Below are 56,519 nucleotides of genomic sequence, written 5' to 3'. Positions count from 1 at the left end.
ACACTCTCCGATGCTAGTTTCATATGTTATAATTTTTGTAATAACACCATGTGGACGTAAATAATCAAAATGCCATTTTTGCACTTTTTCTTCCTTTTTGTGGCGATTAATTCGCGCGAGAATGTTTCGTTTGGCACTCCCAACGTAAATATAATCCCCTTTTTCAAAAAGAAAGCTCCCAAGTTTCCCAACCTCAATCTTTACTTCACTAGATAGATGTAAGTGAATAGCATAGAGCGTATGGGATGGATCGATTAATTCAACCATGACAACCTCCTAATGATAGAAAGGGGAGTAGCAGAATGAAAAAAAGGGTCTTCGTCATAGGTATTTCCGTTGTAATGCTGATTTTATTGGGGAATTCCAAGCAATCCAACGATGGTATTCTATTAAAATATTACCCTAGTAACTCCCCTTTAAAAGAGTTGCTTTATTTAGATGATAACTCCCCAATGAATGATATCGTCATTTTACCTGAAGAGAATTTTGATGAAGTGACAACCGCTTCAATTATTGAGAATATACAACAGCTTCCCCCTACTCTATTAGCAAAAATACAACAAAACGGGGTTTTTATAAAGCTTTTTGTGGGGAAATTAACAGATAATCCTACCGCTAAACATTTAAAAGGGATCATTCCAAGAGGGTATACAAGTAATAAAAAATGGGATGAAGTACCTGGAATTGGTGGCGGGAAAGTCGTACTCGTTAAGATCGGACATAGTGAAAAAGGAATGGGGCATGGCTCCGTCAATTTAGAACTTCATGAACTAGCTCATTCTATCGATCAAATTATTTATAACAAGCTTCGATTTGATCCGGTTTTTCTTCATATTTGGACGAACGAAAAGCATGCTCTATTTCAAAACCGAACTTATTTTATCACATTACCGGAAGAATATTTCGCTGAAGCCTTCGCAATGTATTATATAAATAGCGAGAATCGTCAACTATTAAAGGATAAAGCTCCTTTGACCTATGAATATATTAAAAACCTGAAATAATTTTTAAGAGGATGAAAGAAATTCAAATCGTTTCGTGATCATATTGTGGTAAAATAAAAAACATATTTAACTTCGATGCTTTTTTTGAGGAAAAGAAAATCTGAAAGAAGCGATAGAAGAATGAAGTAAGGGTGTGGTTTTTTTGAAACAGTATTTAGATTTATGTAAACACGTACTTGAAAATGGTGTAAAAAAAGAGGATAGAACGGGTACGGGAACGATTAGTACATTTGGCTATCAAATGCGTTTTGATTTAGCAGAAGGGTTTCCTGTAGTAACGACGAAAAAGCTTCATCTAAGATCGATTATTCATGAATTGCTTTGGTTTCTAACAGGAGATACGAATGTGAAGTATCTTCAGGATAATGGTGTACGTATTTGGAATGAGTGGGCTGATGAAGACGGAAATTTGGGTCCGGTATATGGTCACCAATGGAGATCGTGGACTGCAGCAGATGGCAGTACAATTGACCAAATCAGCCAATTGATTGACCAAATCAAGACAAATCCTGATTCTCGCAGATTAATTGTCAATGCATGGAATGTAGGCGATGTAGACAAAATGGCACTACCGCCATGTCATTGTCTATTCCAATTCCATGTCGCAGATGGAAAATTATCCTGCCAGCTGTATCAACGTTCAGCAGATATCTTCCTTGGAGTTCCATTTAATATCGCTTCTTATGCCCTGTTAACGTTAATGGTGGCACAAGTATGTGATTTGGAGCCAGGTGAATTTATTCATACATTAGGGGACGCCCATATTTATAATAATCATATTGAGCAAGTCGAACTGCAACTTACAAGGGAGCCGTATCCATTGCCGAAGATGAAAATAAACCCGGCCATTAAGGATATCTTCCAATTCTCATTTGATGATTTTGAATTAGTTGACTATGTCGCTCACCCTCATATAAAAGGAGTCGTCAGTGTATGATTTCCTTCATTGTGGCAATGGATGATAACTGGGTAATCGGGAAGGATAATCAACTTCCATGGCATTTGCCAGAGGACTTGAAATTTTTCAAAAGGGTGACGATGGGGCATCCGATCGTCATGGGTAGAAAGACTTTTGCTTCTATTGGACGTCCTTTGCCTGGAAGAGAGAACATTGTGATCACAAGAAATAAGGATTTTCACCATGACGGATGTAGCATATTCTATGGACTAGACCAATTTTTAGTTTATAGCCAACAGAAGCCTGAAGAAGAGTTCTTCGTTATCGGGGGAGCTGAAATTTTTAAGCAAATGTTACAAAAAGCGGATAGACTTTACATCACTGAAATTCATTCAAGCTTCGATGGAGATACTTTTTTTCCAGCAATTGAAATGAATGAGTGGAAACTGAGTTCAAAAGAACAAGGTTTGAAAGATGAAAAAAATCCATATGAGTATGAATTTGTCATTTATGATCGTAAATAGCGCACCCCCCTCCTGAAGAATTCAGGAGGGTTTTTTGTTGCTTTAGCAGGAAATTATAAATTTCCTCGACTTGTGGATAACGTGTTCGTATAAACTGTTGGCGTATCTGCATGAAAAAATAACAGGAGAAATTCCGTTTAATGAGCAAGCATCATGAAAAAGAGCCAAAATAACAGGAAAAATTCCTGCTATCCCTTCAAAAAATGCCAAAACAAACGATTTTGCTCTCCATAAGCGGAAAATCTTCCGTTATTTCTCCTAAAAGAGACTCCATCGAGAAGATAACAGGAAAAATTCCGCTTAAGGGTGAGAGATGGTTGGATCGAATAAGACAAACCGGAAGCTTCCTACATTTTGTAGGAGCTTTGTTCCTGGATGTTAAAAATTGACCGAAAAATAATAATTTTATAATAACAGGCTTAATTAATCAGATAGAACATGTTATAATGATCAAATTAAATTAAGCATGAATTTTTAAAATTTTGTGTGATTAGAGGTAGGGGAATGATATGGAACAGAATGTATTAAAAAAGAAATGGCTGCATGTGGAAGATATTATTATTGCGTATCAGCAGCTCAAGGATATCGTTGCCCATACACCGTTACAAAAAAATGAACGGTTGTCGGAGAAATACTCATGCAATGTGTATTTGAAAAGAGAAGATTTGCAACATGTCCGTTCTTTCAAGCTAAGAGGAGCTTTTTATAAAGTGAAATCACTAAGCGAAGAACAATTAAAGAATGGCGTTGTTTGTGCGAGTGCTGGTAATCATGCACAAGGAGTCGCATACGCATGTCGTCATCTTAGGGTCCACGGGAAAATATATATGCCTACAACGACGCCAAAGCAAAAGGTTAGTCAAGTTGAATTATTTGGGCGAGAATACGTTGATATTATTTTAATCGGTGATACGTTTGACGATGCGTACCATGAATCTGTTATATGTGCTGAAAAGGAAAATCGTGCCTTCATACATCCTTTTGATGATGAAATGGTAATGGCAGGTCAAGGAACGGTTGCGGTAGAAATTCTTAATGATTGTGAAGAACCGATCGACTTCGTTTTTGGTAGTATTGGTGGTGGAGGGCTTCTTTCAGGCTTGAGTACATATGTGAAAAGCATCTCTCCAAATACAAAAATGATCGGTGTTGAGCCAGCGGGAGCTCCTTCTATGAAAGGTGCGATGGATGCGCAGAAAGTCATTTGTCTTGATAAAATCGATAAGTTTGTTGATGGAGCAGCAGTCAAAAGTGTTGGCAACAAAACCTTCGAAATTTGCCAAGAGTTGATTGATGACATCATCCTTGTTCCAGAAGGGAAGGTATGTACGAGCATACTAGAATTATATAACGAGCATGCGATCGTAGCAGAACCTGCTGGAGCGATGCCGATTGCAGCACTTGATTTATACTGTGATGAAATCAAAGGAAAGAATGTCGTGTGCGTCATAAGCGGCGGTAATAATGATATTGGGAGAATGCAGGAAATCAAAGAAAAGTCGCTTTTGTATGAGGGGTTGTTATATTATTTTATCGTCAATTTCCCCCAACGTGCTGGTGCGTTAAGGGAATTTCTTGATGAAGTATTAGGGCCAGCTGATGATATCACTAGATTTGAATATACGAAGAAAAATAATAAGGAAAATGGACCAGCTTTAGTTGGAATTGAATTGCAAAGAAAAGAAAGCTATTGTGATTTAATCGAACGCATGAATAAAAAAGGGTTTTCTTATAAAGAAGTAAACAAGGATCGGGACCTATTTAATCTTCTTATTTAAGCGAGCCGCTCATGTTAAAATGTGAATTTCTTATGAACAATCGTCAATAATACCCCTATTGAGGATGAAAAATACTATAATCATATTAGGAAGGGTTAATTCAAAAGTCATTCAGTTAATTGCAATTTGAATGCTATCGTAGTATAGTCGTTTTAGAATTAACTATTCATACTAATGATACTAAAAAGGGGATGTTCTACCATGTTATCAAACATCGGTGTACCTGGTTTAATTTTAATATTAGTGTTAGCTTTGATCATTTTTGGACCGAAGAAGCTTCCTGAAATCGGAAGAGCATTTGGTCAAACATTACGTGAATTCAAGAAATCGACAAAAGAATTAACAAGCGATGTTATGGATGAATTTGAGGAAGAGAAAAAAGAAATTAAAGAAATGACTAAGTTGACAAAATAAGGTGTAAGATTTCTATCTTGCACTTTTTTTCTGAAATATTCTAGTAAGAGAGTGAAGACTCAACTTGAATATATGTTATACTTTCCTCTAACGGACTTTCGTTTAGATAAAATAAATTTTGTAGTTGGTAGGGGACTTTAATGGACGATAAAGAATTAAATTTAGTGGATCATCTAGATGAATTAAGAAAAAGAATTATATGGTCTGTTTTCGCATTTCTCGTATTTTTTATCATCGGATTTATTTATGTGAAAGACATATATGAGTGGTTTGTACGGGACCTTGATGTTAAGCTCGTAGTATTAGGTCCGAGTGATATTATTTGGATTTATTTTATGATTGGAACGATCATTGCAATCGCTGGTACAATTCCAGTATTAGCTTTACAACTATGGCTTTTTGTTAAGCCAGCTTTGAAACCGATAGAAAGAAAGATTTCTCTATCATATATACCTGCGTTATTTATATTATTTATTGTTGGGCTCTGTTTTGGCTACTTTGTTATATTCCCAACCATTATGAATTTCTTAGTTGAGTTAAGTGGAGATATGGTTGTCACTAACTTTACTGCAGATAAATATTTCCGTTTTATCATGAATACAACCCTTCCGTTTGGTTTCTTATTTGAGCTACCAGTTGTGGCGATGTTTTTAACATCTTTAGGAATTGTCAATCCTTATGTGTTGCAAAAGATGCGAAAGTATGCGTACTTTGTCCTAGTTGTGATCGCAGTTGTCATTTCACCGCCAGATATTATGTCAGATGTTTTAGTTACAATACCACTGTTATTCCTATATGAAATCAGTGTAAACTTATCAAAAATTGTCTACAAACGTAAGCTTAAAAAGGAACAAGAATGGGAAGCTGATTTTTCTGAGTAACCAAAAAGCCGGGCAACTGCTCGGTTTTTTTTCTTCTTCCTTTTTACCTTAATTGAGGAAAGCATATGAGTCATCCGAATCATTTTTAGAAAAAATGTTAATTTACCAATTTTTCAATAAAAACGTATGTTTTCTACTGTTTTTGGCTATTTCCTACGTATTTCTATCTATATTGTATTTTTTAAAGAACTTTATTGTTCGTTATAATGTACATATATGGGTATAAAAGGAGATATTGAAAATGGTAGGTGAGAGAATTAAAGAATTGAGAAAAAGAAAAGGGTATTCTATATCTGAATTAGCTAAACATGCAGGTGTATCCAAATCTTATTTAAGTTATATTGAAAGAGATGTACAAAAAAACCCTTCATTACAATTTTTATCAAAGATTGCTAAGACGCTAGATACAAATATAGAATATTTATTAGGCCAAGAGATAGAAGAGGAGTTAGATGAAGAATGGATTGCGCTCATAAAGAAAGCAATTGATGATGGGGTTGATAAGAGCGAATTTCAGAAGTATTTAGATTTCATCAAATTCAAAAAGTGGGAAGAACGGGATAGATCCCTGTAAGATGATGAGAATAAGTACATTATTACTTTACTTGTCCTTTTTCAATCTATTCGATGGATTCGTAACTTTCTTCGGTATCCATTTTAAAAAAATAGAAGAATTCAATCCATTGATGGAGCGAGTGATCCATATGGATTTGTGGTTATTTCTACTCTTGAAGGGGAGTCTCTCTATTTTTTTAATCATTCTTGCTCATTTTCTTCGTAACCTACAGGTTTCACTATACGTCAAACAATTAATCATATTCTCTTTATTATTATATTCAATCGTTGCCCTAGTTCATGTATCATGGATCGTTCTTTCGATCTAAAATGTGAACAAAAAAGCAACGAGCATAAGGACATTTAAAAGATGACTTTAATTCTGTCCCCTTCAATGTGTATAATAGAGTGAAGAGCAACATGAAATGGAGGAAGTGATGGGTTGGGTAAGGTTAGAGTTGTTACAGATTCGACAGTAGATTTACATGATGAGGTATTAGAGAAATTTGATATTGAAGTTGTTCCCTTATCTTTACATATAGATGGACAGAGCTATATTGACCGAAAAGATATAACAGCTGAGGAATTTATGCAGAAAATGAAAGAGGCTGAAGAATTACCGAAAAGCTCACAGCCACCAGTTGGAGAGTTTCTTGAGCTTTATGATCGTCTTCACGATGAAGGGTTTGAAGTCTTGTCTATTCATATGACTGGTGGAATGAGTGGAACGGTACAATCAGCTGAGTCTGCTGCAAGTATGGCGAAAGGGAATGTAACAGTCGTTGATTCTCGCTTTATTTCTAGAGGTTTATCCTATCAAGTCTTAGAGGCAGCAAAATTGGCTCAAGAAGGAAAATCAATGGGGGAAATTTTGCAAGCCATTGCAAAAATTCGCGAGAACACAAGATTATTCGTCTGTGTTGATACATTGGAAAACCTGATTAAAGGTGGCAGAATTGGAAAAGGAAAAGGGATCATTGGTTCCTTGCTGAATATAAAGCCAATTGCCTCATTAGAAGATGGTGTATACACGCCGGTCACGAAAGTAAGAAGTCATAGCAAAGCAGCAAAGTTTCTCGCAGAGGAATTTGCAAGAGATGTTAAAGGTAAGACGATTAAGTGTGTAAGTATTGCCCATGCAGAAGGTCTTGAACTGACACATAAAATAAAAAAAGCAGTATATGAATTTACAGGTTATGATCAAATAGATGTTGTCTTTACGACACCTGTTATTAGTACACATACTGGTCCAGGTGCGATCGGTTTTATGTACTATTTTGAATAAAAAGTGGACTAGCATAGAATGTTGTTAGCAGAGGCTGATGGAAAAGTGGTGTAAAATAACTTTTCTATCGGCTTTTCTTTTTATCGTTGCCGTTTATTAAAGGATATTGTTTAAATGTGTACATTGTTCTCTTTTTTTGTTAACTTCTGTTTAAAAATCCTAAAGAATTAGAAGGAATCTCACTAATTGTGTCGAAAAGGAAGTACAAATAGATTAACTGGGAAATTCGAGGGAAGAATATGCGGAAATTATTTAGAAATATATCTTTAAATAGTAAAGTCATGATACTAACCCTTTGTATCACTTTTGTAGTGGTCCTAGTTACTGGTGGGATTGCCTTGTCACTGCAAATGAAGGAAATGAAAGAACAATTATCCCAACAAGTCGTTGGGTTTGCTTCCCTATGGAGCTCCACGATAGAAGGAGAAGAGATAGAAAGAATCATTTATGCTGGAGATGTTTCGGAGCCGAGTTATAAAAAAATATATGAACATTTAAATTTGATTAATGAAAAAAATTCATCCGTATTCCACGGTTTCATTCTAATGCCCTCTGATGAGAATAGTAAGCTATACTCGGTTGTTTCCTCGAAAAGTAGTGAAGAAGTAATTGGCATTGAAGCGTTTCAACCTTATGTGGCATCTGAAGAGTTTCATAAAGCTTTACAAAATACAATGGAGACGAAAGAAGTCACTTCAAGCAGTCTGTACGATGAAGAGGGCGGGAGCTGGATTTCAGCAATAGCTCCTATAGAAGATCGAAAGGGAAATGTTACTAGTCTGTTAGCGATACATGCTGATGCATCAACGATTGATCGCTTTCAAATGGAACTTATTTTTTCATTATGCTTTGTCTTTCTTTTTATTACGATCATCGTATATTCCATTTTTCAAAAAGGATTAAACAAGGTTTTGGAGCCAGTAAATGAAATTATATATGGAATTAATGAAGTGAGTAATGGAAATTTTCAAGTGAAACTCCCGATAAAGGATCAATCTGATTTAGGTCAGCTTACTTCTCGATTTAATTATATGACTGAGCAATTATCGCAGTTATTTGAACGTGTTACCTTTACATCGAAACATTTCGGAAAGAACTTACATGAAGGGGGACAAAGCTCTAAATTTGAGGATGCCATTGATGAAATGGAGAACATCATTCAAAAGACGAAAATATTAAAAGAACTTCAACGGGCTGAGAAAATGAATGCGATAGGACAGCTTGCAGCTTCGGTCGCTCATGAAATTCGAAATCCGATGACTGTCGTAAAAGGATTTTTGCAAATCTTTAAATCTAAAAAAGAACTTTCAACTGAAGAGCAAATGTTTGTCAAACTAATGATAGAAGAAATGAATCGAGCGGAAACGATTATTAACGACTATTTATCATTAGCTCGGCCAGATATGGAGAATACAGAAAAGGTAGATGCTGTCGTACTCGCTCATAAAGCGATGGATTTAATGAATTCATATGCGATGATGTCTAAAAACATAGAATTAGAGACCATTATTGAGGATGAAGTTACCGTTATTGGCAATAGAAGCGAGCTTATTCAAGTTTTAATAAATATATTAAAAAATGGGATAGAGGCGATGAAGGACGGTGGGACATTATCCTTAAAAGTGTATAAAAAGGCGGGCTATGGCGTCTTTGAAATAAGGGATAGTGGTATCGGAATGACAGAAGAGGAGCTTGCTAGATTGGGGACGGCGTTTTACTCATTAAAAGAAAAAGGAACAGGAATGGGATTAATGGTATGCTATCAAATCATTGAGAGAATGAAAGGCAATATTGAAGTAGTCAGTGAGAAATGGAAGGGGACAACATTTACAATAAATGTACCATTAGATGAACAGAAGGAATCATGAAAATTCGTATTTCTTTCTTATTTGTCCATGCTTTGTTACAATGTACCTTGAATGAAGAGGGGATTGTAGGTGATAAAATGAAGAAAAGGTTCTGGCTATCTATATTTATTATTATCTTACTAATAATAATTCTTTTGGTTTTTAAATCCTGTCATCAAATAGGAAATACTGGAATTAACGATGCATTAAATTGGTCGTTAGAAGATTTTACGTTTACAGACCAAAATGGCAATGAGTTTGGCAAAGATGATTTAAAAGGGAAAATCTGGGTGGCGGATTTTATTTTTACAAACTGTACTTCTATTTGTCCTCCGATGACACATAATATGACCAAGATTCAGAAAATGGCAGAGGAAGAAGGAATCGAAAACGTTGAGTTTGTTTCTTTTTCGGTTGATCCTACGATCGATTCCCCAGAAGTATTGAATGACTACGGTAGCAAGTTTGAATTGGACTTTAGCAATTTTCACTTTTTGACAGGATATGACCAATCGTTTATAGAGTCGTTTGCTTTAGAGAATTTTAAAACGATTGTAAAGAAGCCTGAAAACGAGGATCAAGTGATTCACCAATCTTATTTCTATTTAGTTAATCAAGAGGGAACAATCATGCAATATTATTCGGGCGCAAATGATGTCCCATTTGAGGATATTATTAACGATATGAAAGCTATACAGTAAAACTGGAAGTAGACCTTGGCTAATAAAGGGTCTACTTTTCGTTTATTGTGGGGGCTGTTCTTTTCGTTTCCTTTAAACCTTGTTATAATGGAAAAAGCTTTATAGGGAAGGTGAAATGATGGAAAAAATATTCACCTCTTTTATTCTTTGTCTAAGTCTTTTCGTTGCTTGTAGCCATGGTTCAATCGAAAATCCAATTTCTTCTAAAGAGACATCCTTAGCACTAAAAGAAAAAATCCCGTATGATTTTTTCCCGAGAACATATCATATCGTTTCTGTTGGTGACTCACTGACGCAAGGAGTGGGAGACAGTACGAAAAGAGGCGGCTATGTCCCATATTTACAAGAGCAACTTGAAGGGGAAAAGGGAATAAAAGAAGCTGTTTTTCATAATTTTGGTGTGAGTGGGAATCGTACCTCTCAAATCTTAAATAGGCTCAGGACAAACGAACTAAGATCCGCTGTGAAAGAAGCGGACATCGTGTTAATCACAACTGGTGGAAATGACATCATGAAAGTAGTTCGAGAAAATTTCTCAGGTCTAGATATGAAAGACTTTGATAGAGAGCTGATAAATTATGAGAAAACGTTAACCTCTGTCATGAATGCCATTCGTGAGGAAAATGAAGATGCGATGATTGGCATGATCGGTCTCTATAATCCTTTTTTTCTTTTTTTGGCAGATGTGAAAGAAATGGATATGGTGATTGATAAATGGAATCATGTCAGTCAAGATGTGTTAAAAAAATATGAGAACACACTTTTTGTAGAAATCGCAGACGTGTTCAAAGATAGTGAAGAGAATTTACTTTATACCGATTACTTTCATCCAAATGATAAAGGGTATGAGCTGATGGCTGATCGTATACATGATGTCTTGCAAGATGAAGCATTGCAGCAAAAGCTGGTGGCAGTAAAAAAGGAGAACGAACATAATGACAGATAAATGGAAAAAACGATTTTTTCTCCTTCTAGGATTAATCATCCTGTTTGTTTTAGTCGTTTTGATCATGGTGAATATGCCGATTAAAGACAAGGGATTATCACCAATAGCTGATGAACAAGAAGAGAATGTTCAGTTCCAAATTCAAGCGACCAAATCTGACTTAAATAAAATTATGAATCATTATATTGAGGAGGAAGGGTTGACAAGCCCAATCGCTTACGAAGTTCTACTTAACGATGAAGTAGAATTATATGGCACTATGAAGGTATTTACACAAGATATTGAGATGAAGCTTACTTTTGAACCGGAAGCTCTAGATAATGGAGATGTGATATTAAAGCAAAAATCGATTTCCATCGGTCAAATTCAACTTCCTGTATCATATGTTTTAAAGTTTATTCGTGATCAATATGATTTCCCTGAATGGGTAAGTATTCAACCAAATGATGAACTCGTTTATGTATCGTTACAAAGAATGAAATTAAAAAGTGATGTTAAGGTAAGAGTGAATAAATTTGATTTAGTCAATGACGATATTCAATTTTCGTTGTTGGTTCCGACCAATTAAAAGGTGGCATTTGTCATCTTTTTTTAGTACGAAAACAGCATATTTGCATTTAGGAATGAGATTCCTTTAATCTATAAGAAAATGAAGCGGATGGTGATACTAAAATGGAGAATCAGCAAATGGGAGTAGCAACTTTCGCTGGTGGATGTTTTTGGTGTATGGTGAAGCCTTTCGATGAACAGCCAGGCATTATGAAGGTAGTCTCTGGATATACAGGTGGACATACAGAAAACCCTACATATGAAGAGGTTTGTAGTGAGACGACAGGTCATCATGAAGCGGTACAAATCACGTTTAATCCAGAACTGTTTCCCTATGAAAAGTTATTGGATGTATATTGGCAGCAAATCGATCCAACAGACCCAGGTGGGCAGTTCTATGATCGGGGCCAATCCTATCAAACGGCCATTTTTTACCATAATGAAGAACAGAGAAAAATAGCGGAGGAATCGAAAAAGCATCTTCAAGAAAGTGGTCGATTCCAAAAACCGATTGCGACGAAAATATTGCCTGCACAACCGTTTTATGAGGCAGAGGAATATCACCAACATTTTTATCGGAAAAATCCAACAAGATATAATGCTTATAGTCAAGGTTCTGGACGAGTTGATTTCATTAAGAGACATTGGGGTGACAAAATTGAAAAATAAAGAACTAAAAGAAAAATTAACACCGATGCAATATGAGGTAACGCAAAATAGTGGTACGGAACCGCCATTCCGGAATGAATATTGGAATGAGTTTTCAGATGGAATTTATGTGGACATTGTCTCTGGAAAGCCATTATTCAGTTCAAAGGATAAATTTGATGCTGGCTGTGGTTGGCCGAGTTTTACGAAACCGATTGAGGAAGAAGAAATTATTGAAAAAGAGGACAAGAGTCATTTTATGATTCGTACTGAAGTACGTAGCAAAACGGCAGATTCTCATCTTGGCCATGTTTTTGATGATGGCCCTGGACCAACTGGCTTACGATACTGTATAAACTCTGCAGCCACACGCTTTATTCCTAAGGAAAAACTTGAAGAAGAAGGCTACGGTGAATACTTAAAACTATTTCATGAAGAGTGAAGAGAGGCTGGGTCATAACTAGCTTCAAAATAATGAGAAAGGTGTACTCAAATTCACCTTTCTCTAATTTTGTCTGTTAATTTTGCCATTAACGCAAGACCTTCGATTTTCCTCGTACAAAATTCTGAGTGAAACGCAAATTAGCCTTTAAGAATCCACATCGATTTCCGCTTTGTCTAAATTTCTACTATAAGACCCTATTTTGCTCCAACCATCTCTCACCCTTAAGCGGAAATTTTCCTGTTATATCTTTAAAGGAGCCCCTTTTAGGGGAAATAACGGAAGATTTTCCGCTTATGGAGGGCAAAATCGTTTATTTTGGCATTTTTTGACTAATTAGCAGGAATTTCTCCTGTTATTTCGGCTCTTTTTCATGATGCTTGCTCATTAAGCGGAAATTTTCCTGTTATTCTTTATGCAGATACGCCAACTGTTAATAGGAACACTTTATCCTCAAGTCGAGGAGATTTATACACTCCAAACTAGAATCAAAAAGTCGTTATCAGCGACTTTTTGACACCGCCTCATTATTCTTTTTTTAAAGACATTGTACAAATTGGGCAAATACACATACGGGTCAAGTACCTACTACATACATTAGCAGTGATAATAACCTAAATTGATTTCTAAGTGTAAGAAATTTTCATGGAAATCAATGGACAAAAAAATGAAGGAGTGGAGATAAAGTGAATTACGGATATGATACTTGTGGATATGACCCTTGCTTTACTGGATATGGTTATCCTGCACCTGCAGTAGGTGGAGTTGCGGTTGGTGGTTTTCGCGGAGGATTTGCGTTAATTGTGGTTCTTTTCATCCTATTAATTATTATTGGAGCTAGCTATTGCAAATAATCTGGGGGAAAGTGGAATTACCTTGCCAAAAGGTAATTCCTTTTTTTAATGCTGTAAGAAATGTAAGAAAATTAGAGGAATTCACCTATTAACGAACGATTGAGTTGGTGGATAAAATTAAAGTTCGTATTTTATTGTTGACCACCTTCTTTTTCTCTGCTATATTATTATAGGATTTGAAAAAACACGAAAAACGATAATCGAAAGCAACGACAGGGGGAAAAGCGATGAAAACGAACTATGATGTAATCGTTGTTGGTGCAGGACCTGCCGGAATTTTTACATGTTATGAACTAACATTAAAGATGCCTGAAGCAAATATTATTTTAATAGATAAGGGTCACGATATTTTTAAAAGACATTGTCCAATTTTACAAAAGAAGATTGAAAAATGCCCACCGGCAGCTGGAAGAAAAGAATTTGCAGGATGCTTACCAGCGTGTTCGATTACGAATGGTTTCGGTGGAGCTGGGGCATATTCTGATGGAAAGTTTAATATTACAAGTGAATTTGGGGGATGGATGACGGATTATTTGTCAGACTCTCAAGTGATTGAATTGATTAAATATGTTGATGAAATTAACCTTAAACATGGCGCAACAACAAGTATTACCGATCCATTAACACCTGCAGTAAAGGATATTGAAAGACGTGCATATGCTGCTGGATTAAAACTACTTCGCGCTCAAGTTAGACATTTAGGAACTGAACAAAATCTACAAATTCTTCAAGATATTTATGGTTACTTAACAGAAAAGATCGATATGTCCTTTAAAACGGAAGTAGAAGATTTAATGACAGAACGAACTTCTGATGGTCATAAGGTGACAGGAGTAAAGTTGAAATCAGGTGATTCCATTACTGCAGATAAAGTTGTCATTGCACCAGGAAGAGATGGAAGTGTATGGTTAGCAAAATTATTGAAATCTCGCCGCCTAAAAATGATCAGCAATCAGGTGGATGTAGGTGTCCGGGTCGAGACTTCCAATATCGTAATGGACGAAATTAACGAACATTTATACGAAGGGAAATTTACATTTAATACGTCGGTTGGGACAAGAGTCCGTACTTTCTGTAGTAACCCTTCAGGTCATGTTGTCGTTGAAAATCATTCTGGAACAATGCTTGCAAATGGTCATGCTTATAAAGATCCCAAACTAGGAAGCCCGAATACAAACTTCGCTTTGCTTGTTTCACATACATTCTCAGAGCCATTTGATAAACCGAATGAGTATGCAATTGCCATTTCTAAGCTGGCTAATGCATTATCAAATGGTGGAATCATCGTACAAAAGTACGGGGATATTTTAAAAGGTAGAAGATCAACGGAGAAACGAATTAAAGAGGGTTTTATCGAACCAACGCTGAAGGAAGCAGTTCCTGGAGATTTAGGACTTGTTTTACCTTACAATACATTGAAGAGCTTAGTAGAAATGACAGAAGCTTTAAACGTCGTTTCTCCTGGTCTTGCTTCTGAACACACATTATTTTACGGGGTAGAAGCGAAGTTTTACTCTGCACGTCCAAAATTAAATGATCGATTTGAAACAGAAATCAGTGGTCTTTATGTTGGTGGAGATGGTGCTGGTGTGACAAGAGGTCTTGCTCAGGCAAGTGCTTGTGGTGTTTGGATTGCGCGAGATATTATTGAAAAGAGTAAAAATACAACGAAAAAAGAATCAGTAACGGTATAATTTTATTTAAAAATCTGCCTATTAAAGGGCAGATTTTTTAGTTTAAGGACACGATGATCTTCTGAATGGTCGGACTTTTCAGAATTAATGATTTCCGTTACAATTTAAATAGATATTAATGATAGGCTTTTGACATGGAAAGAGGAGGATGAAGAAAATGAAGCAATCTCTATGGATAAACGGGGAGTGTGTAGAAACGAAGGAATATTCAACGTTATTAAGCCCATACGATCAATCGCTAATTGCTGAAGTCGCAGTGGCTGAAAAGAATGATGTACGTAAGGCAATAGAGGCAGCATCAAATGCTGAAGGTATCCTACGCTCATTGCCAGCCTATAAGCGGGCTGAAATTCTTGAGAACGTCGTAGAATTAATGAAAGAAAATAAAGAAGAATGTGCCCAAATCATTGCAAAAGAAGCGTCAAAACCATTAACAGCAGCTCGAACTGAAGTAGACAGAACGATCATGACTTATAAATTTTCCGCTCAAGAAGCGCGAAGGATTTATGGTGAAACAATACCGATGGATGCTGCTCCAGGCGGTGAAGGAAGAGTGGCTTATACGGTGAAAGAGCCGCTTGGAGTGATAGCTGCGATAACTCCATTTAACTTTCCAATGAATCTTGTAGCTCATAAAGTTGGACCTGCAATTGCTGCTGGAAACACGATTGTGTTAAAGCCTGCAACACAAACCCCTTTATCATCCTATAAAATTGCTCAATTTTTCCATGAAGCCGGTTTACCAAAAGGTGCTTTAAATGTTGTTACCGGTAGAGGTAGTACGGTTGGAGATGTCCTGGTCCAAGATGATCGTATTAAAATGATAACGTTTACAGGTAGTCCTGAAGTTGGCAAGCAAATCCGGGAAAAAGCTGGTTTAAAACGGGTAACGCTTGAGCTAGGGTCTAATGCAGCGGTAATTGTTGATGAGAATTCGAACTTAAAGGAAATAGTTCCGCGAATTGTAACTGGTGCTTTTGCATTCCAAGGGCAGGTTTGTATTTCTGTTCAACGAATTTATGTACATGATACAATCTATGAGGCTTTTGTTGAGCAGTTTATCGAACATACAAAGAAATTGAAGATTGGAGATCCGCTCGATGAGCAAACAGATGTTTCTGCTATGATTTCAAGAGGGGATCAAAATCGGGTGTTAAATTGGATTGAAAGTGCGACAAAATCAGGCGCAACGCTTGCTCTTGGTGGAAGAGGGGAGAATGCTATTTTACAGCCAACAGTTCTTTTAGATGTTCATCCAGAAGAGAAAATCTCATGTGAAGAAGCATTTGCTCCAGTCGTTCATATTAATCGAGTCAGTTCAATGGAAGAAGCGATTAACTTTGTAAATGAGTCAAAATATGGCTTACAGGCTGGTGTTTTCACGACCGACGTTGGTCGAGCATTTAAAGCAGCAAAAGAATTGCATGTAGGTGGAGTGATGATTAATGATTTTCCAACATTCCGCGTTGACCATATGCCATATGGAGGTGTGAAATTAAGTGGGATGGGAAGAGAAGGCATTAAATATGCGGTAGAGGAGATGACAGAATTAAAGCTGATAAGCTTTAAACTGTAGGACCGAGTTTAAATGCTGTTATGCAATGAGTATGTTTTTTTACTATCTATATTATCTCTTAAAAGCTTAAATTTACCTTTCCGATGAGGTTCATTAGCATACATTATTTTTGCATGCAACATTTCTTAAACTAGATTCATGTTTTTATGCGGTAAAATAATGTTTCATTAATCTACTACGGTTCAAAGGGCTAGGTACCATTTATGTAAAGGAGAGAAAAAATTGACTGCTACAAGTACTGTCATTACTGGAGAGAACTTCGTTATCGAGGTATTTAACGATCCATATAATAAAAGAATTCGAATTGAGGATATAAGGGGTAACGTTTATGAGGCGCTCGCAAAAGCAGAAGAAATAGCCTTACACTCAAATGCTGATAAACTCATCGTAAAGGGAAGAAATGAGCAGCTTATTCCACTGCTTGAACATGGATTTCAATGTGAAGCTGTAATTGAACGCTTTTTTCTAGGCTCTGACTGTTATTTTTGCTGTAAATATTATACGTATGAGCGAAGGAATAGCGACTCTTTTACGAAAGAGGACACAATGGTAAAAGATGTCCAATCATTAGAAAAGAATAGCGGGTTGAAATCACCTCCTGAGGAATACAAACTTATTTTCGTGCAAAAGGAGGAGGTAGCAGCGTTGGCACAACTGTATCAGCAGGTGTTCAAGATTTACCCTACCCCATTACATGACCCAGCGTACATTTTAAAAACAATGGAAGAAGGGACGATTTATTTTGCGTTTACTAAAGGAGAAGAGGTAGTGAGCGCTGCATCAGCGGAAGTAAATGAGTTTTACAAAAATGCGGAGCTTACAGACTGTGCAACGTTGCTTGAACATCGAAAATACGGTTTAATGAAAATTTTATTAGAGAAGCTTGAGGAAGAGCTTCTTGCTAGAGGAGTTTATTGCGCTTACTCGATTGCTAGAGCTCAATCATTCGGGATGAACGCAGCCTTACATCAACTGGGGTACCGTTATCGAGGAAGGTTAACAAATAACTGCTATATTTATGACAAAATCGAAAACATGAATATGTGGGTAAAGGATTTATCTTTTCAGGAAAAGATTTGAGAGAAACGCAAGTGAGACGGACGACATGCCGAAAAATCGTCTATTACTGCCGAATTTTCGGCATGTTTTAGAACAATGAATGAACTGGTAGGTGATGAATATTGCCACAGGAAATGGCCATTTCAAATGAAGTATTAAAGGCTATTCTTTCTAGAATTGATGAAGGGATTCATGTGGTCGACACAAATGGAACAACGATTTATTATAACGAGGTGGCAGCAAGGCATGATGGATTAAAAATTGCGGATGTAATTGGAAAACCACTACTTCATGTTTTTCCCTCATTGAACGTAAACACGAGTACATTGATCAAAGTCTTGAAGTCAAAAAAGGCAATTTATAATCAGGCGCAAATTTATACGAACGTATATGGGAAAAGAATAGAGACAATGAACACGACGCTCCCGATCTTTGTGAAAAAGCAATTTATAGGAGCGATGGAAATTGCGAAAGATCACACGACCATGAAAAAACTCTCTGAACAGCTTGTCGATTTGCAAAAACAGTTACTTTCAAAAAAAAATTCCTCTAAAAAACCAAGTACGGTATCTTATACTATGCAAGATCTATTAACGAAAAACCCTCATTTTGAGCAAATGAAAATAGAAGCAGAGCAACTGGCCCGTTCCCACTCTCCTGTATTAGTCTTTGGTGAAAGTGGAACAGGGAAGGAATTATTTGTACAAGGAATACATCATGCCTCTACTCGTGCTAATGCTCCATTTATTGCCCAAAATTGTGCGGCGATTCCTGAAAATCTCCTTGAAAGTATTCTCTTTGGAACCGCAAAAGGGAGCTATACCGGTGCAGTTGAACGTCCTGGATTATTTGAGTTGGCAGACAGTGGCACTCTTTTTCTAGATGAGATACATGCCATGCCGATCGATCTCCAAGCAAAGCTGCTACGCGTTCTTGAAGATGGACATTTCAGAAGGGTAGGAGGGGGGAGAGATATAGGTGCTGATGTAAGGGTGATTGCAGCAATGAATGTTCACCCTAAAAAAGCCCTTGAACAAAAAATGCTTCGTTCTGATTTGTTTTACCGTTTGAATGTCTTAACGTTTGAATTAATGTCTTTGCGAGAAAGAAAAGAAGATATTCTATATTTGTCAGAGGTCTTTATTCATCATTTTAACCAGAGTTTGAACAAGAATGTTAAAGGTATTTCAGAGAGTGTGAAAGAGGTACTCCTGAGTTATACATGGCCAGGAAACGTAAGAGAGTTGAAGCATGCTCTTGAATATATGATGAATATTTGTATGGGTGAACAACTGGAAATAGACGCTCTCCCGATTATGTTAAAGGAATTTATTAAGAATGGGAAAAGTCTGTCAAATAAAGAAGTGCTTTCATTTCGTGAAAAGATTGCAATGTACGAACAGAATTTAATTTTACAAGCTTTAAAGGAAACGGAAGGGAATATTCTCCAAGCAGCAACTTTATTACGGCTACCTAGACAAACGTTACAATATAAAATACAGAAGTATGGACTTGATGCCGAATAATCGGCATTTTTTTATCGATATTAATTGAAAAGCCTTTATTTTCCCTATTTACGAGCTTTGGCATGCTTTTTGCATAATTTATTATAAATACATTTCTAGGGGGATAAAGCGTGAAGCAAACATTATATAAGCCGAAAAGGCATTGGAAAGACATAGAGCTATGGAAAGATGTTACGGAGGAGCAATGGAATGATTGGCTTTGGCAATTAACGAATACAATTCGGACGCTCGAAGATTTAAAAAAAGTTATTCATTTAACTCCAGAAGAGGAAGAAGGAGTGAAAATTTCTACCAAAACGATTCCTTTAAATATAACTCCATATTATGCATCTCTCATGAATCCAGATGATCCCCGCTGTCCAATTCGGATGCAGTCAGTACCTATTTCAAAAGAAATTTATAAGACGAAATATGATTTAGAGGATCCTCTCCATGAAGATGAAGATTCTCCAGTACCTGGTTTAACACATCGTTATCCAGATCGCGTTCTTTTTCTCGTTACCAATCAATGTTCCATGTATTGCCGTTACTGCACAAGAAGAAGATTTTCTGGACAAATTGGCATGGGTGTTCCTAAGAAACAGTTGGATGAAGCGATCCATTATATTAGAAGTACTCCTGAAGTTAGAGATGTTCTCATTTCGGGTGGAGACGGATTGCTTATTAATGACACGATTTTAGAATATATTTTAAAAAATTTACGTGAAATCGATCATGTGGAAATTATACGAATTGGGACCAGGGCACCAGTGGTCTTCCCACAGCGAATTACCGAAAATCTATGTACTATTTTAAAGAAGTATCATCCTATCTGGCTCAATACGCACTTTAACACTTCGATTGAAATTACCGAAGATTCTAAGAGAGCATGTGAAATGCTTGCGAATGCAGGAGTCCCGGTTGGGAATCAATCAGTTATTTTAGCTGGAATTAACGACAGTGTGCCGATTATGAAAAAGCTGATGCACGATCTAGTGAAGATTCGAGTTCGCCCATATTATATTTATCAATGTGATTTATCTGAAGGTATTGGTCATTTCAGAGCACCTATTTCAAAAGGATTAGAAATTATTGAAGGCTTGAGAGGGCATACATCTGGCTACGCAGTCCCGACATTCGTCGTAGATGCACCTGGGGGTGGAGGTAAGATCTCATTGCAGCCAAACTACTTAATTTCCCAAAGTGCAGATAAAGTTGTCCTTCGAAATTTTGAGGGCGTAATTACGACATATCCAGAACCAGAATCTTATACACCTGGTACAGCTGAAGGATATTTTCAAGAAATCTACGAAGATATGGAAGAAAAACGTTCGAATGTAGGAATTTCAGCCTTGATGAATGATCAAAAATTCAATCTCGTTCCAGAAGGAATTGAACGCCTAAACCGTCGTCAATCATATGAGAGTGACCCAATGCATGCCTCCTTAAAAAACAAACGAGAAAAACGGGATCAATTAAAAGAGAAAAAATTCCAAGCACAACAGGAAAAATTTAAAAAAGTGGATCTCGAAACGAAGGAGGCGTAGTGATATGGCGTATTGTGATTGGTGCAGCAGTAGTGAGATTCATAAAGATCAACAATCCGTGTATTGGGAGTTACCAGATGGCACTAAAGCGATTGAAATTAGGGAGACTCCAACAATTGTGTGCAAGGAGTGCGGGATGACCTATCAAGACGACTCCATTGTCAAGGATATAGAAGATCAGCTTTTTCTAATTGATACAAAGGGAATCGATCGCTCCATTCGTTTTAAGGAGCTAATGAAACTCCCTAAATTGTTGAAGAGAAATTATTTTGATTTTTCTTCCTAGAACTAGAACTTGAAGAAAACTAGCACGCATTAAATGGTGCTAGTTTTCTTCTGTCTAATGTTATTTCCCTTTTAAGATCCAAAATCCAAATAATATAACCGTGACACCAATTGCCGTGCGCCAGCTAGGTATTTCTTTAAGAAAAGGCAACGTTCAAATTGTCTGGATTTTTTAATAGACTACTTCCATGAAAATAAGTTATAGTAAAAGACAATATCAAGAATAGAGGGAGAAAAGTACGTGATGTTGAAATCGTTCTATCATTTTTTAATGAAATATCGTCATCCTAAGCCACCGAATGACTTGAGTGTTTTTGCCAACGCTGCCTATACGGATCATAGTTTTCCAAAAAGTAGTGAGGATTACGATGAGCTAAGCAGTTATTTGGAATTGAATGGACATTATTTATCGAGCATGGTGGTATTTGATGAAGCATGGGAAATTTACCTTTCAACAGAAAAAAGGGAAACCAATGAATGAATTGGAGTCCCTTTTTTTGTTCTTCATCTATACTTCAGTAGAATGAGGTTTAATGACTTCTGAACCAAATTGAAGGCATTCGCTACAAATAGAAACTCCAGGTCCCAGTGCTAAATCGCCTACTTCCTGTTTACTCCTTCTACAGAACGAACAAGTGTCAATATGTTCTGTGTCCCTGTTTTGATTGGGAGTAGATGTCTTCTCTAAAGCACTATAGAGCTCATCAATGACTTCTGGTTCAATATAGTCAAAATCTCCTTTCAACTTCACGGCAATGGTTGTATAGGCAATTGCCATCCCTTCATAAAAACGTTGTCGTTCTAATGCTTCACTGCTTTTTGATTTTTCATCACATAATGAGCTTAATTTTTCTAGTTCTAAAATGGTGTCTTCAATTTTTGCGCCTCGAAAAGTCTTCTTGCGAAAATCTTGGTCCATAACGTATCCCTCCTAATTATCATATGTATACATTTGTATACATCTCTATAGGAATATATTCTTTCATGAGTAAAATATTTCCTGCTTTTTTTGAAAATTCTTTGCTTTTTTTATAAAGGAGCAAATGATGATGGATGTTTACTTTACTTAAAGTACGGTTTTTCTTATTTGAGCATATAATATCTTAATAAATTCACGACTCATCATGTGGGAGATGGAGGCTATGAAAGATAAGAAAAAACCAAAATTTAAGATCGGTGATACAGTCGTGATCACGATTTACGGTACTGTTGGGAAAATTACAGATGTTAAATGGCTGGATGGCATGCATGTATACGGAATTAACGGAAGTGAAGGCTTATTTATGGAATCAAGTCTTCAGTATCTGTCCGAATATGAAGGTAATATTATGGAGAAAGAGCAAATTGATATTGAGTATCGTTACTTTATCGGTGATCTTGTCCAAGTCAAAGGATATGGGGCTGATTTATTTAAAGTGGTAGGCTTTAGAACCGAAATTTGGAGATACAAAGAGGATGCATGGGAAGACGTTATTTACGAGCTTGCACGAATCAAAGATGGAGAATGGCTTGAAGCGGGTGAAGAAGAACTAACATTAGTAGCTGATGCAGAAAATGCAGAATCATTTATTCAAAAATTAGGTCTCTTATTTTTGGCGAATAAGAAAAAGCCATTGGAATTGCAAAATCCAAACCCTACACATAAAAAAGCAGAGAAACAGTTTCTTGAAGAACAAAAAGAGCAAAGTCAAATCATTGATACACTATTAGATATCTATAATGACTACTCGATTCTTTATGAGCTTTTTCAAGATGAGGAATATAAACATATTATGAGGATGGTTGTAAGAAAACTCCAGCTGATTGTACGTAAATCCCGCTCACTTCATCAAAGCAGTGACAACAGTTAAACAAAAAGAAGCAGCACAAACAGAAGGGGAATCCCTAAAATTATAATCGTTTTAAAATGGATAGAGGTCATTTTTCTAAATAATTGCAAGGTCATACTGTTATCCCCATTCAAATCGTTTCTCCATGTATCAATTGCTTTGGAAATGGTCATCATTTTGTCTTCCTCCTTTTTCATCATTCTATGCTTGTCCATTGCAGGAATATGACAGAAATTTTGAACATGAGATTTCTTTGTTCCTAATACTAGGAAATGTTCGATCAATAGGAAGTGGAAGATAGTATAGAAAGTGTTCGCTGTTGAGCGGACATTTTTCCTATGCAGCAAAAATATACATAGATTAAACTGAAAGTGAGATTGAAACTATTTTTCAAGGTGTACGTATAAGAAAATAAAAGCTTGAAAGGGAGGAAATGTGGATGTCATTCTTTAATAAAATGTTTGCAAGTGTTGGGATTGGAGCTGCGAAGGTTGATACGAAATTAGAAAGAGATATTGTTGCTCCAGGAGAGGAAGTAAGAGGAATAGTCGTCATACAGGGGGGGAAAACGGAACAATCCATTGATGCTATCTATTTGACGCTAAATACGACTTACATAAAAGAAAGTGATGACAAGAAATATACAAAAACTGGTCAAGTTGATAAATTTAAATTAACGGAACCGTTTATCATTAGAGCGAATGAAAGAAGAGAAATTCCAATTTCTTTTCGACTTCCTAGTGACACCCCTTTAACTTTAGGAAAAACGAAGGTATGGGTAAGCACTGGATTGGATATAAAAAATGCAGTGGATCCTTCTGATAAAGATTTCATCCGAGTGGTGCCCAATCACTTGATGGAATCGGTACTTAATGCTGTCTCTGATCTAGGCTTTCGCTTAAGAGAGACAGAATGTGAAGAAGCACCTTACAAAATGCGTCGTCGCCTTCCGTTTGTTCAAGAATTCGAATTTGTACCAATAACAGGGGCGTTTAGAGGACGATTAGATGAATTGGAGCTTGTATTTTTCCCAACTTCAAGTGAGCAATTGGAAATTATGATGCAGGTAGATCGACGGGCTAGAGGAATAGGAAGTTTATTTGCAGAGGCTTTGAATATGGACGAAACGAATGTACGCTTACATGTAACTAGTGCAGATATCCCAACGATGCAGCAGAAAATTCACAGTGTTATCAAACGCTATTCTTAAGAGCAAAAGGAGAAAATAATGTAATACCTTCAAAGCTTTCCACGATAGCAAATAGTGTATATATCTTATTTTTAAGCTGTTGTCGCAACATTCCCTGAAATTTAACATATGTAAGAATGAAAAGGAGTTTGCCATCATACATTTTGTACAAAGGGGGCGATTCTGTGAAGGAAATTGAAGTATTTATTGATACGGACGAAATAGCAGATTTTTTCTTCCAAGAGTTAGTAAGGAGAGGATACGCTCCTTCGGATGGGGAAGCAGAGGAACTTGCAGACATCACGTTTGAGTATTTATTAGCTAAATGTATCATTGATGAAGAAGAAGACGCATAAGTTTTACTTAAATATGAGAGAAATTAATATGAAAGAGAAGGGGCAATACAAAAAGGTTGGTTATGCTATCTTTTTGTATTGCCCTATTTCTATTACGTGTTTTTTCGATCTTTTGCGGTGTTTTCTTTTCCATGTGCTTCATGCTCCGCGACGATTTGTTCTGGTGGAATATGATTATTCTTTTTTGGCTGATTGATGCGACTTCTATGCTTTTTACCCATAGTACCCTCCAATTTGCCTATTTTTGATGTTTTCTTTTAATCGTTAAAGACGTATGAGGTTCTGTATTGGATCTAGAAGATGGATTGGTTTCGTTTGCATGTTGAACTGCTTGCTCAAGCTTTTTACTCATTTTTCCTTTTGACAAGATAAATTCCTCCCATATAGAAAGTCCTGTTTATTTTTCCCGAATATGATCGAATCATTCGTAATGAAAAGTCATGACTCTACAAACAATAAAAATAACGCTATAATAGGACAAGAATGATTGTGTACATGTTATACTTATTTTTCATAAAGGTTAAGGAGGATTTTTCATGAGTGTACATATTGGTGCTAAAGAAAATGAAATTGCAGAAACAGTTCTATTACCTGGTGATCCATTAAGGGCAAAATATATAGCTGAAACTTTTTTAGAAAATCCTGTTTGCTATAACGAAGTTCGTAATATGTTTGGATATACTGGTACGTATAAAGGAAAGCGTGTATCTGTACAAGGAACGGGGATGGGGGTTCCTTCAATTTCGATCTATGTAAATGAGCTTATGCAAAGCTATAATGTGCAAAACTTGATTCGTGTAGGTACCTGTGGAGCTATTCAGAAAGATGTGAAAGTGAGAGATGTTATATTAGCCATGACTGCTTCTACTGACTCTCAGATGAATCGCATTACCTTCGGTGGAATTGACTATGCTCCAACAGCAAATTTTGATCTTCTAAAAAAAGCTTATGATGTAGGGGTTGAAAAGGGGCTTAATCTAAAGGTTGGAAATGTCTTTACAGCAGATATGTTCTATAATGATAATGCGGATCATGAGAAGTGGGCCCAATACCAAATCCTTGCGATTGAAATGGAAACAGCAGCACTGTATACTTTGGCAGCAAAGTTTAACCGTAATGCATTATCTGTTCTAACCGTTAGTGATCATATATTAACTGGAGAAGAAACAACTGCTGGGGAGAGACAAACAACTTTTAATGAGATGATTGAGGTTTCTCTAGAGGCTGCTATAAAGTAAGACATGTAATAAAAGCACGCAGCTTCGCCATCAATATGTGGAGCTGCCTTTTTCGCATTCCCTGTTTATTTAGTGAAAATATTGTAAAATGGATTTGTCTTAGTTTAAGTAGACAAATAACTCATTGAAGTATTGGTGGTTATCATGAGAAAAATATTCATAACAGTATACGTAGTAAGCATCGCTCTTATCATGAGCGGATGCAATCAATTTGATTCCCTTGTAAATAAGATTCCGTTTATGAATCAAAGCGACGGAGGACATGGATTCAAGGAGAATGAGGAAATAGTAGAGAATGATGAGCCATCTGTAGAGGAAGAAGAGATTGCATCAGATATTCTCACTTTAGAGGCGCAATTTTTTAATGAAATTGAAGAAGTGAATGGGAAGTTGACGATCCAAAACCCTCTCAATATATTGGCTTTAGTCAATAAAGAGTTTTCTCTTCCTGAACAATATGCACCAGAGGATCTTGTCCGACCTAAGGTCCCTTTCTCTTTCGGTGATCTGGACATTGAAAAAAGTTATATGCGGAAAGAGGCAGCAGAGCATCTTGAATTATTGTTTAAAGCTGCGGAAAAAGCAAACATAGAAATATTTGCGGTCTCTGGATATCGCTCGTATGACCGTCAAGTTGACGTCTTTGCAGCAAAGGCTAGTCAAGTAGGAGAACAAGCAGCCGCTACTGTTGTGGCGGTCCCAGGATTTAGTGAACATCAAACAGGACTTGCAATGGACATCTCCAGTAGAAGTATAAATCTTGAGTTGATTGAGAAATTTGAAGAGACAAAAGAAGGTATATGGTTAGCCGACAACGCTTATAAATTTGGGTTCATTTTACGATATCCAAAGGGAAAAGAGGATATTACAGGTTATCAATATGAACCTTGGCATTTCCGATACGTCGGAATTGAAGTTGCGAAACTCATGTATGAAAAAGATCTAACCTTGGAAGAGTATTTTAACATCGTAGAGAAAATTTAAACGGAGTCATAATTTGTTCACATTTTCTCTATACCATTATATTAGGGGACTACCTACTTTTTTCTTTGTTAAATGATGGAATTAAAGGTTATGCTTTTTATCACAAGATTTTATTGAGTTTAACAACTAGCTTATAGAGCGAGCATTCTACGGAATTGAAAGTGGTGACAATATTGGAAAATGAAGAATTGAATAAAGAGCCCAATGACAACCAATCTGGATTCATTCAGATGAAAAAGTTTCACTTCGTCATGCTTTTGTTCTTCGTTGTGTTCTTAGCAGCAGGTATCACAACATTTGCACTTGCATTTGGAGACGAAAAGGCAGTTCCAGTAGTAAGTGAGGAAAGAGAAGAGTTTGAAAAGTTTTACACTGCTTATGATACGATTAAAAAGAGCTACTATAAAGAAGTGGATGAAAATACATTAGTTAACGGAGCTATTAATGGGATGATTGAATCTCTCGAAGATCCTTATTCAGATTATATGAATGAGGAAGAGGCAGCTAACTTCCATCAGAGTATTTCATCTTCCTTCGAAGGAATCGGAGCAGAAATACAAGAACGAGATGGCTATATTGTCATCGTTTCTCCACTTAAGGGTTCTCCAGCTGAAAAGGCAGGTATACGTCCAGAGGATAAAGTTCTTTCAGTAGATGGAGAAAGCCTTCAAGGAATGAGTTCAACGGAGGCAGTTCTATTGATTAGGGGAGAAAAAGGAACGAAGGTTGAACTTGAAATTGAACGGCCAGGTATAGAAGAACATTTAATGATGACGATTGTCCGTGATACAATCCCTATAGAAACGGTTTATGGAGAAATGATTGATGATGAAATTGCAAAGGTGCAAATTACATCATTCTCTGATAATACCTCAAAAGAATTGATTGAAACATTAAATGAACTGCAAAATCAAGGTATGAAAGGCTTAGTATTAGATTTACGTCAGAATCCAGGTGGACTTCTAGATCAAGCGATTACGATTTCCAGTCTCTTTGTTCCAGAAGGAGAAATATTATTCCAAATTGAGGACAGAGATGGAAATATTGAACAAATGAAATCGAATAGTAAAAATAACCCTGAGATTCCACTCGTCGTCGTGATTGATAAAGGGAGTGCAAGTGCTTCAGAAATTCTTGCAGCAGCTGTAAGTGAGTCTGCGGACATTCCTTTAGTTGGAGAGAAATCTTTTGGTAAAGGTACTGTGCAAAGAGCGCAAGATTTTGCAGATGGATCCAATATCAAGTTTACGACGGAGAAATGGTTAACTCCAAATGGTAATTGGATTCACGAAAAAGGGATTACTCCAGATTATGAAGTAGCTTTACCTGAATATTCGACATTAACGATCTTAAATCCAAACGATGAATTAAAGCTTTCCAGTTCATCAGCTCAAGTTAAATCAGCTCAATCAATGCTTAAAGCTCTTGGATTTGACCCTGGTCGTGAAGACGGATTTTTCGATGAAAAGACGGAAAGTGCCGTGAGCGACTTCCAAAAAGCTGAAAAGTTAGAGGAAACAGGTGTACTTACGGGTGAAACATCACTGAAGCTAATGGAAAAGCTAAGGGAACTGATTAACAAAAATGATACGCAAATACAAAAAGCTGTTGAACTATTAAAAGAACAGTTATAAATCGAACCTGATGATAATATTGCCATAGGAGCATTCGTTTCCGAACTATTAAAAGAACAACTATAGATCGAACCCTCCCGTCCCGGAGGGTTCTTTTCATTCTGTAAAATATTTGTATGTAGATTGGAAATAGGCTAAAATGACTTCTTAGAGAGTATAAACAGTGTTAGAAGGAGCTGTATTTGAGGTGAGGAATTGCGACAGATTGTAAATTTCAATGAACAGCTCAAAGTTGAAATCGAAAATTTTGAACACTCATGCCAGCAGATGTGTGCATTCCTTGAAGAGAAGTATCAACAGGCTTTTCAAGTCTACAATGCACGATTATTAATCGAATTTATGAGAACGTTAAAAGGGAATTTGGCTAATCCAACTGATCTGGATCAAGATTGTTATGAGTCGTTTATTGAGATTGGAATCGAAAAAGATGATGAGTATTTTCCTAATGCCTACATTCCAGTTTGGCGTTGCAAAAAGGAGTATTTTCAGAAAATAGGATATTACACCAAATATGATATCAAAGGAATAGAGCGGAAAATAACGTTAATGATTGAAGAAATGCTACAGGAGAAAAAAGAAGAGTCGAAATAGTTATGCATGCTCTTTATTCAATAAGGGAAAACTCACTATATGTAAAATTTTGAAAATGAGTGAGTATAAATGAAAACGATAAGAGTATTTTTCCTTTCCATTTTAATAGTTGGCTCACATCACCATGTAAGAGCTGAAAAAAATGTAGAGGAAGAAATAGAGTTAATTCCTTGGGAAGAAGTAAATTTATTCATTCCTAAGTACACAAAGTTCACGGTAAAGGATGTCTCAAGTGGACTAGAATTTAAGGTGCAAAGACGAGCAGGGAGTAAGCACGCTGATGTACAACCTTTGACATCAGAAGATACTAAGATCATGAAGGAAATTTACCAAGGAAAATGGAGTTGGAAACGAAGAGCGATTATCGTCCTTTATAATGGCCGACAAATTGCAGCGTCTATGCACGGGATGCCACATGGGGCAGGTGCACTACAGAATAATTTTCCTGGCCATTTTTGTATCCATTTTTACGGGAGTACCACTCATCGAAAAAACTTTATGGATTTATCCCATAAACTGATGATACTGAAATCTGCTGGAAAATTGTATGAGCATTTGCGATGGTCAAACCCTTATGAAGTAATCAGTGCCTTTATTGCAGGTATTAAAGAAGATGATGAAGAGATTATGGATATGGTGACGCTCCAAAACATAGAGTGGAAGAAATCTTTATCCAAAATAGATACAATCGCTATCTTGAAGATGCCACAGCTTCCAGATGAAGATTTAACATCCTATTTAAAGCTCTCCGTACCGATCCAAATTGAATGGTATATGAAAGATGTGGGAAAAAGGAAAGTAAATGGGGAAATTCACCTTTTTAAATGGACGCCAGATGGTGGTTGGAAAATTGATGCTCAACAATTTAAAGAAGACTTTTTTGAAGGTGAACCTCGAGAAAATAACGCTTGAGAATTTTTTCTCAAACGTTATTTTTTTCACCAAATTTAATAAAGGTTTTTTCATCTTCAATTAAGCCACATGAAGCACATTGAACTCGTTTTTCTGGTCCGTTGTAGGCCAGATGAAAAGGACTTAATTGCTCACTTGCGTATTCTTCTAGGAGATCACCTGTACGTGGGTCCATTTTTACAGACTGTACATCTTGTTTTATAATATTGAATCGACTACGATTCGTTTTACAATTTGGACAACAATAAGGGGTATTCATTTTTGTACTCCTTTCAGATTTAAGATGAATTTCATTTTATTTTAATTTTCCCTTAAAAGAAGGAAACATACGATTATGAAAGTAAATGAGCTGTTTGTCCATTTTAGAAAGGGTGTTTGTTCATAGAAAATCACTTTGATGAGTTAATCATACATTATCGTTCACTATGGAATAATCGAGTACTAGTAGTTGAGGACAATAGTGAGAAAACGTTATTGGAGACCATTCAGAAAGAGCTGAAGGACGAAAATTCACATCCGCGCGTTCGTAAAGGAATCCATGAAAAATTTTATCTCGCTATCAAAAGAATTAATGACTCTTCGTTACCAGAAGACATTCAATCGCAACTGATTGCAATACATATTAAAATTATGGAAGAGTTAATATAGAAGTTCCAACATCTAGAAATTTTCTTTGATTGTTCACAGAATAATTGATCATTTACGTTATAATGAGAATGAAAATATTATAAAGTTCTTGGAGAATAGGAGAGAAGTACATAATGGGTAAAAATCAAATTAGATTACTGGCAATGTTTCTATTTGTCATGGTGCTAGCAGCATGTTCAGACAAGGAAACTGAACCTAAATTGGTAGATGTAGATTTATCTGTAAGCCCTGAACAAGCAGAAGTAGGGGAAATGGTTACAATCGAGGCAAAAGTAACTTACGGTGATGAAGTTGTGACAGATGCTGATGAAGTGTCGTTTGAAATTTGGAGAGCACATGATGAAGACCATGAAAAGATTGAAATTGAACATTCTGGAGAGGGCAATTACCGATTAGAGAGAGCATTTGAGCAAGAGGGCACGTATTATGTGATATCACATGTAACGGCACGAGATATGCATAATATGCCAAAGAAAGAGTTTGTTATTGGAGAGCCAAGCGAACCTGAAGAATCCCCTTCATCATCACATATGGATCATGGAGATTCAGAGGAAGACCACTCTGGAGAGCATTGAGGACATGTTGGGGAATGACTCTTTGAGTCTGTCGATAAGAATAAGCCTGTTGACCGATAGAAATGTTCATTCCCTATAACATTACTCATACTCCCTAACATCAATCTCTGTGTATTGCATGTGGATCGATTTAGGAAGTTTAATTTCAAGAGTGCCCTCCTTAAAGGAGGCTCTCGACCCCTTTTTCTTCACAATCGCTGGTAGCGTGATCGTTTGTTTGTCTTCGGCTTCTGGAAAATGCTCAATAATAAGCTGGTTAGAAGTATGGTAGATTCTCATCTTATTGACATCGTTTCTATCTTTGACAGGGATCATGACATATACATCATCATGTGTTTCAAATACCTTCGCTTGAAGTTCATGATTACTCTCTTCTGTCGGATTAGCTGAAATGTTAAACGGATTGCTGCCTTTGGAAAAATTCATTCCTTGCATTTCTGTCGGCATCATTTTTCCAAGCATCTCATTTACATACTTCTCGATTTCCTCAGGTTTCATTTGCTGAAGTTTTTTTATTGTATCTTTATTAAACGGAGTAAAATTCCACGGAAACATTGAGTTCTTCCTTTCTAAATAAAGCGCTCAAGATAGTACCATCTTATGCAAAAAAGTGGGTTTGGGTTATTTTTTAACGGATTCCAAATGAACGTTGAAGTTGGGAAAACAGACGGATTGTTTGCATATCTTGCAAATTCTTTTTAGTATAGGAGTAGGAGTCCATTCATGATGGGACTAATGATTAAGTATATTCATATTGTGAGGTTAGTCATTTGAAACAAAGAACCGCACTTATAACCGGTGGAGCGACGGGAATTGGAAAAAAAACGGCGTTAGAGCTTGCTGCGAGCGGCATGAACCTAGTCATTAATTACCGAAGCAGCGAAGATCAAGCAAAAGAGCTGGTAAATGAGTTAAATTCATACGGAGTTCAGAACATGACTGTCCAAGGTGATCTAACAAAAGTGGAGGATTGTCAAAAGCTGGTTGAGGCTGCTTTACACTTTTCGCCGACGATTGATATTCTCATTCATAATGCTGGGCCATATGTACATAAACGAAAAGAGATGGTTGATTACACCTTTGAGGAATGGAATTACATCATCAATGGAAATTTAAATGCCGTATTCTATTTATCGAAATTATTAATACCAAAGATGAGAGAGCAACAATGGGGACGTATCGTCACCGTCGGCTTTGACCGTGTAGAATCTGCTCCTGGATGGATCTATCGTTCGGCATTTGCTGCCGCTAAAACAGGACTTGCGTCTTTGACGAAAACGATGGCTTTAGAAGAAGCAGAAAACGGAATTACAGTCAATATGGTTTGTCCAGGTGATATTATAGGTGAATGGAAAGAAAAAGACATTGCAGACGCCTTAAACGTCTTTGATAGGGATACTCCAGTCGGACGACCAGGAACAGGGGAAGATATTTCTAGAGTGATTTCCTTTTTGGTGTCGGAGAAATCTAGCTTTATTACAGGGAGTATTATTCCAATTACAGGCTCAAAAGACGTCCTGGGTAAAGCGAAAAAATTGCATAACAAACCTTCTAACAGGTAAATAAACAGCGAACTTCATGTCCGCTGTTTTTTTCTATTCACTGTTTTCGTAAATGAGGTTTTAGAACACATATTATTTTTGAACGGCAATTATCGCTTACTTGAGCCTAATTTAACGAGTAATAATAGGGCTCTATTCTCCTATCGATGACTAAATAGCAACAATGTTTGCAAAAAAATCCTTTCTATTACACTTCTAATGGATGTTTAAATTTTCTTTTTTGAATATAAATAAGCCTCATACTTAAGGTCAGAGCCCCAATCGCTAATCCGCTAATTAATCCAATCCAATAGCCAACCGGACCTAAGCTTGTAAATGTCGCTAAACAATAGCCGACTGGTAAACCGATTACCCAATATGATATGAATGACATCATTAGCGTCATATTGACATCTTTGTAGCCTCTTAATGCTCCTTGTATCGGCGCCTGAATCGCATCTGACAATTGGAAGAAGAGGGCAAACAATAAGAAATGGGCGGTCAATTCTAATACTTTTGCATCGGTTGTGTAGAGACTAGCAATTTCAAAACGGAATATTAATAAGATGAGGCCACATAAAATCGCCATCATCACACCCATTGATACGCCGAGCCAGCTATAAACTTTAGCGTCTTTTAACCTTCCTGCTCCTACTTCAAAGCCAACTAAAATGGTTAAGGCCATGGAAATACTTAATGGAACCATGTACAAAAATGAAGCAAAGTTCACAGCAGCTTGATAGGAAGCAATCGTAATCGTATCGAAGACACTCATTAACAGAGTAACAGCTGAAAAAATACTCGTTTCAAAAAAGATCGAAAAGCCTATTGGTACACCGATAATTAAAATTTCTTTCCATTTTTTAATCGATAAACGATGGAAAGATTTAAATAGTCGATAAGAAGAGAATGGGTGTTGTTTTGCTGTCACGAATAATGCGATTCCCATAATTAGCCAATAGGTGATCGTTGATGCATAACCGGCTCCAACTCCGCCGAGCTTTGGTAAGCCTAATTTTCCAAAAATAAGGACGTAATTAAAGAATACATTAATGGGCAATGCTGACAAAGTGATGAACATTGAAACGCGCGTTTTTCCTAATGCGTCAATAAACGAGCGAAGTACATTATAGACGAATAAGGGAAGGATTCCAAAACTTAATGCTGTTAAATAATCCGTGGCAATCCGTCGTACTTCTGACTCTAAGCTCATTACATTTAGCAATGGATCCAAGAAAAGAATGCCGCTAATTATAACCGCGATTCCAATTAAAAAACTTAAATAGATGGCTTGAATAACATTATAGGCGACATCATTCTCCTTTTTTCCACCTATAAGTTGAGAAACAATGGGTGTCACTGCTAATAAAATTCCACTAAGTCCTGAAAAAACTGCCACCCAAATAGATGAACCGATGGCAACGCCTGCTAAGTCATTTGGACTGAATCTTCCCGACATCATCGTATCAAAGAAATTCATGGAGAACATTCCGAATTGAGTAATTAAAATAGGAATTAAGATATGGAGAAGCTGTTTACTTTTTTCTTTTTTACTATAGGTCTGATCCATGTTCGTTACCTCTTCTAGAAATTTCTGCTACAAGAATGGATTATATCATATCTAAGGGAAGTATACGTATGCCAACAACAACGAAATTGAATTCATTTAACATATAAGTGGTTTTTAGTTCATATAGTGTAGGAACATGCGTGATTGAGAGGAGAATGAAGGTGGCTTATCAAGGATCAAAGGGTTGGTATGTGCAAAAATTAAAAGAACTTGGCGTTCATTATCATCCGGTAGAGCGAAAAAAACTGGAATTATACAAAGCATATGTATTGCGAAATATTTATCTTCAATTGACCGAGAAGAAAGATTAAAGAAGTAGAAGGCTCCGTTTACGGGTGCCTTCTTATTTTGGTTCGAGGAATCAGGTTACATTCTAAAGCAGATAAATAGTCGGATAACATGAATAAAGCACATGAAAAAAGCTAATATAGCAGGAGAAATTCCACCTATTGCTTAAAAAAACGTAATAATTGTATAAGCGAAAACCCCTCCTGTTATTTACCTGAAATGAGCACCGTTGAGGCATGTAACAGGAAAATCTCCGCTTATTTAACGTTCACTTATTTATTTAGTAAAAAGAGGTTCCGATACAACACTCATATTGTTTTTTTGGTTACGCTTCTAACAAATGAGCTGCTTCTTGTTGCTCATGTCCATGTCGTAATACATGTAAAGTATAGAGATCCTTTGGGATTTCATATAAATTATAGAGATGCTCTGAGCCATTTAACTGTTGAAAAATCTCTTTTCTCGTTTCATTGGCATGGATCACATACGGAAGCTTCTCAGCTGCTTTCTGTGAACGAATATTTTCTTTACGAATCCGCATATAGACTGTTTCGATATTTAAACTATAAAAGATCTCCTCAAAAAAGGCATCTTTTGCTAATTTGTTATAGCCTTTTCCATGGAAAGGTTTTCCGATCCACGTACCTAAAAACCCCGCTTGCTCTTTAATATCAAATAAATTTATCGTTCCAATCGGATTTCCCCACTCATCAAGAATTGTACGTGAAATGAGTTCCCCGCGTTCCTCTGCCTCAATTGTTTGCCTTGTGAGAAATAAAAATTCGTCCAATGAGTCGGCTTTATGACGCACAAAAGGGAAGACATCAGGGTGGATCATCCACTCATATAATGCATGACTGTCTTGAAGTTCGCGTTTTTTAAGCATGAGTAATTCCCTCCATGAATGAGGACAGTCTTATTCCATGCATAAAGAGACTAAGACCCACCTCGAAATTTTTTATAATCGTGCTAAAAAATTTCGGGGTGGGAATCGAACCCACTAGAACCAGATCATACACACTGGTGGCGCACCATTTGCCTTCCCTATTGCTTTTTGTTTTTAATACATTCAGTATTCTTTCTGTATAATACAAGAAATTATTGAAAAAGGAAATAGGTTTTTTATGAAAAAATTTTAAGATTTTTTTCCTTTTTCTTTTATAAATGTAAACAGTAAGTAAAGGGTGATTCCAACGAGGGATATCCCAATAATCGGGAGTAAAAAAGGGCGAGAATATTCTTCAATCATCTTCCAATGATCGCCGAGTTCGATTCCAAGTAAAAGAAATAAAATCGTCCATGGAATCATTGCGCCAATCGTAAGCATCGTAAAATGAGAAATAGGCATTCTTGCAATTCCAGCTGGAATGGAAATGGCGTGACGAATCACAGGGATGAACCGTGCAGAAAAGATCACTCCCGTCCCATATTTTTTGAACCAATGTTCTGAGGCATTAAGATGCTTTGGGTGGATAAAGAGATATTTCCCATACTTCTCCAAAAAGGGTCTTCCACCGTATGCTCCTAGCCAATATAAAAATAACTGTGCAACCGTGCCGCCTAGGACCCCGCAAAGGAGAGCTCCGAAAAAATGGATTTGGCCTGTACTAATTAAATAGCCACCATAACTTAACACAATTTCACTTGGAATAACTTCGATCATAAGACCAAATAATATCCCAAAATACCCTAGCTCTGACAGTAAATCGAAAATGTTCGATATCATCTCATGCATACAGATCCGCCCCTAAAAAACGCCAGTCAGCTGAAAGGTTAACACAGCTAATCCTAGAATCCATACATATACAGCAAAAACCTTTAATGAACGCTTCTTCAAATAATTGATCATCCAAACAATCGCAAAATAGCCGCAAAGTGCAGAAGAAATCGTGGCTACAATAAGGCTACCGAGAGTGACTGCTTCCATGTTTCCGGACACTAATTCTCCCATTTCTAATACAATTCCTCCTGATATCGTAGGAATAGAAAGTAAGAATGAGAAATAAGCAGCAGTTTCCCTGTCAAGCTTTCGAAAAAGACCAGCGGCAATCGTTAAACCAGAACGCGAAACTGCTGGAAAAATAGCTGCAGCTTGAAATGCTCCGATAAATAATGCATCTCCATAGGTAATGTTGTCCATTTTTTTGGCCCCTTTTTTGACGCTGTCTGCCATCCACAGGATAAAACCAGTAAATAAAAATTCCCACCCAATCGTGACCCCTGTTTTGGAAATAGAATCAAATAAATCATTTAAGAGAAGACCCACAATGACAGCAGGAATCGTCCCAATCATCAGTAATGAGGAGCGTTTTCCTAATGGGTTTTTAACAATATGGAGGAGTTCATCTTTATAGACAACAAGAACAGCAAGTAACGTGCCCACATGAAGCATCGTATCGAGGAATAATCCAGCTTCATCAAGGCCAAACAAATGTCGTCCCAAATAAAGATGTCCTGTGCTAGAAATGGGGATAAATTCGGTTAGGCCCTGGATAATCCCAAGTATGAACGCTTCTAGTTTTGACATCACAATGATCATCATCCTTTTTAAAGTTGTCCTTTTATAAATGTATTCATGATGTCCAATTCGAGAACATAAACATGAATCGTCACCACTTTGGTCACAATATGAAGAGAGGAAAGAGAACTTTTTTCATTTTTAATCGTATAGTATATATAGAGTTCTTTTGACGACTTTAAGTTCAGTTAAAGAGGGGGAATGAGGATGCCAAGTCAAGACGAACGATTATTTGCTACACTTATATTCGTGGTTAGTTTTTTCACTGTTTTTATTGGTCCGTTAATTATATGGTTAATAAAAAAAGACGACTCTGCTTATGTTGATTATTACGGCAAAGAATATTTCAACTTTTTTATTTCCTATGGAGTATATACCCTTTTAAGCACCTTTTTGATGATTGTCCTTATTGGATTTATTACGATTTGGATTGTGGGAGCACTGTATTTCATCTTTACGATAGTGGCAGCGATTAAAGCATACGAAGGAACTACTTACAAAATTCCGCTCGTGTTCCGCTTAATCCGATAGTAAAAGTCTAGGGACATACCTAGACTTTTTTTCTATCGAAAACTAAATATCGTAGTTGTAAAAATAGAGTAATGATTTACAAAATAAGCATGATTAAGAGGAAGACGAATATAGTGATAGTAGAGGAAACTACATACTAGAATGAGGAAGGAGCCTTTCAATGTGGACGTGGTTGACTATAGTGATCGTCGTATTTTTAGTGCTAGTGTTTTTGGAAGAATTGAAAGAATTCCTTGTTAATCGAATTGTACTTGGCCCTGCACAATGGGAAGGCAAGTTAAAACGATTGTTTCATAGAGTGATAGAGTACTTGAAGAGGAAAATAAAGCGGCAGCCATCAGTTGATTGACATATCCTAGATTCGAAAAAGATTATTGACTAATAGAGGAGATTTTTCTGATGAATATTCAACAATTTTACCGTTCTACAGCAATTACATCCTTAAATGGAAGCATTGCTGCGCTTATACCAGTTATCGTTCTAATCATCCCGTTAACGATTTTGTTGCCAGGAAAAGAAGTGGTATGGACCGCAGTCCCTTTTTTTCTGTATAGCCTTTCCTCTTATCAAACATATCTTTTGAATCAGGAGCGTTCTGCGCATATAAAAGGGAATTTACATGTAGATAAGATGAACCTCTCCCTTCAAAGTGAAAATGAGTTTCTTCTTACTTTTATGCCAGCCCCATCATTGCGTATGCTTCTTTTCAGTCCTAAAGGAGTAGCATTAGGAGAATTAAAAGATGTCCGTTATACGAAGCTAAGATGGTTCCTCCCTTATTTTCTCGATAAAATGATCCCAGCAGAATATGGATTTTATAATGCTGAAAACGAATTAGTGATGAAACTCAAATGGAAAAGAAATCAAGCAAACGTATATGAGCCAAATGGAGAACTGCGAATGACAATTCAAGAACGGGAAGGAGAGGTTTTTGATATCATCCTTCCTCAAGCTTCCTTTCCGATCAAAGTGCATTCGGAACGATTTTTTACAGATATCCATTTCAAAAACATGAACAATCAAACTCTCGGACGAGTGCGTAAAGGCTGGATGCCACTTGAGTGGGATCAATTTTTTAAAGATGCGAATACTCCTGTATTATCCTTTGATGATGATTTAACAAAAGAGGAACGCTGTGCACTCCTTGCATTTCTCGTGAAAATATATCGATATCGTAACCATTGAAGTTAAAAAGATAGCTTCCTTCTTTAAAATTCAGTAGAATAAAAACGATATAAGGAGCCTTTTATAAAGAAGGAGTTTAGTGGATGAAGAAATTTTTACTGATTTTCGTATCGATTATTATCCTTCTCGTAATCATCGATCGAACCATCTTGAAAAAAAACAGTGGCAATAATGACTCGATTCAGAGTGCAAAATATGAAAGAATGGAAAATCCCGAATCCTTACCAGTTGGACTTAAAATAGAAGAACGAGCCCCGTCCTTTTCTTTGATGACACTTGAAGGGAAAAAAGTGGCATTAGAGGACTTTCGCGGGAAAAAAATTCTCTTGAATTTTTGGGCGACTTGGTGTCCGCCATGTAAAGAAGAAATGCCAGACATGGAGGCATTATACGAGGAGTATAAGGAAGATGATTTTGTTGTATTGGCTGTAAATGTGACGATTACAGAAAAAAATAGAGAAGATGTTCACAAGTTTGCAGAGGAATACAAACTATCATTTCCTATTTTGATGGATGAAAGCGGGAAAGTGGCAAGTCAATATGACATTCTTTCCTATCCAACATCCTATTTTATTGACTCTGATGGTGTTGTGAGAGCAAAAATAGTCGGTGGTATAAAAAAAGAAGTGATGTATAAGGAAATGATTCTACTTCCTTAAAGCATGTAGAAAAAGGAACGGCATTCATATGAGCCGTTCCTTTTCACTTAAATAAAAAGAAAAAATAAGATTGTCATACAAACTTCGACAGCATTATCAAAAATACTTCTTTAAAATGACTATTGTCAACAATGACTATTTTGTCGGAGGGAAGAGAATGGAAGTATTTGTTGCCAAGCAGCCTATTTTAAATAGAGAAAGAGAACATGTAGCATTTGAGCTTTTTTACCGAAGTGGATTAGAGAACTCTTTTCCGAACATTGATGGTGATCAAGCTACTGCAGAAGTCATTATTAATAGTTTTTTAAACATCGGCATTGAACAACTAAGTAGCGGTAAGCCTTGTTTTATAAATTTCACAAAAAAACTCCTTCTTCTTGGATTGCCTACCTATTTTACACCACAAGAAATTGTTGTTGAATTGTCTGAATCGATTTATGCGACGAAAGAGATTCTTTCCATTTGCCATGACCTAAAAAATTTAGGCTATCAAATCGCTTTAGATGATGTTGTGTTAGAGAATCGGAATCTTTATTCTGAGGAGCTAATTCAATATGTTGATATTATTAAAGTAGATTTTCTTGCTACATCGAAGAATACACGAAGGCGAATTGAAGAACGAGCGAAAGAATGCGGGATTAAACTCCTTGCGGAAAAGATTGAAACGGTGGCAACTTATAACGAGGCAAGAAAAAATGGCTATGAGTTATTTCAGGGCTATTTCTTTGCGGAACCATCGATTATTTCAACATATGATATTCCTAGCTATATCTTTACTAATTATGATCATTTACATGAAATTATTATGAATGAAACGAGCATTGACGTGATTTCTGATTACATTGAAAAGGATCTCTCCTTGTCCTATAAACTGCTAAAACTCGTGAATTTCCAATACAGGCATACAAAACACAAAATTTACTGCATTAAACAAGCGGTTATCTTACTAGGAATTATGGAAATCAAGAAATGGTTATATGTCCATTCAGTTCGAGAAAGAGATATGAGCAAAATTGAACATTGCAAAGAAGTGGTCCATTTATCGTTAACAAGAGCGAAAATGTGTGAATCGATTGAACTGTTGAAGAGAAATCGAAAGGCTCCATCCACTTATTTTACGTTAGGCCTATTTTCGCTTATGGACAAGCTAGCAGGCGTGCCGATGGAAAAAATGGTTCAGGATCTACCATTCCATGAGGACCTTAGTGATGCATTGTCAGGGATTCAAAACCCTTTAAAGGATGTGCTTGATTTGGTCATGGCAGTGGAAAAGGCACATTGGGTGAGAATAAGTGAGATATGCAGGGATTTGCGAATAGAGGAAAAAGAGCTCTTCAAAATTTATGCAGAATCATTAACATGGTCCAATCATTTAATGGATAATGAAGATCAAGTAATTATTTAAAGGAAAGTCATTTTAATATGGAGATTCATAATGTATTAATATAAAATAAGTTTAATTAACGAATTAAATATATATAGTTTTATCATCAGTTTGATATTGTGGAGGTTTAAGAAAGTGGAATTAGAAATCATCAAGTGTCATGGTTCAGGAAATGATTTTTTACTAATAGATGAAATGTCAAATGAGTATACTTTTTCAGAAAGTGAACGAAGTGCATTAGCAATTTCTCTTTGTAATCGCAAAACAGAGCTTGGTGCAGACGGAATTCTGTTTGTGATGAAGAGTGACAGAGCAGACGGAAGAATGCGTGTGTTTAATGCAGATGGTTCGGAAGCTTCCATGTGTGGCAATGGACTTCGTTGTGTAGCAAGATATGTTTGCGAACTACTTAACAAGGATTCTGCCCTAATCGAAACAATGAAAGCTGACCTAGCTGTTCGTAAGGAACATGACATTTTCCCAGAGATTCCAACTTATTTAGTTGAAATTTCACCTGTTTCTTTTCAAGTTAGGGAACTTCCATTACATATCTCTCAAGAAACATTCGTAAATGAAAAGCTTCCTGCATTATCTGAAGAGATTCCTTTTACAGCGGTAGCCGTTCCTAATCCTCATTTAATTGCGATTGTTGATAATGAGACGATTCACTCAACTGTTCAAAAGGAATTAAGTGAATACGTGAATGGACCCAATGAATTATTTCCAGACGGGGTCAATGTCAGCTTTGTAAAAGCGATACAGCCTGGTCAAATTTACGTGCGTACGTTTGAAAGAGGAGTTGGCTTTACAAATGCATGTGGAACAGCAATGTCAGCTTCTACATTAGTGACTTGTTTGAATAAGTTGAATCATTTAGAAGAACCGGTCGAAGTTTTTAATAATGGTGGAAAGGTACGCTGTGTCGCCCATCAAAAAGAAAATTCATATACGATCGATTTAATTGGTAATGCAACCTATGTGTATGTAGCAAAGATAGAGGTTAATGTACAATCTCCATCTACATTTACTTGTACATCTAAAAACGAATTCTCAAAAGAAATCGCACAATATACAAAACTTCAAGAAGAAGTAACTTCCTATTTAAAGGATGTACTATAGAAAGGAGCCGTTCTTTATTCGGCTCCTTTCTTATAATATTAAATAGTAAGATCGGAATTTCGCTAGTTCCTTTTTAAAAATTGTAACACGGCATCAAAGTTTTGTTCTTCTTTCGCTTGCCAAAATGTACGAAATGGATCTCCTTTTTCTTTTACTCTTTGAATGATTGTTGGCATTTGAAATTGCTCAATTGTTAGTTTTTCGTTGACTTCATCCCAAAATAACGGAGTAGCAACTGTAGCGAAAGGAGTTCCTCTTAGAGAATAAGGGGCGATAATCGTTTTCCCTTCTCCATGCTGGACATAATCAATGTAAAGTCGGTCTTTGCGGTTCTTCTTCATTCGTTCGATTGTAAAGGAATCAGGATCTTTAGAAACAAGATAATCAGCAATGAACGACGTAAATAATTTCGTATCTTCGTAGCGATAGCGATTGTCTGGGAGTGGAAGATAGATTTGCAGGCCCTTATTTCCAGATGTTTTAATAAAACTTATTAAATTTAATTGATCAGATACTTCCTTTATCATTAAGGCTGCTTTAATCGCTAAATGAACATATTCTTTTGATGGTGGATCTAGATCGAATACGATTTCACTTGGACCAGTACTGGCAATTGTTTGAAAGGGGATATGGAATTCGATAGCTAATTGATTCCCCAACCAAAGAAGAGTTTGTAAATGATTGCAAACTGTATAGTTAATATCGTCCGCAAGTTTCGTCTCGATAAATTCAGGTGCATAGTCTGGGGTGTTTTTCTGGTAAAAAGATTCCCCGAAAATGCCATGAGGATAGCGAATCACCGTAAGTAATCGATTTTCTAAAAATGGTAAGAAATAAGGTGAAATCTCTCTTAAATAATGAATGAAATCATGTTTTTGAATAGCAGGTTCTTTCCATAAAGGTTTTTCAGGATGAGTAATCTCAATTTCTGTCGGGAGATTATTCTGTTGCAGGAGAAATCGTTCATATGTACAGTCAGTCGGAAGCAAGTCAAATCGAAACATATCAAAATGCGGTTCACGTAATTGTTCCTCATAGATTTCTAAATACTTAATTTGTACACAAATTGCTGGATTTACGTAGATAAATCGTTCATCTTCATCGATTTTATTTTCTTTCAAAGTCTTATAAAGTGCTTTTTTTTCATCAGGCTTAATCCCAAATAGAAATTGCCCGAGGGGGACAATTTTGTCTTTAGAATAGACGCCTACATAGAAGTATCCATTCGATTTTTCAAAGGAGGTAATGAAGCAGGAAACGTATTTCCAGTTTTTAAATTTCAACCATGCCGTCGTCCGCTTTCCTTCTTCCCAAAGATGCTTCCGCTTTTTGGCGACAACTCCTTCGCCGTTATAGAGGGTGACTTTATCCCAAATGGATTTGTAATCATCATAAAATGGAACCATTTGAATGATTTTGTTACTTTTATGATCGGGACGAGTGGGCCATCCTATTTCTTGAAAAAACGATTTCAATAATTCCTTTCTTTTAACATAAGGTTCAGAGCTGATTCTTTCCCCTTTTAGAACCAACACATCAAATAAAAGTAGTTGGCAAGGTGAATGATTGGCTCTTTCTGTCATTTTTGTTTGCGATCGCATTCTCCCTCTTGTTTGAACATGGCTAAAGTTAGACTTATAATCATTGTCTAAAAAGACAATCTCTCCATCAAAGAGCAAAGGAAGAAATGGTTCAATCTTTTTCCTCTCTTTATTAAGAAATTCACTTATTTCAGGAAAAAGTGGTAAAAGCGGTTTTTCATTTCTGCTGTCTAATTCCACCCTTTCGCTCCATTTAAGCAATGCACGAAAACCATCGTATTTCACTTCGTAAGCCCATTCTTCCCCCTTTGGAATCTCGAATGTTAATGTTGGTAACATTGGTTTCAATTGGATTCTTCCCTTCAGCTAAATACTACTAGTAGTTTGTCTCTTTTTTTCATTTTCAAAAGTGACTTTCCATATCTTTAACAGGATGATGAACGAGAATGGTCATAAAATAGTGGTAAAAAAGAATGGAGCAATGCCCATGCATACAATTTGGAAAGGGAGTATTAGCTTCGGTTTAGTCAATATTCCCATCAAGCTTCATGCAGCCACTGAAGATAAAGATATTAAGCTCCGCAATTTACACAAGGAGTGTCATTCACCAATTAAATATGAAAAAGTATGTCCGGTCTGTGAAGTAGAAGTTAAAAATGAAGATATCGTTAAGGCCTATGAGTATACGAAAGGGAAATTTGTCGTCTTGGACGATGAAGAACTGGAAAGTTTAAAAAAAGAAAAAGAAGATAAAGCGGTCGAAATCATTGATTTTATAAAAATGGCGCAAATTGATCCGATTTTTTTTAATCGAAGTTATTTCATGTCCCCAAGTGAGGGGGGAGGAAAAGCCTATTCTCTTTTAAGAAAAGCATTGGAAGAATCTGAAAAGGTCGGCCTTGCAAAAATCATCATTCGTTCTAAAGAACAATTGGCGGTGATTCGAGTGTACAAAAATACATTAGTGATGGAAACTCTTCATTTCCCGGATGAAGTAAGGTCTGCGGGCGATGTTCCTAATGTGCCAAATGAAGAAAAAGTGACAGATAAAGAATTGAGTACAGCAATCCTCCTCATTGATCAACTAACCAATGATTTTGAACCGGAAAAATATACAGATGATTATCGTACCGCACTGTTGGAGTTAATTGAGTCAAAGAGAACCGGTAAGGAAATCGTTACCCCAAATGAAAAAGAAAAACCATCTAATGTGACCGATTTGATGGCAGCTCTTCAAGCTTCAATTGATCGAACAAAACCAAAGGAGGCAACGGCTAAGAAAAAACGAACTACAACAAAAAAGAAGAAAGAAGCCTAAGTTTAAAAAGTCGGGATAGAGAATGTGACTATACCGACTTTTTTCATAAGATATGGTAATATAAATGGAAGGAGCAGTTACAAAAGGGGGAGCTAAATTTGAAGATTTTAGTTGTCGGTGCAGGCGCTGTTGGTGGCTATTTTGGTGGTCGTTTAGTGGAAAAAGGAGAGGACGTTACATTTCTTGTGCGAGAAAGGCGCAAAAAAAAGCTTGAAGAAACCGGACTAAAGATCAGTAGTGTTCATGGAGACATAGATGTAAGACCGAAATTGATTGTTAGTGGAGAAAAACCTGATACATATGATGTCATTATCCTTTCAACAAAAGCGTATCATTTAAATGGAGTAATAGAGGATATACGTCCCTATGTGGATAAGGAAACGATGGTCTTACCATTATTAAATGGCATCTCTCACCTCGAACTTTTAGCTGAGCATTTTGGGAAAGAACAAGTTATTGGTGGTCTTTGTTTTATTGAGTCGACCTTAGACGAAAATGGAACGGTTGTACAAACAAGTCCTATTCATAATCTTATTTTTGGTGAACAAAGCGGAGAAGAAACAGAGCGCATCATGCGATTAACGAAGACTTTTGCTGATACGAAGGCGAATTTTATATATAGTGGAGAAATCTTAAAAGAGATGTGGCAAAAATATTTGTTTATTTCCTGTCTGTCAGGGGCAACAACGTTAATGCGTTCGCCTATTGGACCTATTCGCGAAACGAAAAGTGGATTTGCCGTATTAGAAGGAATCGTAAACGAAGTAGTGACAGTAATGGAGACAATAGGTGCACCGATTAGCAAGGAGCATATTCAACCACAGTTAGCGAAAATAAAAGAAATGGGCTATGAAATGAAGTCTTCTATGCAACGTGATATGGAAAAAGGGATGCAAACAGAGGCAGACCATTTCTTCTTATATTTACTAAAAAAAGCGCAAGCTGAAAATATTAAGACTCCTTTTTTAGAGCTTATTTATGCAAACTTAAAGGTATATGAAAAAGCCGTATTGGGGATAGAATCGTGAATCAAAAGATTTTACCAGCTTCAACCAACATGAAAGAGTTCGAAATGTTTTTAGAAAGCTCCTATGAAATTGGAGTCATGCTTGAAGTTCACATTGCGCAGCTTAAAAACATTTGTCAAATGGCAAAACAAAAAGGGAAACTAATGATTTATCATATTGACATGATTCATGGGATCAAAAATGATGATTATGCGACTGAATATATTTGTCAAGAATATAAGCCATATGGAATTATCTCAACGAAATCAAATGTTATTCTAAAAGCTAAGCAAAAAGGGGTTATCGCAGTTCAAAGAATTTTTTTACTTGATTCCCATGCCCTTGAAAAAAGCTATCGTTTAATCGAAAAGACGAAGCCTGACTATATAGAAGTTCTACCTGGAACGATGCCGTGGATGATTAAAGAAGTGAAAGAACGTTTAAATACACCGATTTTTGCTGGTGGACTCATTCGTACACCAGAAGAAGTCGCTAATGCTATTGAGGCAGGAGCAACGGCTATTACTACTTCAAAAATGGACTTATGGAAAAATTGATGTAGTAAAAAGGGTGCAAAACGTATTTGTTTATGTTACGATTAAATTAAGTTAATAGTTCGGTAGGAGAAACGGAGAGACCACAATACATTATCGTTGATAATGTCATTTGTGGTCTCTTTTTTCATGCCTTCATCAATATTAACCGATTACAGATAATTAATACTATATTAATTGTGTAAACAGAGAATTGAAAACGCAACTACTATTTGATCATAAAGGGGATAGGGATCATGAACTTTTCTAACAAAAACAGAGCAAATGTTATAGAACAACTAAAAAGTACACATTTTGATGTACTTGTCATTGGTGGAGGGATTACAGGTGCTGGAATTGCACTTGATGCTTCCACAAGGGGAATGAAAATAGGTCTTGTTGAAATGCAGGATTTTGCAGCCGGAACTTCTAGTCGTTCCACGAAACTTGTACACGGAGGATTACGTTATTTAAAGCAATTTGAAGTGAAAATGGTTGCTGAAGTAGGGAAGGAAAGAGCGGTTGTCTATGAAAATGGACCACATGTGACAACACCAGAGTGGATGCTATTACCTTTTCATAAAGGTGGGACTTTTGGCAAATTTTCAACTTCAATTGGGTTAAGAGTATATGATTTCTTAGCAGGTGTGAAAAGAAGCGAACGTCGAGTAATGCTTAGTGCGAATGAAACAATGAATAAAGAGCCACTTGTGAAAAAAGATAACTTACAAGGTGGCGGCGTTTATGTGGAATACCGCACAGATGATGCACGGTTAACGATTGAGGTGATGAAACAAGCCGTCCAAAAAGGAGCGGTCGCACTAAACTATTCAAAAGTTGAGAATTTAGTTTATGAAGATGGTAAAGTGGTTGGAGTGGTTGTAAAAGACCGCATCACAGGGGAAGAATATGAAATTCGCGCCAAGAAAATTGTTAATGCTGCTGGACCATGGGTGGATAAAATTCGTGAAAAAGATCAATCAAAAACTGGAAAGGTATTGCGGCTCACAAAAGGGGTTCACATTGTCATTGATCAATCTAAATTCCCATTAAAGCAAGCTGTGTACTTTGACACGCCGGATGGACGAATGGTATTTGCGATTCCAAGAGAAGGGAAAACCTATGTGGGAACAACAGATACGTTTTACGACAAGGATGCAGCTATTCCGAAAATGGACTCAAAAGATCGTGAATACATTTTGAAATCGATTCATTATATGTTCCCGGAAGTGAATGTGACAGAAGAAGACATAGAATCAAGCTGGGCAGGTGTGCGCCCATTAATTTGGGAGGAAGGGAAAGACCCTTCTGAAATATCTCGTAAAGATGAGATTTGGGAATCAAAATCAGGTCTTATTACGATTGCTGGTGGCAAGTTAACAGGTTATCGAAAAATGGCGGAAATGATCACTAATGTATTAGCAAAAAAATTACAAGATGAATATGGGCAATCATTTGCAAACTGTCAAACGAAAAATTTACCTATTTCTGGTGGAGATGTAGGTGGATCAGCTCGTTTCGATCAGTTTGTGACTGAACAAGTTGTGGCTGGACAGAAAGTGGGTCTTACGAAAGAGGAGGCAGCTCATTTAGCATCAAAGTATGGTTCTAATGTGAAGGACCTGTTTGAAATGGTTGCTCAAGGTGCTGAAAAAGCAAAAGAATATGACTTGTCGCTCCCATTATTTGCTAAACTTCAATATGCCTTAGAGCATGAAATGGTCTTTACTCCTGTTGATTTCTTCAATAGAAGAACAGGGGCAATTTTGTTCGACATTTCATTAGTACGAACATACAAACAAAATGTTATCGACTATATGGCTGATTATTTTGCTTGGACAGAGGAAACAAAAGAATCATATCAATACGAACTAGAAGCAGCACTAATCGATGCATCAGTTCCAGTAGATCTTCAAAAGTAATGAATAGAAAACAAGGCAATTCTAGCTGGAATTGTCTTGTTTTTCTATTGTGAAGTTGACAAAAAATGTATTTCATTATATGATGGTGATTCGATATATTTTAGGTACAGTGAAAAGGTAATAATTCGGATTAATAGGCAATAAACTTTTTCCGAGTGTTTTAAAGAAGAATATCGAACCTTCTGGCTGCAAGGTTTCCCTCTCAAATACCTTCTTTTAAGCTACACTACAGAGTAGATTCGTACCCACTAGTTGAGTCAAGACTAAATGTCTTGAAGTGTTATGAACTCTTACAGCACGATACATTTCCTATTAAAAAATTGCTTCATTACGAAATATCCAGCATTCTACTTAGTAAGAATGAACGAAAGAGGAGTTACGAAATTGAATACTATTATCTTTGCACTTGAACTTTTGAAATCCTAATTCTTAAAGGCGCGGTCAAGGAACCGTATTGATGGAAGAGAGGCAGGGCTTTCGTTGTTTTAGGTCAAGGCTTTTGTTTAAATGATGGCTACTAATGTGAGACTAAATAAGTAGCTTAGTTCAGAAAATATGATGATTTAAAAACTATAATAAAAGATTAATCTTTATCGTCAGATTCACCCTTAAATATATCAATCAAGGCACCAACAACTTATTTTAAAAGAAAATAAGTTGTTGGTGCCTTTTCAATTATGTTTAAAAATTAAGACAAATAATATCGTTAGAAAATGAAATATTAATTAAAGTAGTATATAGAAAGTGTGAATATTATTAACGAACATTATAACGATAACTCCATTGTATTATATGTGTTTTCTGATATAATAAAGGAGGATTTGGCGTTGTTTTTTCGTTAATCTTGTTTTTTCTTAAAATTCGTAGTGACTGACGACTTGGGTGGAATAAACCACAAGGGAGCTACGTCTATGTATAGCCGGTCGTCTGGGCAACTAATTACATACTTTGATCTCAGGGGAGGTATATACATGGAAGAAAAGCTAATTTTAGACGGACAAAAGGTTGCGAATGATGTAAAGGAAGGGCTGAAGCCTCGAATAGCAGCTTTAAAGGAAAAGGGGATTATTCCGAGTTTAGCAACGATTCTAGTTGGCGATGATCCATCATCAGCTACATATGTAAAAATGAAAGGGAATGCATGTGAACGATTAGGCATCCTTTCCCAGCGAATTCAGTTGCCGAAAGAAACGACTACGGAGGAATTACTCCATACCATTCAAGAACTAAATAACGATCCGAAAGTACATGGGATTCTCCTGCAGCATCCTGTACCATCTCACATAGATGAAAGAGCCGCATTTGAAGCAATAGCACTAGAAAAAGATGTTGATGGTGTGACGAGTTGGGGGTATGGCCAAACGGCATTAGGATTTGGGCTTTATCCATCCTGTACTCCTGCTGCCATTATTCGTATTATGGATTATTATCATATTTCAGCTGAGGGAAAACATGCTGTTGTTATTGGTAGAAGCCCAATTTTAGGTAAGCCGGTCTCTGCGTTACTTTTAAATCGGAATGCAACTGTAACGACATGTCATTCAAGGACAACTAATTTAGAAGAGATGATTAAGCAGGCCGATATTATCGTCGCTGCTGTCGGGAAGCCGGAGTTCATTAAGGGTGAGTGGCTTAAAGATGGTGCTGTGGTTTTAGATGCAGGATATAACCCAGGTAACGTTGGTGATGTTGAATATGCTTCATGCTACGAGAAATCATCAGCTATCACTCCTGTCCCTGGCGGAGTAGGACCTGTAACGATCTCCATGCTGTTAAAGCATACAGTCGATGCAGCTGAGAGGGTTTGAGGACACCGAAAATAATTATGTTTGGGTGTAATATCATTAGGCCGAAAAAATAATCTAGAAAAAATATCAAAAAAATGATTTAAAATCTAAATTTTAGGCAAACTATAGATGTGATACGTTAGTTATCATCAAATGCTTTTGATTTTTAGGAGGATTAGAATGGCAACTGGTAAAGTAAAATGGTTCAACTCAGAAAAAGGCTTTGGATTTATCGAAGTTGAAGGTGGAGAAGACGTCTTTGTACACTACTCTGCTATCCAAAGCGAAGGGTTTAAAACCCTAGAAGAAGGTCAAGAAGTTACTTTCGACATTGAAGAAGGTCAACGCGGACCACAAGCTGTTAACGTTAATAAGGCGTAACAGTTAAATATGAAGGAGTTCCACAAGGTGGACTCCTTTTAAATTTGTCTTCGTTACATTTCCCTCGTCCATTGGTAGATCTTTTTACTGATCCGGCTAGCACTTTCTTTGTCCACAACCTTTAACAATGTTTTATCCAATTTGTCTTCGATTAAATCCTCATCATAGGCAAAAGATGCACTCCAATTGATGTCAGGAATGGCAACGAGAATGTATTCTTCTTTCTTGTTTTCATAAATGAAAACTTTTTGTTCCTGTCCATTGGAAAAGTCTTTTCTGATTTTCATAAAGTTGTCACCTCGATTGTTTTATTATGGCAGTTTGCGCATACTAACAAAAGTATAATGCAGCCTATTCAATCTGTCATCGAAGATTATAAAAAATAGGGGTGAAAGTAGTGCAATATATTTGGGGGATAGTCGGTATTCTCGTTGTATTAACGATCGGTTATTTGTTTTCAACTCATAAGAATAAAGTTAACTTTCGGACTATACTAGGAGGGTTAACGATTCAACTCTTCTTTGCCTTTCTTGTTCTAAAAACAGGTTGGGGACAGAAGGGATTAACGATTTTATCAAACGGTGTGAGTCAAATCATTAATTATTCAAACGAAGGGATTAGCTTTTTGTTTGGAGGGATTTACACCGAAGAGTCTCATATCGTACATATTTTTGCTTTCAATGTGTTACCGATTGTCATTTTCTTTTCTTCACTTATTTCCGTTCTCTATTACATTAAGGTGATGCAGTTTTTTATTCGCATTCTTGGTGGAGCGCTTGCGAAATTATTAGGGACGAGAAAAGCAGAATCAATGTCAGCTGCCGCCAATATTTTTGTTGGACAAACGGAAGCCCCGTTAGTGATTCGTCCGTACATTTCGTCAATGACCGAATCAGAATTGTTTGCAGTCATGACTGGAGGACTTGCTTCTGTAGCTGGTTCTGTTTTAATTGGATATTCTTTACTAGGTGTACCGCTTGAGTTTCTATTAGCGGCAAGTTTTATGGCTGCTCCTGCAGGTCTTGTGATGGCGAAATTATTTTTGCCAGAAACGGATCAGACACCAGAACCGAATGAGTTTAAGATGGAAATGGATGAGGAATCAACGAATGTCATCGATGCAGCTGCACGCGGAGCAAGTGTTGGATTGCAGTTAGCGTTAAATATTGGAGCGATGCTTCTTGCGTTTATCGCCCTTGTAGCGCTAATTAACGGAATTTTAGGTGGGATTGGCTCATTATTTGGTTTACAAGAGTTATCGTTACAGCTTGTTTTAGGATATGTATTTGCCCCTTTAGCTTTTATTATCGGGGTTCCGTGGGATGAGGCAGTTTTGGCAGGGAATTTTATTGGTCAAAAGCTTGTCATAAATGAGTTTGTAGCCTATTCTTCTTTTGCGCCGGAAATTCCTAATCTGTCTGAGAAGACGGTAGCGGTTGTATCGTTTGCCCTTTGCGGATTCGCCAATATTTCTTCTTTAGCTATTTTATTAGGTGGTTTAGGAAATTTAGCACCGAATCGACGAGCGGATATTGCGAGACTGGGAGTGAGGTCAGTGATTGCGGGAGCGCTTGCGTCCTTGCTAAGTGCTGCGATTGCAGGTATGTTTATATAGGACAACTAGAGAAAATATAGTAGAGGAGCGATTGAGTTGAAAACATTTACAGTTCATTTCCATAAGGAAGATCAAGTTGATGCGATGACAGTACAAAAATTATCTGAAGAAGATTTTTCAAAAATAACTGAGGGTGGGACACGACATTTATTTGAACTGGATACAAATATTGGTTTTTTTGTTTATTTTGATGCCGAAGATGAAGAAGGGAAGGAATCTTACTTAGTACTACATTATGAGGATGAGCAAGAGGAACCTAGTAGTTGCTACGGATTTGAATTGAAGGATTTTTATCAATTTATAGCATTACATTTAAACGATCTAGAGTTTCATGATGAACAAGAGGAAGAAGAGGAGGAGTATGGACCGATTCATCACCTTGCTCATCTTATGTATCACATTATAGAGGAAGGCAAGAAAATAGAAGAATAGGAAGCGGCATGCTTCCTATTCTTCTTCGGTTTGATATGCTTTGGCTTGTTCAATACAATAAGATTCTATGAGTTTCTCTTCGTCCTCTTCAAGTTCAAAATCAAGAATTCGTTCCGTTGAGTTTTCAATGATATGGTAATGGGAGAGGTGATAGCCTTTATCATCCTCTATTAATAAGGCTTTGATTTTTAAGCCTTTATCCGAGAAAAGTTCATCATCTTCCGGTACTTCTATATGTAAAAACAGTTCATAACGGTTCCCTGATAAAATACCAAACGGATCTTCAATTTGTTCGATTGTGTGAGACTTTATTTCCATCATGGTTCAATCCTCTCATATTAGCGTGCAGTTTAAGTATTATGCCTTCATATTTTACCCTACTATTAATAAGAGTAAAACTGAAAAGACTTCATTCACTTCGAAAAGGACGAGTTTCATTACTTTGTGAAAATGATCTTCAGCGCTTCATATCCAAAATAAAGACCAAATCCGATAAGAGAAAGAGAAGAAAGAATAGCAATGATGCTCAATACCTTTGTTGATAGGAATTTTTTAGCGCTACTCGCTACAAAAGCCATTGTGATATCCCAAATAACCAGCCCTAATATTATTGCGCTACTGTAAATCAGTAAATCTTCAACTCCATAGATCGTTGCTGTTTTTGCAAGCACGGACCCGTATATGCCTAACCAAAAAAGAATCGTTAATGGATTTGAAATAGACATAAGAAAGCCAGTGAAAAAGGATTTCCACAAAGACTCTGTTTCTCTTTGCTGAGAAATCTGGACTTTTCCAGCATTTGATAAGCCTTCAATTCCTGAATAGATGAGAATGAAAAAGCCAAATAACCAAAGAAACGCTTTTACGATAGGGATTTGAATAAAGTGACCCACCCCTAAAAAAACAGCTAGCATATAGAAGATATCAGCTAAAACAGAGCCAATACCCAAAATCCATGCATGAAGAAAACCGTGTTTAATTCCTTTTTCCATTTGTGCTGCGTTGACAGGTCCGATGGGGGCTGCTAGTGATAGTCCGAGAAAGATATAGCTAATAAAGGTCATCATTGCTTGTTGCCTCCTATAACATGATAGAGAAAGACACTTCTACCCATTTTATTCAGGAGGGAAAGCTTGTACCACACTTAAATGAATTCGTATGCTAAAACTATTTAACCGTTTCTTTCCAGACTTATTACTATACAGGAACTTAAAAATATGGTATGATATTAATAATTATTGCATTTTGTTATTAATTCATATATTATAAAAAGTTATATCGTTTTTAGAACTTTTTATAATAGTTTTTTTATTTTTGGGATAACTTTTCCCTTTGCTTTCTTTAGAAGGGATCTACCCTAAGTTTAGGAGTGAGATGAATGAGCTTTGGAAGAAGAAATCAAGAGGAAATAGTTACTGAGGAAACGAAAATTTGGGTTTGTAAAGCGGATGATTGTAACTGTTGGGTACGTGATAACTTTAAGAGTAGCGCAGTGCCGACTTGTCCTATTTGTAAAGGCGAAATGGAACAAACGACGCGTGTTATTGAAGTTATTAATAATCCAGGGAAACATTCTTAATTCAATAGAAGTGAAATGTGGACACTATTTGTAAAAGAATAGTGTTTTTCTTTTTTTTTAATCATTTATTACTCATTTTTGGACATTGACCATTTAAAGACGATATAGTTGATAAAAAGGATTTTGTTTAACCATGAAGGGGAGTGGGAAGAAAAGTGAGAAGAATTATTTCTCAGCCTTATGTGAAGGTAGAGAGAAAGATTAAAGATTTTGAACAGATTACAATGGAATACAGAGAGCACCTTCATTTGTATGAGGATCGTATTGTTACTAGAGACCATGTTTTTCTTGTGAAAAATGTTCATGACATGTCTTTTAGGCGTTTCTCCTCCACCGAAGGAGTACTTTATTTACATACCAACCAAGGAGTCTTTCCTTATTCAGTACCTAAGGAGCCGAACGGTTTTATTGATGAATACAAAAAGTTACGTGGTTAATTCCATGAATTACTAGCAGATTTCTCTCCAGTTTCCTGTATAATTTTTGGAGGAAGGAGAGATGTAATGAAGCTTATCGTTTTGTTAGCGTTGCTAGCTTTTATTAGTTTCAACATCTATAAAGCCAATCGAAATACAAAAGATATTAAAATAAATAAAATTGCTCTAGATCAAAATAATGGCAACCATCCTGTGTTACGAATTCTCCATTTATCTGATCTGCATTTAGAAAATATATCTATTACACCTAATGAACTATATCAAAAGGTTAAAGAGGAATCATTCGACATTATTGCTCTTACAGGTGATTTTTTAGATAGAAAATGGACGATACCAAAGCTTATCCCGTATTTGGAAGTATTTAATCAATTACAACCTAAATATGGAATTTATGCAGTCCTTGGAAACCATGATTATGTTTTGAAAGAGAAAAACCTTGAAAATCTCGTGAATACACTTAAGCAGTACAATTGTCAGGTATTGCGAAATGAAAATGCTGAAATTTTAGTTGATGGTAGAAGAGTTAATATTATTGGCATTGATGACTTTAGCACAAAACGGAGTGATTTAGACGCTTCTTTTAAGGGGACCAAGTCGGGGTATAATCTTGTATTAACCCATGATCCTAATGTTGTACTGCAAATGAAGCATTATTATTTTGATTACTTGTTAGCAGGTCATTTCCATGGAGGTCAAATATGCTATCCGAAGGCATATCACCTTTTTAAAATGGGAAAGCTTGTGCGGATGAATATGATTAAAGGCTTACAAATGCATGATAATAAGCCGTTTTATATAAGTGAAGGGCTAGGACAAACCGGGATAAATATCCGAGTTGGAAGCAGGCCTGAAATGACAATCCATGAATGCAGCATAACAGTTTGTTCTGAAAGTCAAAATCGCACCGCTATCTAAAACCGTCAGTTTTTTCTCTGTAAATATTGGGAATGAAAAAATAACAGGAGAAATTCCGCTTAATGAGCAAGCATCATGGAAATGAGTCGTGATAACAGGAGAAATTCCTGCTATTCCCTTGAAAAATATCAAAATAAACGATTTTGCTCTCCGTAAGAGGAAAATCTTCCGTTATTTCCCCTAAAAGTGACTCCACTGAGGAGATAACAGGAGAAATTCCGCTTAAGGGGAAGAGATGGTTGGAGCGAATGAGACAAACCGAAAAGCTTCCTACATTTTGTAGGAGCTTTTTTTATTGGAAAAATCCTCTTATACATATGGTGTACCTATCTTTAACTGTTATTTATGGTAAAAAGAGATAACGTCCGATTTACATAAAAAAAGGCTCATTCAATCATTCTATAACAGAGAGAAAATATTTTCTCTCGGAGAGGTTCTTCTTTACCCATTTTAAGGAGGAAGATTTATGAATACGAAGCAGTTAAACAAGCTTTTCTCAAGAGTGGGTGGGAGAAACATGTTTCGGTTATTTGGAAAACAAAAAAGCCGAAAAAAAGGTGGTTGGATGTTCTTAGCTCTTAGCGGAATCGCTGCATTTGTTACCGTCATGTTTCGTCGAAACGGCGCTGGAATGCAGGGGGAAAGAGCGGATGCTGGTAATCAAGGAAAGAGAAATATGTCATTTCCTCCACTTAATCAGATGTTGACGGCAGAATTTGCAGAAGAGTTTATTAAGAAAAACAAAACGTCATCAACACCTAAATCCATTATTGAGTCAGCTACTCAAAATCAAGGCAACAATCAGTAACTTACGACTAACTAATCTGTGTAGATTGTCTAAATGGATCAATTTCATATACGGGAGGATTCAATATGATGAAAAAAAAGCTTCTTATCACGACGATCTCAGCTACTTTATCTTTAGGAATACTTGGAGCTTGTGGTGCCAATGAAAACAGGTTGAATGATGATGATGGTGTTAACTACAGTCCTGTAAGATATGATCGTCAAAATGATACTGGTGTATTTGATCGGGATCGAGGAAACAACGGCATTGAACCAGTACGTTACCGCTCCAATAACCATAACCGTGGGATTTTTAATGATGTAAATAACCGTACAAATAACAATGGGGTTTTCGACACGAACGACAACCTTAACACAGATTTAATAGATAATAACCGTGGAGCTAATGGAATTGATCCAGGAACAAACGGGAGAGGTAATGTAAACGGGCCAACTGGAGGCACGATGAGAGGCGGTTCACGTTAATAAAATTAATATCCACAAAAAGGACATCAACTTTTTC

Annotated in this window: 69 protein-coding genes and 1 riboswitch (1 of these 70 only partly in view); of the genes, 54 read left to right on the top strand and 15 right to left on the bottom strand. The window is 36.6% G+C overall.

Annotation, left to right across the window (positions count from 1 at the left end; all coding sequences use genetic code 11):
- On the bottom strand, positions 1-267 hold the 5' portion of the coding sequence (locus BMSHG_RS18120) for a GIY-YIG nuclease family protein (RefSeq protein ID WP_019155883.1). The gene continues 108 nt to the left of window position 1, outside the view; the window shows 267 of its 375 coding nt (coding positions 1-267); it begins with the start codon at positions 265-267; its stop codon lies beyond the left edge, outside the window.
- 35 nt (positions 268-302) lie between these two features.
- Here BMSHG_RS18120 and BMSHG_RS18115 point away from each other — a divergent pair, with 35 nt between their 5' ends.
- The 23 genes from BMSHG_RS18115 to BMSHG_RS18010 all read left to right on the top strand — a co-directional run bounded on the left by BMSHG_RS18115 (position 303) and on the right by BMSHG_RS18010 (position 21,473).
- On the top strand, positions 303-1,004 hold the full coding sequence (locus BMSHG_RS18115; RefSeq protein ID WP_019155882.1) for an anthrax toxin lethal factor-related metalloendopeptidase: 702 nt from the start codon (positions 303-305) through the stop codon (positions 1,002-1,004).
- Between the two features lie 142 nt (positions 1,005-1,146).
- Positions 1,147-1,941: a thymidylate synthase gene (locus BMSHG_RS18110; RefSeq protein ID WP_019155881.1), complete on the top strand. Its 795-nt coding sequence runs from the start codon at positions 1,147-1,149 to the stop codon at positions 1,939-1,941.
- Positions 1,938-2,426: a dihydrofolate reductase gene (locus BMSHG_RS18105; protein WP_019155880.1), complete on the top strand. Its 489-nt coding sequence runs from the start codon at positions 1,938-1,940 to the stop codon at positions 2,424-2,426. The genes BMSHG_RS18110 and BMSHG_RS18105 overlap by 4 nt, the downstream gene beginning before the upstream one ends.
- Before the next feature lie 509 nt (positions 2,427-2,935).
- A complete protein-coding gene (gene ilvA, locus BMSHG_RS18100) occupies positions 2,936-4,204 on the top strand; it encodes a threonine ammonia-lyase IlvA (RefSeq protein ID WP_019155879.1) in 1,269 nt (422 codons plus the stop codon).
- Positions 4,205-4,405: 201 nt separating this feature from the next.
- Entirely contained in the window at positions 4,406-4,618 is a 213-nt protein-coding gene (gene tatA / locus BMSHG_RS18095; RefSeq protein WP_019155878.1) for a twin-arginine translocase TatA/TatE family subunit, read from the top strand.
- A 140-nt stretch (positions 4,619-4,758) separates the two neighbouring features.
- Positions 4,759-5,499, top strand: a complete 741-nt coding sequence (gene tatC, locus BMSHG_RS18090) for a twin-arginine translocase subunit TatC (protein WP_019155877.1) — start codon at positions 4,759-4,761, stop codon at positions 5,497-5,499.
- Between the two features lie 241 nt (positions 5,500-5,740).
- Complete coding sequence (locus BMSHG_RS18085) at positions 5,741-6,073, top strand: XRE family transcriptional regulator (protein ID WP_019155876.1); 333 nt, start codon at positions 5,741-5,743, stop codon at positions 6,071-6,073.
- 1 nt (position 6,074) lies between these two features.
- On the top strand, positions 6,075-6,383 hold the full coding sequence (locus tag BMSHG_RS29470) for a DUF5658 family protein (RefSeq protein ID WP_222860823.1): 309 nt from the start codon (positions 6,075-6,077) through the stop codon (positions 6,381-6,383).
- Between the two features lie 113 nt (positions 6,384-6,496).
- Positions 6,497-7,339 (top strand): DegV family protein, encoded by an 843-nt coding sequence (locus BMSHG_RS18080; RefSeq protein WP_019155875.1) that lies wholly within the window; start codon positions 6,497-6,499, stop codon positions 7,337-7,339.
- Positions 7,340-7,578: 239 nt separating this feature from the next.
- On the top strand, positions 7,579-9,207 hold the full coding sequence (locus tag BMSHG_RS18075) for an ATP-binding protein (protein WP_026073518.1): 1,629 nt from the start codon (positions 7,579-7,581) through the stop codon (positions 9,205-9,207).
- Positions 9,208-9,284: 77 nt separating this feature from the next.
- Complete coding sequence (locus BMSHG_RS18070) at positions 9,285-9,887, top strand: SCO family protein (protein ID WP_026073517.1); 603 nt, start codon at positions 9,285-9,287, stop codon at positions 9,885-9,887.
- Between the two features lie 115 nt (positions 9,888-10,002).
- Positions 10,003-10,833, top strand: coding sequence for an SGNH/GDSL hydrolase family protein (locus BMSHG_RS18065; protein ID WP_235776409.1), 831 nt, complete (start codon positions 10,003-10,005; stop codon positions 10,831-10,833).
- On the top strand, positions 10,823-11,401 hold the full coding sequence (locus BMSHG_RS18060; RefSeq protein WP_019155871.1) for a YpmS family protein: 579 nt from the start codon (positions 10,823-10,825) through the stop codon (positions 11,399-11,401). Before BMSHG_RS18065 ends, BMSHG_RS18060 begins: the two co-directional genes overlap by 11 nt.
- 104 nt (positions 11,402-11,505) lie before the next feature.
- Entirely contained in the window at positions 11,506-12,051 is a 546-nt protein-coding gene (gene msrA / locus BMSHG_RS18055; RefSeq protein ID WP_026073516.1) for a peptide-methionine (S)-S-oxide reductase MsrA, read from the top strand.
- Positions 12,041-12,472 (top strand): peptide-methionine (R)-S-oxide reductase MsrB, encoded by a 432-nt coding sequence (gene msrB, locus BMSHG_RS18050; protein WP_019155869.1) that lies wholly within the window; start codon positions 12,041-12,043, stop codon positions 12,470-12,472. The genes msrA and msrB overlap by 11 nt, the downstream gene beginning before the upstream one ends.
- 686 nt (positions 12,473-13,158) lie before the next feature.
- Positions 13,159-13,326 carry a YjcZ family sporulation protein gene (locus BMSHG_RS18045; RefSeq protein ID WP_019155868.1) on the top strand — a complete coding sequence of 56 codons (168 nt, stop codon included), beginning with the start codon at positions 13,159-13,161 and terminating at the stop codon, positions 13,324-13,326.
- 227 nt (positions 13,327-13,553) lie between these two features.
- Positions 13,554-15,020, top strand: coding sequence for an NAD(P)/FAD-dependent oxidoreductase (locus BMSHG_RS18040; protein WP_019155867.1), 1,467 nt, complete (start codon positions 13,554-13,556; stop codon positions 15,018-15,020).
- Positions 15,021-15,177: 157 nt separating this feature from the next.
- On the top strand, positions 15,178-16,596 hold the full coding sequence (locus BMSHG_RS18035) for an aldehyde dehydrogenase family protein (protein ID WP_019155866.1): 1,419 nt from the start codon (positions 15,178-15,180) through the stop codon (positions 16,594-16,596).
- Between the two features lie 222 nt (positions 16,597-16,818).
- Positions 16,819-17,676: a putative beta-lysine N-acetyltransferase gene (ablB, locus tag BMSHG_RS18030; protein WP_019155865.1), complete on the top strand. Its 858-nt coding sequence runs from the start codon at positions 16,819-16,821 to the stop codon at positions 17,674-17,676.
- A gap of 101 nt (positions 17,677-17,777) precedes the next feature.
- A complete protein-coding gene (locus BMSHG_RS18025; protein WP_019155864.1) occupies positions 17,778-19,181 on the top strand; it encodes a sigma-54 interaction domain-containing protein in 1,404 nt (467 codons plus the stop codon).
- 110 nt (positions 19,182-19,291) lie between these two features.
- Positions 19,292-20,707 carry a lysine 2,3-aminomutase gene (kamA, locus tag BMSHG_RS18020; protein ID WP_019155863.1) on the top strand — a complete coding sequence of 472 codons (1,416 nt, stop codon included), beginning with the start codon at positions 19,292-19,294 and terminating at the stop codon, positions 20,705-20,707.
- A gap of 4 nt (positions 20,708-20,711) precedes the next feature.
- Positions 20,712-20,993, top strand: a complete 282-nt coding sequence (locus tag BMSHG_RS18015) for a YokU family protein (RefSeq protein WP_019155862.1) — start codon at positions 20,712-20,714, stop codon at positions 20,991-20,993.
- Positions 20,994-21,239: 246 nt separating this feature from the next.
- The gene (locus BMSHG_RS18010) at positions 21,240-21,473 is read left to right on the top strand and encodes a YozE family protein (protein WP_026073515.1); all 234 of its coding nucleotides are present in this window, start codon (positions 21,240-21,242) and stop codon (positions 21,471-21,473) included.
- Positions 21,474-21,500: 27 nt separating this feature from the next.
- On the opposite strand, the gene BMSHG_RS18005 is transcribed toward BMSHG_RS18010, so the two are convergent.
- Positions 21,501-21,911, bottom strand: coding sequence for a ClpX C4-type zinc finger protein (locus BMSHG_RS18005; RefSeq protein ID WP_019155860.1), 411 nt, complete (start codon positions 21,909-21,911; stop codon positions 21,501-21,503).
- Positions 21,912-22,134: 223 nt separating this feature from the next.
- Between BMSHG_RS18005 and BMSHG_RS18000 the strand changes: the two genes are divergently transcribed.
- Positions 22,135-22,842: a hypothetical protein gene (locus tag BMSHG_RS18000; RefSeq protein WP_019155859.1), complete on the top strand. Its 708-nt coding sequence runs from the start codon at positions 22,135-22,137 to the stop codon at positions 22,840-22,842.
- Here BMSHG_RS18000 and BMSHG_RS28295 read toward each other — a convergent pair.
- Positions 22,839-22,997: a hypothetical protein gene (locus BMSHG_RS28295; RefSeq protein ID WP_019155858.1), complete on the bottom strand. Its 159-nt coding sequence runs from the start codon at positions 22,995-22,997 to the stop codon at positions 22,839-22,841. The genes BMSHG_RS18000 and BMSHG_RS28295 overlap by 4 nt on opposite strands.
- A gap of 263 nt (positions 22,998-23,260) precedes the next feature.
- Here BMSHG_RS28295 and BMSHG_RS17990 point away from each other — a divergent pair, with 263 nt between their 5' ends.
- On the top strand, positions 23,261-24,031 hold the full coding sequence (locus tag BMSHG_RS17990) for a sporulation protein (RefSeq protein WP_019155857.1): 771 nt from the start codon (positions 23,261-23,263) through the stop codon (positions 24,029-24,031).
- Positions 24,032-24,195: 164 nt separating this feature from the next.
- Complete coding sequence (locus BMSHG_RS27750) at positions 24,196-24,366, top strand: YozD family protein (protein ID WP_019155856.1); 171 nt, start codon at positions 24,196-24,198, stop codon at positions 24,364-24,366.
- Positions 24,367-24,458: 92 nt separating this feature from the next.
- On the opposite strand, the gene BMSHG_RS29320 is transcribed toward BMSHG_RS27750, so the two are convergent.
- Together BMSHG_RS29320 and BMSHG_RS29315 are read right to left on the bottom strand one after the other, a co-directional pair.
- Complete coding sequence (locus BMSHG_RS29320; RefSeq protein WP_019155855.1) at positions 24,459-24,587, bottom strand: hypothetical protein; 129 nt, start codon at positions 24,585-24,587, stop codon at positions 24,459-24,461.
- A 17-nt stretch (positions 24,588-24,604) separates the two neighbouring features.
- On the bottom strand, positions 24,605-24,733 hold the full coding sequence (locus BMSHG_RS29315) for a hypothetical protein (RefSeq protein ID WP_019155854.1): 129 nt from the start codon (positions 24,731-24,733) through the stop codon (positions 24,605-24,607).
- Positions 24,734-24,902: 169 nt separating this feature from the next.
- Here BMSHG_RS29315 and deoD point away from each other — a divergent pair, with 169 nt between their 5' ends.
- The 5 genes from deoD to BMSHG_RS17950 all read left to right on the top strand — a co-directional run bounded on the left by deoD (position 24,903) and on the right by BMSHG_RS17950 (position 29,725).
- A complete protein-coding gene (gene deoD, locus BMSHG_RS17970; RefSeq protein WP_019155853.1) occupies positions 24,903-25,604 on the top strand; it encodes a purine-nucleoside phosphorylase in 702 nt (233 codons plus the stop codon).
- Between the two features lie 144 nt (positions 25,605-25,748).
- Entirely contained in the window at positions 25,749-26,588 is an 840-nt protein-coding gene (locus BMSHG_RS17965; protein ID WP_019155852.1) for a D-Ala-D-Ala carboxypeptidase VanY, read from the top strand.
- 173 nt (positions 26,589-26,761) lie between these two features.
- Positions 26,762-28,222 carry a lmo1851 family serine protease gene (locus BMSHG_RS17960; RefSeq protein ID WP_019155851.1) on the top strand — a complete coding sequence of 487 codons (1,461 nt, stop codon included), beginning with the start codon at positions 26,762-26,764 and terminating at the stop codon, positions 28,220-28,222.
- Positions 28,223-28,417: 195 nt separating this feature from the next.
- Positions 28,418-28,813, top strand: a complete 396-nt coding sequence (locus BMSHG_RS17955; RefSeq protein ID WP_019155850.1) for a hypothetical protein — start codon at positions 28,418-28,420, stop codon at positions 28,811-28,813.
- A gap of 69 nt (positions 28,814-28,882) precedes the next feature.
- Complete coding sequence (locus BMSHG_RS17950) at positions 28,883-29,725, top strand: hypothetical protein (RefSeq protein WP_019155849.1); 843 nt, start codon at positions 28,883-28,885, stop codon at positions 29,723-29,725.
- Between the two features lie 10 nt (positions 29,726-29,735).
- Here BMSHG_RS17950 and BMSHG_RS17945 read toward each other — a convergent pair whose 3' ends face one another.
- Entirely contained in the window at positions 29,736-29,984 is a 249-nt protein-coding gene (locus BMSHG_RS17945; RefSeq protein ID WP_019155848.1) for a hypothetical protein, read from the bottom strand.
- Between the two features lie 116 nt (positions 29,985-30,100).
- Here BMSHG_RS17945 and BMSHG_RS17940 point away from each other — a divergent pair, with 116 nt between their 5' ends.
- Positions 30,101-30,373: a hypothetical protein gene (locus BMSHG_RS17940; protein ID WP_019155847.1), complete on the top strand. Its 273-nt coding sequence runs from the start codon at positions 30,101-30,103 to the stop codon at positions 30,371-30,373.
- A gap of 113 nt (positions 30,374-30,486) precedes the next feature.
- The gene (locus tag BMSHG_RS17935; protein WP_019155846.1) at positions 30,487-30,948 is read left to right on the top strand and encodes a FixH family protein; all 462 of its coding nucleotides are present in this window, start codon (positions 30,487-30,489) and stop codon (positions 30,946-30,948) included.
- Positions 30,949-31,029: 81 nt separating this feature from the next.
- Here BMSHG_RS17935 and BMSHG_RS17930 read toward each other — a convergent pair whose 3' ends face one another.
- Positions 31,030-31,503 (bottom strand): Hsp20/alpha crystallin family protein, encoded by a 474-nt coding sequence (locus BMSHG_RS17930; protein ID WP_019155845.1) that lies wholly within the window; start codon positions 31,501-31,503, stop codon positions 31,030-31,032.
- A gap of 215 nt (positions 31,504-31,718) precedes the next feature.
- On the opposite strand from BMSHG_RS17930, the gene BMSHG_RS17920 reads away from it, so the two are divergent.
- Entirely contained in the window at positions 31,719-32,510 is a 792-nt protein-coding gene (locus BMSHG_RS17920) for an SDR family oxidoreductase (RefSeq protein ID WP_019155843.1), read from the top strand.
- 187 nt (positions 32,511-32,697) lie between these two features.
- Here BMSHG_RS17920 and BMSHG_RS17915 read toward each other — a convergent pair whose 3' ends face one another.
- Positions 32,698-34,059 carry an MATE family efflux transporter gene (locus BMSHG_RS17915; protein ID WP_019155842.1) on the bottom strand — a complete coding sequence of 454 codons (1,362 nt, stop codon included), beginning with the start codon at positions 34,057-34,059 and terminating at the stop codon, positions 32,698-32,700.
- Positions 34,060-34,214: 155 nt separating this feature from the next.
- Here BMSHG_RS17915 and BMSHG_RS27745 point away from each other — a divergent pair, with 155 nt between their 5' ends.
- Positions 34,215-34,370, top strand: a complete 156-nt coding sequence (locus BMSHG_RS27745) for a DUF2639 domain-containing protein (RefSeq protein ID WP_173391077.1) — start codon at positions 34,215-34,217, stop codon at positions 34,368-34,370.
- Between the two features lie 302 nt (positions 34,371-34,672).
- Here BMSHG_RS27745 and BMSHG_RS17905 read toward each other — a convergent pair whose 3' ends face one another.
- The 3 genes from BMSHG_RS17905 to BMSHG_RS17895 form a co-directional block, all read right to left on the bottom strand.
- A complete protein-coding gene (locus tag BMSHG_RS17905) occupies positions 34,673-35,233 on the bottom strand; it encodes a GNAT family N-acetyltransferase (protein WP_019155840.1) in 561 nt (186 codons plus the stop codon).
- Positions 35,234-35,482: 249 nt separating this feature from the next.
- The gene (locus tag BMSHG_RS17900; protein WP_019155839.1) at positions 35,483-36,082 is read right to left on the bottom strand and encodes a DedA family protein; all 600 of its coding nucleotides are present in this window, start codon (positions 36,080-36,082) and stop codon (positions 35,483-35,485) included.
- A 12-nt stretch (positions 36,083-36,094) separates the two neighbouring features.
- A complete protein-coding gene (locus BMSHG_RS17895) occupies positions 36,095-36,874 on the bottom strand; it encodes an undecaprenyl-diphosphate phosphatase (protein ID WP_026073514.1) in 780 nt (259 codons plus the stop codon).
- 198 nt (positions 36,875-37,072) lie between these two features.
- Here BMSHG_RS17895 and BMSHG_RS17890 point away from each other — a divergent pair, with 198 nt between their 5' ends.
- The 6 genes from BMSHG_RS17890 to dapF all read left to right on the top strand — a co-directional run bounded on the left by BMSHG_RS17890 (position 37,073) and on the right by dapF (position 41,743).
- Positions 37,073-37,396, top strand: coding sequence for a DUF4870 domain-containing protein (locus tag BMSHG_RS17890; protein WP_019155837.1), 324 nt, complete (start codon positions 37,073-37,075; stop codon positions 37,394-37,396).
- Positions 37,397-37,556: 160 nt separating this feature from the next.
- On the top strand, positions 37,557-37,745 hold the full coding sequence (locus BMSHG_RS17885) for a hypothetical protein (RefSeq protein ID WP_019155836.1): 189 nt from the start codon (positions 37,557-37,559) through the stop codon (positions 37,743-37,745).
- A gap of 50 nt (positions 37,746-37,795) precedes the next feature.
- On the top strand, positions 37,796-38,581 hold the full coding sequence (locus tag BMSHG_RS17880; RefSeq protein WP_019155835.1) for a hypothetical protein: 786 nt from the start codon (positions 37,796-37,798) through the stop codon (positions 38,579-38,581).
- A gap of 83 nt (positions 38,582-38,664) precedes the next feature.
- The gene (locus tag BMSHG_RS17875; RefSeq protein ID WP_019155834.1) at positions 38,665-39,240 is read left to right on the top strand and encodes a TlpA disulfide reductase family protein; all 576 of its coding nucleotides are present in this window, start codon (positions 38,665-38,667) and stop codon (positions 39,238-39,240) included.
- Between the two features lie 157 nt (positions 39,241-39,397).
- Positions 39,398-40,645: an EAL and HDOD domain-containing protein gene (locus BMSHG_RS17870; protein ID WP_019155833.1), complete on the top strand. Its 1,248-nt coding sequence runs from the start codon at positions 39,398-39,400 to the stop codon at positions 40,643-40,645.
- 114 nt (positions 40,646-40,759) lie between these two features.
- The gene (gene dapF, locus BMSHG_RS17865; protein ID WP_019155832.1) at positions 40,760-41,743 is read left to right on the top strand and encodes a diaminopimelate epimerase; all 984 of its coding nucleotides are present in this window, start codon (positions 40,760-40,762) and stop codon (positions 41,741-41,743) included.
- Between the two features lie 62 nt (positions 41,744-41,805).
- Here the strand turns inward: dapF and BMSHG_RS17860 are convergent, their stop codons facing one another.
- Complete coding sequence (locus tag BMSHG_RS17860; RefSeq protein WP_019155831.1) at positions 41,806-43,632, bottom strand: DNA ligase D; 1,827 nt, start codon at positions 43,630-43,632, stop codon at positions 41,806-41,808.
- 139 nt (positions 43,633-43,771) lie between these two features.
- On the opposite strand from BMSHG_RS17860, the gene ku reads away from it, so the two are divergent.
- From ku to BMSHG_RS17830, 6 genes are all read left to right on the top strand, one after another.
- Positions 43,772-44,602, top strand: coding sequence for a non-homologous end joining protein Ku (gene ku / locus BMSHG_RS17855; RefSeq protein ID WP_019155830.1), 831 nt, complete (start codon positions 43,772-43,774; stop codon positions 44,600-44,602).
- Positions 44,603-44,700: 98 nt separating this feature from the next.
- Positions 44,701-45,630: a ketopantoate reductase family protein gene (locus BMSHG_RS17850; RefSeq protein WP_019155829.1), complete on the top strand. Its 930-nt coding sequence runs from the start codon at positions 44,701-44,703 to the stop codon at positions 45,628-45,630.
- A complete protein-coding gene (locus BMSHG_RS17845; protein ID WP_019155828.1) occupies positions 45,627-46,166 on the top strand; it encodes a glycerol-3-phosphate responsive antiterminator in 540 nt (179 codons plus the stop codon). The genes BMSHG_RS17850 and BMSHG_RS17845 overlap by 4 nt, the downstream gene beginning before the upstream one ends.
- 233 nt (positions 46,167-46,399) lie before the next feature.
- Complete coding sequence (locus BMSHG_RS17840; protein ID WP_019155827.1) at positions 46,400-48,064, top strand: glycerol-3-phosphate dehydrogenase/oxidase; 1,665 nt, start codon at positions 46,400-46,402, stop codon at positions 48,062-48,064.
- 856 nt (positions 48,065-48,920) lie between these two features.
- Positions 48,921-49,004, top strand: a riboswitch (ZMP/ZTP riboswitch).
- A gap of 31 nt (positions 49,005-49,035) precedes the next feature.
- Positions 49,036-49,872 (top strand): bifunctional 5,10-methylenetetrahydrofolate dehydrogenase/5,10-methenyltetrahydrofolate cyclohydrolase, encoded by an 837-nt coding sequence (locus tag BMSHG_RS17835; RefSeq protein WP_019155826.1) that lies wholly within the window; start codon positions 49,036-49,038, stop codon positions 49,870-49,872.
- A gap of 159 nt (positions 49,873-50,031) precedes the next feature.
- Positions 50,032-50,232 (top strand): cold-shock protein, encoded by a 201-nt coding sequence (locus BMSHG_RS17830; RefSeq protein ID WP_019155825.1) that lies wholly within the window; start codon positions 50,032-50,034, stop codon positions 50,230-50,232.
- 53 nt (positions 50,233-50,285) lie between these two features.
- On the opposite strand, the gene BMSHG_RS17825 is transcribed toward BMSHG_RS17830, so the two are convergent.
- Positions 50,286-50,519 (bottom strand): YueH family protein, encoded by a 234-nt coding sequence (locus tag BMSHG_RS17825; protein ID WP_019155824.1) that lies wholly within the window; start codon positions 50,517-50,519, stop codon positions 50,286-50,288.
- A 110-nt stretch (positions 50,520-50,629) separates the two neighbouring features.
- Here BMSHG_RS17825 and BMSHG_RS17820 point away from each other — a divergent pair, with 110 nt between their 5' ends.
- Both BMSHG_RS17820 and BMSHG_RS17815 read left to right on the top strand, forming a co-directional pair.
- Positions 50,630-51,847 carry a NupC/NupG family nucleoside CNT transporter gene (locus BMSHG_RS17820; RefSeq protein WP_019155823.1) on the top strand — a complete coding sequence of 406 codons (1,218 nt, stop codon included), beginning with the start codon at positions 50,630-50,632 and terminating at the stop codon, positions 51,845-51,847.
- Between the two features lie 36 nt (positions 51,848-51,883).
- Positions 51,884-52,279: a hypothetical protein gene (locus BMSHG_RS17815; RefSeq protein ID WP_019155822.1), complete on the top strand. Its 396-nt coding sequence runs from the start codon at positions 51,884-51,886 to the stop codon at positions 52,277-52,279.
- 15 nt (positions 52,280-52,294) lie between these two features.
- Here the strand turns inward: BMSHG_RS17815 and BMSHG_RS17810 are convergent, their stop codons facing one another.
- Positions 52,295-52,600, bottom strand: coding sequence for a DUF6509 family protein (locus BMSHG_RS17810; RefSeq protein WP_019155821.1), 306 nt, complete (start codon positions 52,598-52,600; stop codon positions 52,295-52,297).
- Between the two features lie 116 nt (positions 52,601-52,716).
- A complete protein-coding gene (locus tag BMSHG_RS17805) occupies positions 52,717-53,346 on the bottom strand; it encodes a LysE family transporter (protein WP_019155820.1) in 630 nt (209 codons plus the stop codon).
- A gap of 311 nt (positions 53,347-53,657) precedes the next feature.
- Here BMSHG_RS17805 and BMSHG_RS17800 point away from each other — a divergent pair, with 311 nt between their 5' ends.
- The 5 genes from BMSHG_RS17800 (at position 53,658) to BMSHG_RS28835 (ending at position 56,482) form a co-directional block, all read left to right on the top strand.
- Entirely contained in the window at positions 53,658-53,858 is a 201-nt protein-coding gene (locus tag BMSHG_RS17800; RefSeq protein ID WP_019155819.1) for a cold-shock protein, read from the top strand.
- Positions 53,859-54,013: 155 nt separating this feature from the next.
- On the top strand, positions 54,014-54,295 hold the full coding sequence (locus tag BMSHG_RS17795; protein ID WP_026073513.1) for a hypothetical protein: 282 nt from the start codon (positions 54,014-54,016) through the stop codon (positions 54,293-54,295).
- Between the two features lie 66 nt (positions 54,296-54,361).
- Entirely contained in the window at positions 54,362-55,210 is an 849-nt protein-coding gene (locus tag BMSHG_RS17790) for a metallophosphoesterase (protein ID WP_019155817.1), read from the top strand.
- A gap of 466 nt (positions 55,211-55,676) precedes the next feature.
- Positions 55,677-56,018: a hypothetical protein gene (locus BMSHG_RS17785; RefSeq protein WP_019155816.1), complete on the top strand. Its 342-nt coding sequence runs from the start codon at positions 55,677-55,679 to the stop codon at positions 56,016-56,018.
- A 65-nt stretch (positions 56,019-56,083) separates the two neighbouring features.
- Entirely contained in the window at positions 56,084-56,482 is a 399-nt protein-coding gene (locus BMSHG_RS28835; protein WP_019155815.1) for a hypothetical protein, read from the top strand.
- Positions 56,483-56,519: the final 37 nt, after the last annotated feature.

The sequence above is a fragment of the Robertmurraya massiliosenegalensis JC6 genome, from assembly GCF_000311725.1.
Lineage (GTDB): Bacteria > Bacillota > Bacilli > Bacillales > Cytobacillaceae > Robertmurraya > Robertmurraya massiliosenegalensis.
Note: the sequence above shows the minus strand (reverse complement) of the source record. Positions and strands in the feature narration are given on the sequence as shown.

Excerpts from the sequence above, each read along its gene's own strand:
- BMSHG_RS18115 (WP_019155882.1), top strand. The coding sequence starts at position 303 with ATGAAAAAAAGGGTCTTCGTCATAGGTATTTCCGTTGTAATGCTGATT.
- BMSHG_RS18105 (WP_019155880.1), top strand. The coding sequence starts at position 1,938 with ATGATTTCCTTCATTGTGGCAATGGATGATAACTGGGTAATCGGGAAG.
- ilvA (WP_019155879.1), top strand. The coding sequence starts at position 2,936 with ATGGAACAGAATGTATTAAAAAAGAAATGGCTGCATGTGGAAGATATT.
- tatA (WP_019155878.1), top strand. The coding sequence starts at position 4,406 with ATGTTATCAAACATCGGTGTACCTGGTTTAATTTTAATATTAGTGTTA.
- tatC (WP_019155877.1), top strand. The coding sequence starts at position 4,759 with ATGGACGATAAAGAATTAAATTTAGTGGATCATCTAGATGAATTAAGA.
- BMSHG_RS18085 (WP_019155876.1), top strand. The coding sequence starts at position 5,741 with ATGGTAGGTGAGAGAATTAAAGAATTGAGAAAAAGAAAAGGGTATTCT.
- BMSHG_RS29470 (WP_222860823.1), top strand. The coding sequence starts at position 6,075 with ATGATGAGAATAAGTACATTATTACTTTACTTGTCCTTTTTCAATCTA.
- BMSHG_RS18075 (WP_026073518.1), top strand. The coding sequence starts at position 7,579 with ATGCGGAAATTATTTAGAAATATATCTTTAAATAGTAAAGTCATGATA.
- BMSHG_RS18070 (WP_026073517.1), top strand. The coding sequence starts at position 9,285 with ATGAAGAAAAGGTTCTGGCTATCTATATTTATTATTATCTTACTAATA.
- BMSHG_RS18065 (WP_235776409.1), top strand. The coding sequence starts at position 10,003 with ATGATGGAAAAAATATTCACCTCTTTTATTCTTTGTCTAAGTCTTTTC.
- BMSHG_RS18060 (WP_019155871.1), top strand. The coding sequence starts at position 10,823 with ATGACAGATAAATGGAAAAAACGATTTTTTCTCCTTCTAGGATTAATC.
- msrA (WP_026073516.1), top strand. The coding sequence starts at position 11,506 with ATGGAGAATCAGCAAATGGGAGTAGCAACTTTCGCTGGTGGATGTTTT.
- BMSHG_RS18040 (WP_019155867.1), top strand. The coding sequence starts at position 13,554 with ATGAAAACGAACTATGATGTAATCGTTGTTGGTGCAGGACCTGCCGGA.
- BMSHG_RS18035 (WP_019155866.1), top strand. The coding sequence starts at position 15,178 with ATGAAGCAATCTCTATGGATAAACGGGGAGTGTGTAGAAACGAAGGAA.
- BMSHG_RS18015 (WP_019155862.1), top strand. The coding sequence starts at position 20,712 with ATGGCGTATTGTGATTGGTGCAGCAGTAGTGAGATTCATAAAGATCAA.
- BMSHG_RS18005 (WP_019155860.1), bottom strand. The coding sequence starts at position 21,911 with ATGGACCAAGATTTTCGCAAGAAGACTTTTCGAGGCGCAAAAATTGAA.
- BMSHG_RS18000 (WP_019155859.1), top strand. The coding sequence starts at position 22,135 with ATGAAAGATAAGAAAAAACCAAAATTTAAGATCGGTGATACAGTCGTG.
- BMSHG_RS28295 (WP_019155858.1), bottom strand. The coding sequence starts at position 22,997 with ATGATGACCATTTCCAAAGCAATTGATACATGGAGAAACGATTTGAAT.
- BMSHG_RS17990 (WP_019155857.1), top strand. The coding sequence starts at position 23,261 with ATGTCATTCTTTAATAAAATGTTTGCAAGTGTTGGGATTGGAGCTGCG.
- BMSHG_RS29320 (WP_019155855.1), bottom strand. The coding sequence starts at position 24,587 with ATGGGTAAAAAGCATAGAAGTCGCATCAATCAGCCAAAAAAGAATAAT.
- deoD (WP_019155853.1), top strand. The coding sequence starts at position 24,903 with ATGAGTGTACATATTGGTGCTAAAGAAAATGAAATTGCAGAAACAGTT.
- BMSHG_RS17965 (WP_019155852.1), top strand. The coding sequence starts at position 25,749 with ATGAGAAAAATATTCATAACAGTATACGTAGTAAGCATCGCTCTTATC.
- BMSHG_RS17950 (WP_019155849.1), top strand. The coding sequence starts at position 28,883 with ATGAAAACGATAAGAGTATTTTTCCTTTCCATTTTAATAGTTGGCTCA.
- BMSHG_RS17945 (WP_019155848.1), bottom strand. The coding sequence starts at position 29,984 with ATGAATACCCCTTATTGTTGTCCAAATTGTAAAACGAATCGTAGTCGA.
- BMSHG_RS17935 (WP_019155846.1), top strand. The coding sequence starts at position 30,487 with ATGGGTAAAAATCAAATTAGATTACTGGCAATGTTTCTATTTGTCATG.
- BMSHG_RS17930 (WP_019155845.1), bottom strand. The coding sequence starts at position 31,503 with ATGTTTCCGTGGAATTTTACTCCGTTTAATAAAGATACAATAAAAAAA.
- BMSHG_RS17915 (WP_019155842.1), bottom strand. The coding sequence starts at position 34,059 with ATGGATCAGACCTATAGTAAAAAAGAAAAAAGTAAACAGCTTCTCCAT.
- BMSHG_RS27745 (WP_173391077.1), top strand. The coding sequence starts at position 34,215 with ATGAAGGTGGCTTATCAAGGATCAAAGGGTTGGTATGTGCAAAAATTA.
- BMSHG_RS17905 (WP_019155840.1), bottom strand. The coding sequence starts at position 35,233 with ATGCTTAAAAAACGCGAACTTCAAGACAGTCATGCATTATATGAGTGG.
- BMSHG_RS17900 (WP_019155839.1), bottom strand. The coding sequence starts at position 36,082 with ATGCATGAGATGATATCGAACATTTTCGATTTACTGTCAGAGCTAGGG.
- BMSHG_RS17895 (WP_026073514.1), bottom strand. The coding sequence starts at position 36,874 with ATGTCAAAACTAGAAGCGTTCATACTTGGGATTATCCAGGGCCTAACC.
- BMSHG_RS17890 (WP_019155837.1), top strand. The coding sequence starts at position 37,073 with ATGCCAAGTCAAGACGAACGATTATTTGCTACACTTATATTCGTGGTT.
- BMSHG_RS17885 (WP_019155836.1), top strand. The coding sequence starts at position 37,557 with ATGTGGACGTGGTTGACTATAGTGATCGTCGTATTTTTAGTGCTAGTG.
- BMSHG_RS17880 (WP_019155835.1), top strand. The coding sequence starts at position 37,796 with ATGAATATTCAACAATTTTACCGTTCTACAGCAATTACATCCTTAAAT.
- BMSHG_RS17875 (WP_019155834.1), top strand. The coding sequence starts at position 38,665 with ATGAAGAAATTTTTACTGATTTTCGTATCGATTATTATCCTTCTCGTA.
- BMSHG_RS17870 (WP_019155833.1), top strand. The coding sequence starts at position 39,398 with ATGGAAGTATTTGTTGCCAAGCAGCCTATTTTAAATAGAGAAAGAGAA.
- ku (WP_019155830.1), top strand. The coding sequence starts at position 43,772 with ATGCATACAATTTGGAAAGGGAGTATTAGCTTCGGTTTAGTCAATATT.
- BMSHG_RS17840 (WP_019155827.1), top strand. The coding sequence starts at position 46,400 with ATGAACTTTTCTAACAAAAACAGAGCAAATGTTATAGAACAACTAAAA.
- BMSHG_RS17835 (WP_019155826.1), top strand. The coding sequence starts at position 49,036 with ATGGAAGAAAAGCTAATTTTAGACGGACAAAAGGTTGCGAATGATGTA.
- BMSHG_RS17830 (WP_019155825.1), top strand. The coding sequence starts at position 50,032 with ATGGCAACTGGTAAAGTAAAATGGTTCAACTCAGAAAAAGGCTTTGGA.
- BMSHG_RS17825 (WP_019155824.1), bottom strand. The coding sequence starts at position 50,519 with ATGAAAATCAGAAAAGACTTTTCCAATGGACAGGAACAAAAAGTTTTC.
- BMSHG_RS17810 (WP_019155821.1), bottom strand. The coding sequence starts at position 52,600 with ATGATGGAAATAAAGTCTCACACAATCGAACAAATTGAAGATCCGTTT.
- BMSHG_RS17805 (WP_019155820.1), bottom strand. The coding sequence starts at position 53,346 with ATGATGACCTTTATTAGCTATATCTTTCTCGGACTATCACTAGCAGCC.
- BMSHG_RS17800 (WP_019155819.1), top strand. The coding sequence starts at position 53,658 with ATGAGCTTTGGAAGAAGAAATCAAGAGGAAATAGTTACTGAGGAAACG.
- BMSHG_RS17790 (WP_019155817.1), top strand. The coding sequence starts at position 54,362 with ATGAAGCTTATCGTTTTGTTAGCGTTGCTAGCTTTTATTAGTTTCAAC.
- BMSHG_RS17785 (WP_019155816.1), top strand. The coding sequence starts at position 55,677 with ATGAATACGAAGCAGTTAAACAAGCTTTTCTCAAGAGTGGGTGGGAGA.
- BMSHG_RS28835 (WP_019155815.1), top strand. The coding sequence starts at position 56,084 with ATGATGAAAAAAAAGCTTCTTATCACGACGATCTCAGCTACTTTATCT.